The sequence below is a fragment of the Klebsiella sp. K4 genome (assembly GCF_014596785.2).
Classification (GTDB): domain Bacteria; phylum Pseudomonadota; class Gammaproteobacteria; order Enterobacterales; family Enterobacteriaceae; genus Klebsiella; species Klebsiella pneumoniae.
The window spans coordinates 226,048-283,718 of the sequence record NZ_CP115021.1; the positions used below are offsets into that span (position 1 = coordinate 226,048).

General features: G+C 60.4%; 42 protein-coding genes and 1 pseudogene (2 of these 43 only partly in view). 28 read left to right on the plus strand and 15 right to left on the minus strand.

Annotated features, from left to right (window positions below):
* From dppB to IB144_RS01160, 12 genes and pseudogenes are all read left to right on the plus strand, one after another.
* Positions 1-341: the 3' portion of a dipeptide ABC transporter permease DppB gene (dppB, locus tag IB144_RS01105; RefSeq protein ID WP_002921786.1), read on the plus strand. 679 nt of this gene lie to the left of the window's left edge; 341 of the gene's 1,020 nt are visible here — the last part of the coding sequence; its start codon lies beyond the left edge, outside the window; the stop codon is at positions 339-341.
* A gap of 9 nt (positions 342-350) precedes the next feature.
* The gene (gene dppC, locus IB144_RS01110) at positions 351-1,253 is read left to right on the plus strand and encodes a dipeptide ABC transporter permease DppC (protein ID WP_004145207.1); all 903 of its coding nucleotides are present in this window, start codon (positions 351-353) and stop codon (positions 1,251-1,253) included.
* Between the two features lie 10 nt (positions 1,254-1,263).
* Complete coding sequence (dppD, locus tag IB144_RS01115; protein ID WP_002921785.1) at positions 1,264-2,247, plus strand: dipeptide ABC transporter ATP-binding protein; 984 nt, start codon at positions 1,264-1,266, stop codon at positions 2,245-2,247.
* Positions 2,244-3,257: a dipeptide ABC transporter ATP-binding subunit DppF gene (dppF, locus tag IB144_RS01120; protein ID WP_002921784.1), complete on the plus strand. Its 1,014-nt coding sequence runs from the start codon at positions 2,244-2,246 to the stop codon at positions 3,255-3,257. Before dppD ends, dppF begins: the two co-directional genes overlap by 4 nt.
* 18 nt (positions 3,258-3,275) lie before the next feature.
* On the plus strand, positions 3,276-3,455 hold the full coding sequence (locus IB144_RS01125; protein WP_004145206.1) for a hypothetical protein: 180 nt from the start codon (positions 3,276-3,278) through the stop codon (positions 3,453-3,455).
* Positions 3,456-3,772: 317 nt separating this feature from the next.
* Positions 3,773-4,312 (plus strand): cellulose biosynthesis protein BcsO, encoded by a 540-nt coding sequence (locus IB144_RS01130; protein ID WP_004181506.1) that lies wholly within the window; start codon positions 3,773-3,775, stop codon positions 4,310-4,312.
* A gap of 1 nt (position 4,313) precedes the next feature.
* A pseudogene (locus IB144_RS01135) lies at positions 4,314-5,106 on the plus strand (cellulose synthase operon protein YhjQ/BcsQ).
* A 19-nt stretch (positions 5,107-5,125) separates the two neighbouring features.
* Positions 5,126-7,237: a UDP-forming cellulose synthase catalytic subunit gene (bcsA, locus tag IB144_RS01140; protein WP_004186066.1), complete on the plus strand. Its 2,112-nt coding sequence runs from the start codon at positions 5,126-5,128 to the stop codon at positions 7,235-7,237.
* Positions 7,234-9,660: a cellulose biosynthesis cyclic di-GMP-binding regulatory protein BcsB gene (gene bcsB, locus IB144_RS01145; protein WP_040215017.1), complete on the plus strand. Its 2,427-nt coding sequence runs from the start codon at positions 7,234-7,236 to the stop codon at positions 9,658-9,660. Before bcsA (IB144_RS01140) ends, bcsB (IB144_RS01145) begins: the two co-directional genes overlap by 4 nt.
* Complete coding sequence (locus IB144_RS01150) at positions 9,657-13,709, plus strand: cellulose biosynthesis protein BcsC (protein ID WP_023313722.1); 4,053 nt, start codon at positions 9,657-9,659, stop codon at positions 13,707-13,709. The genes bcsB (IB144_RS01145) and IB144_RS01150 overlap by 4 nt, the downstream gene beginning before the upstream one ends.
* On the plus strand, positions 13,709-14,185 hold the full coding sequence (gene bcsD / locus IB144_RS01155; RefSeq protein ID WP_065888713.1) for a cellulose biosynthesis protein BcsD: 477 nt from the start codon (positions 13,709-13,711) through the stop codon (positions 14,183-14,185). Before IB144_RS01150 ends, bcsD begins: the two co-directional genes overlap by 1 nt.
* Before the next feature lie 11 nt (positions 14,186-14,196).
* Positions 14,197-15,198, plus strand: a complete 1,002-nt coding sequence (locus tag IB144_RS01160) for a glycosyl hydrolase family 8 (RefSeq protein WP_065888712.1) — start codon at positions 14,197-14,199, stop codon at positions 15,196-15,198.
* A gap of 107 nt (positions 15,199-15,305) precedes the next feature.
* On the opposite strand, the gene bcsG is transcribed toward IB144_RS01160, so the two are convergent.
* The 3 genes from bcsG to bcsE are packed head-to-tail and all read right to left on the minus strand — an operon-like array spanning position 15,306 to position 18,732.
* Entirely contained in the window at positions 15,306-16,985 is a 1,680-nt protein-coding gene (gene bcsG, locus IB144_RS01165; RefSeq protein ID WP_048271128.1) for a cellulose biosynthesis protein BcsG, read from the minus strand.
* Positions 16,982-17,179, minus strand: a complete 198-nt coding sequence (gene bcsF / locus IB144_RS01170) for a cellulose biosynthesis protein BcsF (protein ID WP_002921518.1) — start codon at positions 17,177-17,179, stop codon at positions 16,982-16,984. Before bcsF ends, bcsG begins: the two co-directional genes overlap by 4 nt.
* A complete protein-coding gene (gene bcsE / locus IB144_RS01175) occupies positions 17,179-18,732 on the minus strand; it encodes a cellulose biosynthesis protein BcsE (protein ID WP_065888711.1) in 1,554 nt (517 codons plus the stop codon). The genes bcsF and bcsE overlap by 1 nt, the downstream gene beginning before the upstream one ends.
* Before the next feature lie 168 nt (positions 18,733-18,900).
* Here bcsE and bcsR point away from each other — a divergent pair, with 168 nt between their 5' ends.
* The 9 genes from bcsR (at position 18,901) to IB144_RS01220 (ending at position 34,791) form a co-directional block, all read left to right on the plus strand.
* Positions 18,901-19,089, plus strand: coding sequence for a cellulose biosynthesis protein BcsR (gene bcsR, locus IB144_RS01180; RefSeq protein ID WP_002921513.1), 189 nt, complete (start codon positions 18,901-18,903; stop codon positions 19,087-19,089).
* Positions 19,090-19,100: 11 nt separating this feature from the next.
* Positions 19,101-19,832 carry a cellulose biosynthesis protein BcsQ gene (gene bcsQ, locus IB144_RS01185; RefSeq protein WP_002921510.1) on the plus strand — a complete coding sequence of 244 codons (732 nt, stop codon included), beginning with the start codon at positions 19,101-19,103 and terminating at the stop codon, positions 19,830-19,832.
* Positions 19,829-22,447 (plus strand): UDP-forming cellulose synthase catalytic subunit, encoded by a 2,619-nt coding sequence (gene bcsA, locus IB144_RS01190; protein WP_002921508.1) that lies wholly within the window; start codon positions 19,829-19,831, stop codon positions 22,445-22,447. Before bcsQ ends, bcsA (IB144_RS01190) begins: the two co-directional genes overlap by 4 nt.
* 10 nt (positions 22,448-22,457) lie before the next feature.
* Positions 22,458-24,803 carry a cellulose biosynthesis cyclic di-GMP-binding regulatory protein BcsB gene (gene bcsB, locus IB144_RS01195; protein ID WP_149358897.1) on the plus strand — a complete coding sequence of 782 codons (2,346 nt, stop codon included), beginning with the start codon at positions 22,458-22,460 and terminating at the stop codon, positions 24,801-24,803.
* Positions 24,804-24,806: 3 nt separating this feature from the next.
* Positions 24,807-25,916: a cellulose synthase complex periplasmic endoglucanase BcsZ gene (gene bcsZ / locus IB144_RS01200; RefSeq protein ID WP_004151431.1), complete on the plus strand. Its 1,110-nt coding sequence runs from the start codon at positions 24,807-24,809 to the stop codon at positions 25,914-25,916.
* Positions 25,898-29,377 carry a cellulose synthase complex outer membrane protein BcsC gene (bcsC, locus tag IB144_RS01205; RefSeq protein WP_046653198.1) on the plus strand — a complete coding sequence of 1,160 codons (3,480 nt, stop codon included), beginning with the start codon at positions 25,898-25,900 and terminating at the stop codon, positions 29,375-29,377. Before bcsZ ends, bcsC begins: the two co-directional genes overlap by 19 nt.
* Before the next feature lie 242 nt (positions 29,378-29,619).
* Complete coding sequence (hmsP, locus tag IB144_RS01210) at positions 29,620-31,626, plus strand: biofilm formation regulator HmsP (RefSeq protein WP_032445320.1); 2,007 nt, start codon at positions 29,620-29,622, stop codon at positions 31,624-31,626.
* A 156-nt stretch (positions 31,627-31,782) separates the two neighbouring features.
* Positions 31,783-33,069: a dicarboxylate/amino acid:cation symporter gene (locus IB144_RS01215; RefSeq protein WP_065888709.1), complete on the plus strand. Its 1,287-nt coding sequence runs from the start codon at positions 31,783-31,785 to the stop codon at positions 33,067-33,069.
* Positions 33,070-33,288: 219 nt separating this feature from the next.
* The gene (locus IB144_RS01220) at positions 33,289-34,791 is read left to right on the plus strand and encodes a pitrilysin family protein (protein WP_002921436.1); all 1,503 of its coding nucleotides are present in this window, start codon (positions 33,289-33,291) and stop codon (positions 34,789-34,791) included.
* Positions 34,792-34,845: 54 nt separating this feature from the next.
* Here the strand turns inward: IB144_RS01220 and IB144_RS01225 are convergent, their stop codons facing one another.
* On the minus strand, positions 34,846-35,775 hold the full coding sequence (locus IB144_RS01225; protein ID WP_020325155.1) for a sugar kinase: 930 nt from the start codon (positions 35,773-35,775) through the stop codon (positions 34,846-34,848).
* 194 nt (positions 35,776-35,969) lie between these two features.
* On the opposite strand from IB144_RS01225, the gene IB144_RS01230 reads away from it, so the two are divergent.
* A complete protein-coding gene (locus tag IB144_RS01230; RefSeq protein WP_004211224.1) occupies positions 35,970-38,021 on the plus strand; it encodes an AsmA family protein in 2,052 nt (683 codons plus the stop codon).
* 37 nt (positions 38,022-38,058) lie between these two features.
* On the opposite strand, the gene IB144_RS01235 is transcribed toward IB144_RS01230, so the two are convergent.
* The 3 genes from IB144_RS01235 to IB144_RS01245 all read right to left on the minus strand — a co-directional run bounded on the left by IB144_RS01235 (position 38,059) and on the right by IB144_RS01245 (position 41,690).
* Positions 38,059-39,381: an MFS transporter gene (locus IB144_RS01235; RefSeq protein ID WP_004150118.1), complete on the minus strand. Its 1,323-nt coding sequence runs from the start codon at positions 39,379-39,381 to the stop codon at positions 38,059-38,061.
* A gap of 271 nt (positions 39,382-39,652) precedes the next feature.
* Positions 39,653-40,684 (minus strand): inner membrane protein YhjD, encoded by a 1,032-nt coding sequence (gene yhjD, locus IB144_RS01240; RefSeq protein ID WP_065888708.1) that lies wholly within the window; start codon positions 40,682-40,684, stop codon positions 39,653-39,655.
* 106 nt (positions 40,685-40,790) lie between these two features.
* Complete coding sequence (locus IB144_RS01245; RefSeq protein WP_004145179.1) at positions 40,791-41,690, minus strand: LysR family transcriptional regulator; 900 nt, start codon at positions 41,688-41,690, stop codon at positions 40,791-40,793.
* Positions 41,691-41,809: 119 nt separating this feature from the next.
* On the opposite strand from IB144_RS01245, the gene IB144_RS01250 reads away from it, so the two are divergent.
* Positions 41,810-42,568, plus strand: coding sequence for an SDR family oxidoreductase (locus tag IB144_RS01250; protein WP_002921336.1), 759 nt, complete (start codon positions 41,810-41,812; stop codon positions 42,566-42,568).
* Positions 42,569-42,602: 34 nt separating this feature from the next.
* Here the strand turns inward: IB144_RS01250 and IB144_RS01255 are convergent, their stop codons facing one another.
* From IB144_RS01255 to IB144_RS01265, 3 genes are all read right to left on the minus strand, one after another.
* Positions 42,603-43,136, minus strand: coding sequence for a GNAT family protein (locus IB144_RS01255; protein WP_023301322.1), 534 nt, complete (start codon positions 43,134-43,136; stop codon positions 42,603-42,605).
* Between the two features lie 66 nt (positions 43,137-43,202).
* Positions 43,203-44,855 carry an alpha,alpha-trehalase gene (locus IB144_RS01260; RefSeq protein WP_002921331.1) on the minus strand — a complete coding sequence of 551 codons (1,653 nt, stop codon included), beginning with the start codon at positions 44,853-44,855 and terminating at the stop codon, positions 43,203-43,205.
* 239 nt (positions 44,856-45,094) lie between these two features.
* Positions 45,095-46,243 (minus strand): iron-containing alcohol dehydrogenase, encoded by a 1,149-nt coding sequence (locus IB144_RS01265; RefSeq protein ID WP_004188256.1) that lies wholly within the window; start codon positions 46,241-46,243, stop codon positions 45,095-45,097.
* A gap of 126 nt (positions 46,244-46,369) precedes the next feature.
* Between IB144_RS01265 and IB144_RS01270 the strand changes: the two genes are divergently transcribed.
* The gene (locus IB144_RS01270; protein WP_002921273.1) at positions 46,370-46,993 is read left to right on the plus strand and encodes a glutathione S-transferase; all 624 of its coding nucleotides are present in this window, start codon (positions 46,370-46,372) and stop codon (positions 46,991-46,993) included.
* Positions 46,994-47,046: 53 nt separating this feature from the next.
* Here the strand turns inward: IB144_RS01270 and gorA are convergent, their stop codons facing one another.
* On the minus strand, positions 47,047-48,399 hold the full coding sequence (gene gorA, locus IB144_RS01275) for a glutathione-disulfide reductase (protein WP_002921271.1): 1,353 nt from the start codon (positions 48,397-48,399) through the stop codon (positions 47,047-47,049).
* A gap of 72 nt (positions 48,400-48,471) precedes the next feature.
* Positions 48,472-49,314, minus strand: a complete 843-nt coding sequence (locus tag IB144_RS01280) for a 23S rRNA (adenine(2030)-N(6))-methyltransferase RlmJ (RefSeq protein ID WP_002921269.1) — start codon at positions 49,312-49,314, stop codon at positions 48,472-48,474.
* 193 nt (positions 49,315-49,507) lie between these two features.
* Here IB144_RS01280 and IB144_RS01285 point away from each other — a divergent pair, with 193 nt between their 5' ends.
* From IB144_RS01285 to rsmJ, 3 genes are all read left to right on the plus strand, one after another.
* On the plus strand, positions 49,508-50,779 hold the full coding sequence (locus IB144_RS01285; RefSeq protein WP_134894644.1) for a phosphatase PAP2 family protein: 1,272 nt from the start codon (positions 49,508-49,510) through the stop codon (positions 50,777-50,779).
* A gap of 182 nt (positions 50,780-50,961) precedes the next feature.
* Complete coding sequence (prlC, locus tag IB144_RS01290) at positions 50,962-53,004, plus strand: oligopeptidase A (protein ID WP_004151426.1); 2,043 nt, start codon at positions 50,962-50,964, stop codon at positions 53,002-53,004.
* 7 nt (positions 53,005-53,011) lie between these two features.
* A complete protein-coding gene (gene rsmJ / locus IB144_RS01295; RefSeq protein WP_014906814.1) occupies positions 53,012-53,764 on the plus strand; it encodes a 16S rRNA (guanine(1516)-N(2))-methyltransferase RsmJ in 753 nt (250 codons plus the stop codon).
* Between the two features lie 145 nt (positions 53,765-53,909).
* On the opposite strand, the gene dtpB is transcribed toward rsmJ, so the two are convergent.
* Positions 53,910-55,358 (minus strand): dipeptide/tripeptide permease DtpB, encoded by a 1,449-nt coding sequence (gene dtpB / locus IB144_RS01300; protein WP_004219006.1) that lies wholly within the window; start codon positions 55,356-55,358, stop codon positions 53,910-53,912.
* 280 nt (positions 55,359-55,638) lie between these two features.
* Complete coding sequence (uspA, locus tag IB144_RS01305) at positions 55,639-56,076, minus strand: universal stress protein UspA (protein WP_004145166.1); 438 nt, start codon at positions 56,074-56,076, stop codon at positions 55,639-55,641.
* 382 nt (positions 56,077-56,458) lie between these two features.
* On the opposite strand from uspA, the gene uspB reads away from it, so the two are divergent.
* A complete protein-coding gene (gene uspB / locus IB144_RS01310) occupies positions 56,459-56,794 on the plus strand; it encodes a universal stress protein UspB (RefSeq protein WP_002921203.1) in 336 nt (111 codons plus the stop codon).
* 55 nt (positions 56,795-56,849) lie between these two features.
* On the opposite strand, the gene pitA is transcribed toward uspB, so the two are convergent.
* Positions 56,850-57,671, minus strand: partial view of an inorganic phosphate transporter PitA gene (pitA, locus tag IB144_RS01315; RefSeq protein ID WP_002921200.1) — the 3' portion only. Its footprint extends 675 nt past the window's final position; 822 of the gene's 1,497 nt are visible here — the last part of the coding sequence; its start codon lies off the right edge, out of view; its stop codon occupies positions 56,850-56,852.

Sequence of the window (57,671 nt, forward strand, 5' to 3'; positions counted from 1 at the left end):
CGATGCTGGAAGTGCTTGGCGAAGACTATATCCGTACCGCGCGCGCCAAAGGCCTGACCCGTATGCGGGTGATCGTGATCCACGCGCTGCGTAACGCGATGCTGCCGGTGGTCACGGTGATTGGTCTGCAGGTGGGCACCCTGCTGGCGGGCGCCATTCTGACCGAAACCATTTTCTCATGGCCTGGTTTAGGTCGCTGGCTGATCGACGCGCTGCAGCGTCGCGATTATCCGGTGGTGCAGGGCGGGGTGCTGCTGGTGGCGACGATGATTATCCTCGTCAACCTGCTGGTCGACCTGCTGTACGGCGTGGTGAACCCGCGTATCCGGCATAAGAAGTAAGGGGCCATCATGTCACAAGTTACTGAAAATAAAGTTATCGCTGCGCCGGTACCCATGACTCCGCTGCAGGAGTTCTGGCACTATTTCAAACGCAACAAAGGGGCAGTCGTCGGGCTGGTATACGTGGTGGTGATGATCGTCATCGCGGTATTCGCCAACTTCCTCGCCCCCTATAACCCGGCGGATCAGTTCCGTGATTCGCTGCTGGCGCCGCCGTTCTGGCAGGACGGCGGCAGCATGGCGCATCTGCTCGGCACCGACGACGTGGGCCGCGATATTCTGTCGCGCCTGATGTACGGCGCCCGCCTGTCGCTGCTGGTGGGCTGCCTGGTGGTGGTTCTGTCGCTGATCCTCGGCGTGGTGCTCGGCCTGGTGGCGGGCTATTTCGGCGGAGTGGTGGACTCAATCATCATGCGCGTCGTCGATATTATGCTGGCGCTGCCGAGTCTGCTGCTGGCGCTGGTGCTGGTGGCAATCTTCGGGCCCTCCATCGTCAACGCCTCGCTGGCGCTAACCTTCGTGGCGCTCCCGCACTATGTGCGTCTCACGCGCGCCGCGGTGCTGGTGGAGGTCAACCGTGACTACGTGACCGCCTCCCGCGTAGCGGGCGCCGGCGCGATGCGCCAGATGTTCGTTAATATTCTCCCTAACTGTCTCGCGCCGCTGATCGTTCAGGCGTCGCTGGGCTTTTCCAACGCCATTCTCGACATGGCAGCGCTGGGGTTCCTCGGCATGGGCGCGCAGCCGCCGACGCCGGAGTGGGGCACCATGCTTTCCGACGTGTTGCAGTTCGCGCAGAGCGCCTGGTGGGTAGTCACCTTCCCGGGCGTGGCGATCCTGCTGACGGTGCTGGCATTTAACCTGATGGGTGACGGTCTGCGTGACGCGCTCGATCCCAAACTGAAGCAGTAAGAGGTTCGAGATGGCGTTATTGAATGTAGATAAATTATCGGTGCATTTCGGCGATGAAAACGCGCCGTTCCGCGCCGTAGACCGCATCAGCTATAGCGTGAAGCAGGGTGAAGTGGTCGGTATCGTCGGGGAGTCCGGCTCCGGTAAATCCGTCAGCTCGCTGGCGATTATGGGGCTGATTGACTATCCCGGCCGGGTGATGGCGGACAAACTGGAATTTAACGGCCGCGATCTGCAGCGCATCTCTGAAAAAGAGCGGCGCCAGCTGGTGGGGGCGGAAGTGGCGATGATCTTCCAGGATCCAATGACCAGCCTCAACCCGTGCTTTACCGTCGGCTACCAGATTATGGAAGCGATTAAGGTCCATCAGGGTGGTAATAAGCAAACCCGCCGCCAGCGGGCCATCGACCTGCTGAACCTGGTGGGCATTCCCGATCCGGCCTCGCGGCTGGACGTCTATCCGCATCAGCTTTCCGGCGGCATGAGCCAGCGCGTGATGATCGCGATGGCGATTGCCTGTCGGCCAAAACTACTGATTGCCGATGAACCGACCACCGCGCTGGACGTGACCATTCAGGCGCAAATCATTGAGCTACTGCTGGATCTGCAGCAGCAGGAGAATATGGCGCTGGTGCTGATCACCCACGACCTGGCGCTGGTGGCGGAAGCCGCGCATAAAATTATCGTTATGTACGCGGGTCAGGTGGTGGAGACCGGTGACGCGAAAGATATCTTCCGCGCGCCGCGCCATCCTTATACCCAGGCGCTGCTGCGCGCGCTGCCGGAATTCGCCCAGGATAAAGCGCGTCTGGCCTCGCTGCCGGGCGTGGTGCCGGGGAAATATGACCGTCCCAACGGCTGCCTGCTTAATCCGCGCTGCCCCTATGCCACGGATAAATGCCGTAGCGAAGAGCCGGCGCTCGCGGATCTGACCGGCGGCCGCCAGTCTAAATGTCACTACCCACTCGATGATGCCGGGAGGCCTGGATTATGAGTACGCAAAAGGCCGCCACGCCACAACCGCTGTTGCAGGCCATTGATCTGAAAAAACACTATCCGGTGAAGAAGGGGTTATTCGCCCCGGAACGGCTGGTGAAGGCGCTGGACGGCGTCTCCTTTACCCTTGAGCGCGGTAAAACGCTGGCGGTGGTGGGGGAGTCGGGCTGCGGCAAATCGACCCTCGGTCGTCTGCTGACGATGATTGAGATCCCCACCGGCGGCGAGCTCTATTATCAGGGGCAGGATCTGCTTAAGCACGACCCGCAGGCGCAGAAGCTGCGGCGGCAAAAAATCCAGATTGTGTTCCAGAACCCGTATGGTTCGCTGAACCCGCGTAAAAAAGTGGGGCAGATTCTGGAGGAGCCGCTGCTGATTAACAGCAGCCTGAGCAAAGAGCAGCGGCGTGAAAAAGCGCTGGCGATGATGGCGAAAGTGGGCCTGAAAACCGAGCATTACGATCGCTACCCGCATATGTTCTCCGGCGGTCAGCGTCAGCGTATCGCTATTGCTCGCGGGTTAATGCTGGATCCAGATGTGGTGATTGCCGATGAGCCGGTCTCCGCGCTGGACGTTTCGGTACGCGCCCAGGTGCTGAACCTGATGATGGATCTGCAGCAGGATTTAGGGCTGTCCTACGTGTTTATCTCCCACGACCTGTCGGTCGTCGAGCACATCGCCGATGAAGTGATGGTGATGTATCTTGGCCGCTGCGTGGAGAAGGGCACCAAAGACCAGATCTTCAACAATCCGCGTCATCCGTACACCCAGGCGCTGCTGTCGGCGACGCCGCGTCTGAACCCAGACGACCGGCGCGAGCGGATCAAGCTGACCGGCGAACTGCCGAGCCCGCTAAATCCGCCACCGGGCTGCGCCTTTAACGCGCGCTGTCGCCGTCGCTTTGGCCCCTGCACTCAGCTCCAGCCGCAGCTGAAGGATTACGGCGGCCAGCTGGTGGCCTGCTTTGCCGTCGACCAGGATGAGAATCCGCAAAAGTCCCACGCCTGATGGCGCGCTCCCGGTCCCATGGCCGGGAGCTTCTCTCCCGCCGTGGATAAAACCTGGCGCTTACGCATATTGCCGCAGTTTATGTCACGCTCTCAGAGCATTCTTCGTAGATTATCCGAAAAAATAAGCCTTTCAGTCCATTTTTATAGAATTAAAGAGAAATTAAAATGGTTCAGGTTTATTCTTTCGCTGATCTGACGCTATGATTTCATCATGACCTAATACTTTTATATAAAAACGACTGGGAAGCGTGGTGATTGCGGGAAGTTAAGGATGTACGCATACCTAAAAAATGGGGCTACCCTTCTGCAAGGGAAATGTTAGTGTAGCGATACTTCTGCCGTGGAATCATCCCGAAAATCAAATTCTAAACTATTATAACCCTGTCAATCGTGTGTATTGGTACGTCACCATCGGCGCGTTATCTGCCATCCCAGAAGCGTCACGATATTTTTAATATACGCAGAAAATAACAACAAACTTAATATGAAATTTTTAAAATCATGAGGTTATCAATGAACCATTATGATGATCTGCAGCGCTTTCAAGAAAAAACGCGGACGCAAAACCTCAACTTTCAGGATCTTTCTTCGCAAGCCGCCACGCGGGAACACGGCGACTGGGCGATCCTCAATCAGCTAAATCCCGGCGCCGAGAAACCCTCTTCTCTGGCGCTGGGAGGCTCGGTCTCCGCGCCGTTGCCGCAGTCGGTGCCCGCGGATCTGTTCCGCCAGGTAGAGGCGGCCGTAGCAGCGGCGCCAACCTCTGATCCTGTTGTGTCCGCCGCTTCGGTCGCGCCTGCTACCTCCCAGCCGGTCGTGGAGACCGCCGCAGCCGCACCGGATCCGGTCAGGCAGGAGCCTGCGCCGACCCCTGCGCCTTCAATTCCGGCGTCGGAACCGGCCATGGCGCCGCCGCCGAGAATGGCCCCCCGACCCGCGCCCGCCGCTGAGAACTATGCCCACCTGTTCGCCGCGAAAAGCGCGGAGCCGGTGGCGAAAAATAAAGACCAGCCTTTGAAATCACTTCTGGAAAGGATCGCGACATGCCGTTGATTTGCGTCTGTTCACCGAAAGGCGGCGTAGGGAAAACGACCCTGGCGGCCAATTTAGCCTATTCGCTGGCGCGGACGGGCAGCAAAGTTCTGGCGCTGGATTTTGATGTCCAGAACGCGCTGCGTTTGCATTTTGGCGTACCGCTGAACGATGAGCGGGGCTATGTGGCGAAGGCGCTGGAGCTGCACGACTGGAGCCAGTGCGTGTTGAGCGCCGGCAGTAATATTTTCGTCCTGCCATATGGCGAAGTGAGCGAGGCGCAGCGTCAGGCGTTTGATGAGCAACTGACCCATAATGACCATTTCCTCCAGCGCGGTCTGTCCGCGCTGCTTAATTATCCCGGGCTTATCACCATCGCCGATATGCCCCCTGGACCTTCGCCCGCGCTAAAGGCGCTGACGGGGCTGGCGGACCTGCATCTTATCCCGCTGCTGGCGGATACCGCCTCGATGTCGACCCTGGCGCACGTAGAAAAGCAGCGCCTGACCGGCGCGGCGCTGAATCATAAGCACGGGCACTATTTCGTCATTAACCAAAGCGATAGCCGTCGCCAGGTCAGCCGGGACGTCACCAGCCTGATGGAAGAGAAACTGGGCGAGCGACTGCTTGGCGTGATCCATCGTGATGAAAGCGTGGTGGAGGCCAATGCCTCGCAGAAGTCGATCCTGGACTTTAACGCTTCCTCGGCAGCGGCCTTCGATATTGAAATCATGGCTAAAAAAATATCTTCGCTGTTGGGTATTCATATTGGCGATGGCACGGTGCACAGCCAGCCACGCATGTCAGGGCGTTAACTTTTTGCAGGGCTGCTGAATGAAAAAATCTCTTTTTTGGTTGCTGGCGCTGGTGCTGTCACCCGTCGCCGTGCTGGTGGTGATCACGCCGATGGACAGCCAAAAGCAGTATATTTTTGGTCTGTTAAGTATCGGTATTCTCTTTCTGATGGGCTTCAGCAAGCGCCGCAGCGTATCGGTCATTATGGTCGTCACGTCGCTGCTGATGTCCACCCGTTACATGTATTTTCGCCTCACGCAGACCCTGCACTTCAACTCGTCCATTGAAGCTATTCTCGGCATGGGACTCTTTCTGGCGGAAGTCTATATCTGGGTGATGCTACTGCTTAACTATCTGCAGACGGTCTGGCCGCTGAAGCGCGGCATTGTTCCGCTGCCGGATGATATGAGTAAGTGGCCGACGGTCGATATCTATATTCCGAGCTATAACGAACCGCTGGAGGTGGTGCGCGATACCGTCCTGGCGGCACAATGCATTGATTATCCAAAAGATAAAATGAAAATCTATCTTCTGGATGACGGTAAGCGCAGCGAGTTTGCCGTCTTCGCCGCCGACGTTGGGGTGGGCTATATCACCCGCAATGACAACAAGCACGCCAAAGCGGGGAACCTTAACCATGCGCTGACCCTGACTCAGGGGGAGCTTATCTGCGTTTTCGACTGCGACCACGTCGCCACGCGCGTCTTCCTGCAGGCCACCGTCGGCGGTTTCCTGAAAGACCCGATGCTGGCTCTGGTGCAGACGCCGCACTACTTCTATTCCCCGGACCCGTTTGAACGTAACCTCTCCGTCGGACGCAACATTCCCAACGAAGGGATGTTGTTCTATGGCCCGATTCAGCAGGGGAACGACAACTGGAACGCCACCTTTTTCTGCGGCTCCTGCGCGGTGATCCGTCGCGAGGCGCTGGCGCAGATCGGCGGTTTCGCCGTCGAAACGGTGACCGAAGATGCTCATACGGCGCTGAAGTTTCAGCGTCTGGGGTGGAAGTCGGCCTTTCTCGATATCCCGCTGGCCGCAGGCCTCGCTACTGAACGCCTGGTGGTGCACGTCATCCAGCGTACCCGCTGGGCGCGCGGGATGACGCAGATTTTCCGCGTCGATAATCCGCTGTTTGGCCGCGGGCTGACTTTTCAGCAGCGCTTGTGCTATCTCAGCGCCATGCTCTACTACCAGTTCGCGCTGCCCAGGGTGGTGTTTGTCACCGCCCCGCTGGCTTACCTGCTGTTTAACCTCAATATTATTTACTCTTCAGCGAGCCTGATCGTCTCCTATGCCCTGCCGCACCTGTTCCTCGCTATTTACGTTGGTTCGCGAATGAACGGCCGCTATCGCTACAGCTTCTGGGGGGAGATCTACGATATTGTGCTGGCCTTCCACCTGGTGCTGCCGACTCTGGTGACGATGATTTTCCCCAAACGCGGCAAGTTTAACGTTACCGATAAGGGCGGCCTGCTGGACGTCGGCTACTTCGATTTCACCGTGGTGCGCCCGCACCTGGTGGTGGCCTGCCTGCTGGCCCTGGGGGTGATCGTCGGCATCGTCCGGGCGATTGGCCATGACTACTTTGGCTCGGATCCCAACGTTATCGCCCTCAACGTCGGGTGGGGGATCTACAGTCTGATCTTCCTGCTGGCGGCGATTGCCGTGGCGCGCGAAACGCGGCAGGTGCGAAAAACCATTCGTATCGATGTCGACATTCCGGTGGTGATCCATTACGCCAGCGGCATCGTCTCGCGCAGCCATACCGCGGATCTGTCGATGGGCGGCTGCCGCGTGGTCGCGCCTGATAATCGCCATCTGGAGGATGACATCGAAGAGATTGAGCTGATCCTGCAGTCCGGGGCTATCTCGATTCCGGCCCAGCTGGTCACCTCTGACGAGCGCTTCCTGCGCCTCAAGTTTGATGAAGATATTCCGCTTTCGCGCCGCCGTGAACTGGTGCGCGTGGTGCTGGCCCGCGCGGATGCGTGGATTAATCCGCCGCGCCCGCAGGATAACCCGTTCCGCTCCTTCTTCACCATTTTACGCTGCGTGTTCGAACTGTTCTGGCTGACGTGGAAAACCCGTCGCAGCCAGCGCAATCGGGCAACAGTGGCGAAAACGGCGCAGGAGGATGGGACGTTATGAAGCGATTAACCACGCTGGCGCTGCTGGCAGGGATGCTCTCTGCGCCTGCGCTACACAGTGAAGAACCGGGCTCCGGCTCCGCTGCCCCGCTGAGCTTCCCGCAGCTCAACGACGCGGCGGACAGCGAGCCAGGCGACGAACCTCCGGCTGCCTCGCCGGAGGAGGGCGCCTCTCCGGCAGCCGCCGGCGATGCGGCGGCGACGGCCCCTGCGCCGGTTATGCCGGACTTACCCCCGCCGGTGAGCGGCACGGCAGCGCCGGAGGTCATTCCTGTCGCTCCGGTCTGGGGAGGCGATCTGAATCTGGCGCAGATGGGGATGCCGGACGGGATTATCCTCAGCGGCGGCCAGCGACAGGGTGGGGTCAGCTTTACCCTGCCTGCCGATCAGGTGGTGATCCATTCGCAGCTCAGCCTTGCCGTTCGCGTATCGCCGGAGATGGCGAGCCGCAACGCCACCCTGCAGCTGATGCTCAACGGTCAACCGCTCGGCACGCTGCCGCTGGGCGCCGATGGCGAGGATGTCTCCCATTATCAGCTGGATATTCCGCCCGCGCTGATGGTCTCCAGCAATAACCTGAGCGTGAAGATCAACGATGGCGATACCCTGCAGTGCCAGCGTGACATTCATGATACGTCGCGGGTGACGGTGCTGCCCACGTCGCATTTCAGCTGGGAAAGCCAGCAGCTGAACATCAGCGACGACCTGAGCCACTTCCCGCGGCCCTTCTTTGACAGCATGCAGATGACCCCGGCGGACATTGCGGTCGCCTATGGGGCCAAGCCGTCGGCGGACGTCTTCAGCGCCGCGGCGCTGATCTCCTCCTGGCTGGGTATCCAGGCGGACTATCGCGGCATTGCCTTCAGCGCTCTGCGCGACCGTCTGCCGGAACGCCACGGCATCGTGATTGGCCATCCGGGGGAGCAGGTGGGCGGCATGATGCTGCCGGAAACCGATAAGCCGCTGCTGCGCATCATCGCCAACCCCGCCAATCCGGCCTATAAACTGCTGCTGATTGTCGGCAAAAACGATACGGCGCTGCGCATGGCCGCCTGGCGGTTAACCCGCGGCAACTTTGCGCCGCAAACCGCGACGCTGGATGTCGAACCGCAGACCATCCCGGTTGGCAAAGCATATGATGCCCCGCGCTGGATCCCCACCGATCGTCCGGTCAAGCTCAGCGAGCTGCTGCGTAAGGACCAAAGCCCGACCGTCAGCGGCGTCTGGCACGAACCTTTACGTATCGCCTTCCGCGCCGCGCCCGATCTCTATCTGTGGGATGGGGAGACCATTCCGCTACAGGTTGGCTACCGCTTCCCGTCGGAAAGCTGGATTAATGAGGACAAGTCCTTGCTGAGCGTCACGCTCAATGGCACCTTCCTCAACAACCTGCCGATGAACAAGCAGGGGCCGCTGGAGAAAGTCTGGCGCTACCTCGGAGGCGATGCGCGCCAGGAGCGCTTTACCATCCCGCTGGCGCCCTACCTGATTTACGGCGATAACCAGCTGTCGATGTACTTCAATGTGGTGCCAAAGGACGATGTTCCGTGTTCGGTGCTGCTGAATAACAATATCAAGAGCCGGATCACTGACGACTCCTGGATCGATTTGAGCAAGACGCGTCACTTCTCGCTGTTGCCCAATCTCTCCTACTTTGTCGGCGCCTCGTTCCCCTTCTCGCGGCTGGCGGACTATTCGCAGACGACCCTCCTGCTGCCGGCGGACCCGTCTGAAACCCAGGTGGCGACCCTGCTGAATCTGGCGGCACGCTCCGGGAACGCGACCGGCACCGCGCTGGCGAATAACCGCGTCGTGCTCGGGATGCCCACCGGCGGGGGGGATTTGCAGTCGCTGCGTGAACGTGACGTGCTGGCGGTCACCGCTCTCGATCAGCAGGCCTTTAACCAGAGCCTGTTGGCCGACTCACCCTACCGCCCGGTAGATAATGTGCTGAGCGTCCGCGAGCCAGACCTGTGGCAAAAAGTCCAGCGCCGGCTCACCGGCGACTGGACTTCCGCCAGCCTCGACGCCGATCGCTACTTTTCGTCGAGCAGCGCCTGGCGCGGGTTCATCAGCTATCGCTCGCCGTGGAATTCCACCCGCCTGGTGGTGGTGGCGCTGGCCAGCAATGATGACCAGCTGGCGCGACTGAAGACCGATCTGGAATCGCCGCGCATTAACGCCGGGATCCGCGGCGATACCGCGGTGATCACCAGCGATAACGGGGTGCGCAGCTTCCAGGTGAGTACGCCGTTCCCCAGCGGTCAGATGCCGTGGTACATGATGGCGGTCTGGTATGCCAGCCAGCACTCAGGTTTCCTGGCGGTGCTGGGGCTGATTGCCACCTCGATAATGGGACTGGCGCTGACTGCGATGTTTAAACGTCACGCCCGTAAGCGTCTGGGTTCGGGGGATAACCAATGAAAAGAAAAATAATAATAACGATGAAAAACACCCGTCGGCTCACCACGTTCTGCCTCACCGGCGCGTTGACTCTCGCTGCCTCGGGCGGCGCGCTGGCGGCGGGGAACGACGCGGCGCTACAGGCGCTGTTCGCTCAGGCCAACTACTGGCATGAGAAATCTCATGACGAGCTGGCGATGGAGTCCCTGCAGAAGGTGCTCTCGGTGGATGCCAACAACACCCAGGCGCTGTATCTGATGGCGCTCTGGTCGCAGCAGGGCGGCGATATGCAGGCGGCGGCGCAGTGGCGCGCGCGGCTGGCGAAAGCGGCCCCTGACAGCCCGGGACTACAGGATCTGGACAACGCCAAAAAGATGTCGCAGGTGCCGCAGGGCCAGCTCAGCCTGGCCCGCCAGCAGGCGCGCGGAGGCAATATCCCCGGGGCGCTGGCGACCTGGCGCAGCATGTTCAATGGCAATACGCCGCCTGCCGGGCTGGCGGCGGAATATTACCTGACCATGGCCAGCGACAAATCGCTCTATCCGCAGGCTATCAGCGAGCTGCGCCAGTACGTGGCGCAGCATCCGCAGGAGAACGCCCCGCGGGTGGCGTTGGGCAAAGCGTTAACCTGGCGGGAAGAGACTCGCCGGGAAGGGATCGCCCTGCTCGAGCCGATGGCCAGCGGCAATAAAGAGGCGGACAGCGGCTTGCGCCAGGCGCTGCTCTGGCTGGGCCCGCAGGCCGGGGATGAGCAGTATTACGACACCTGGATGCAGCGGCATCCCCAGGACAGCGAAGTTCAGAATTACTTTCGCGAACGGCGCAGCGGTCAGGCGCGCGGCCAGGGCTACGCCAATCTCAACAGCGGCAATACCGCCGCCGCGAAGCAGCAGTTTGAAGAGGTATTGCAGACCAACCCCCAGGATGCCGATGCGCTGGCGGGCATGGGCTATATCGCCCAGCGCAGCGGCGACTACCAGGCCGCGTCGCAGTATCTGAGCCGGGCCGCGGACCTCGGCGGCGACGCCTCGGCGACCCGTCGTCAGCAGGCGGCCGATGCGCTGTTCTACGGCCAGCTGGCGCAGGCCCAGCAGGCCTATAAGCAGGGCAATATCAGCCAGGCGCTGGCGCTCTCCGCGCCGTTGGCGCAGCAGAGCGGGGCGCAGGGCGCCTCGGCGAAGCTGTTCCGCGCCGATGTGCTGCGGCACAACAAAGATTTGCCCCAGGCGGAGCAAACGCTGCGCTCACTGTTAAATGACGATCCGCAGAACGCGGCGGCGCGGGAAAACCTCTATTACGTGCTGCGCGAGCAGAATAAATCCGCCGAGGCGCAGGCGATGCTGCAGACGCTCCCGCAGAGCCTGCGGCAAAAACTGCAGCCGCGGGTGGTGGCCGGAATGCCGGGCGATGCCCTGCGCCGTCAGGCCCAGGCGCAGGTCAGCAGCGGTAACCCAGCCGGCGCCATTGCCACCCTGCGCGAAGGCGTCGCCCGCTATCCGGACGATCCCTGGCTGCGCCTCGACCTGGCCCGGCTGCTGCAAAAATCGGGTAACGGCAGCGAGGCCTCTTCGCTGATGTCGGCGGCCTATCGCCCCGGCGCCAGCAACAGTGCGCTGTATGCCGCCGCCCTGTTTGCCAGCGAAAACGGCGCCTGGCAGCAGGCGCAGACGCTGCTGGCGCGCATTCCCGGCGGCAGCCAGACCAGCGACATGCGCGATTTGCGCCAGCGGGTGAACTACAACCTGCAGTTGGTGACGGCCGAAAACTACCTGGCGCAGGGCAATACCATCGCCGCCAGCAATACCCTGCGGGCGATGGCCTCCACGCCGCCAAAAGCCCCGGCGGACGCCGGCAAGCTGGCGCGTCTGCTGGCCGAGAGCGGCGACCTGACCACCGCGGTCTCGCTGGTGCGCAACAATATCAGCAGCGGCGTATCCGGCAATGCCGGGGATTACGCCGATCAGATCGCTGTCCTGAATCAGGCCGGGCTGACCGGCGAGGCGCAGAACCTGATCAGCAATCCGCAGCTGCAGGCCAGCAGTACGCCGACGCAGCTGGCGAGCATTCGCAATGGCTATGTGATCAACGAAGCCGACCGCCTGCGCGAGCAGGGCAATTACGCTGCGGCGTATGACAAGCTGATCCGCGCTATGCAAAGCGATCCGCAAAATACCGATCTGATGTTCGCCATGGCGCGGCTGTACCAGAGCGGCAAAATGAACAAAGAGGCCGGGGTGGTCTATGACTACCTGATGACGCGCGATACGCCGAACCAGGATGCGCGCGCCGGAGCCATCGACGTGGCGCTGTCGGCGGGGAACAACGATCGCGCTGAACAGCTGGCCGGCGGTTTGCGCCAGGATAACTCCCCGGATCGCCTGCTGCTGCTGGCGAGAGTGGCGGAAGCCCAGGGACATCATCAGCAGGCGATGACCTATCTGCGCAGCGCCCGCGGCAAACTGCTGGGCATGCAAAGCACCAACAGTAGCGAAACGCCGACCGTCGGCGGGGTGCTGGCGGCGGATAACCCCTTTATCGGCGTGTCGCAAACGTCGGCGCCGACGCGGACGGCCTCCGCCTACGGGCAGTACATGCCGTGGCAGGTTGCCCAGTCGGCCGCCGCGCCCGGTTCCACGCTGCCGGGGATCCAGCGCACCGATCTGCCGGTGGACACCGCCCAGACGCGGATGCTGCGTCAGGTGGACACCATGATGGAGTCGCTGCAGGAGAAAACCGGCAGCTGGCTGCAGGGGGGAATGGACGTGCGTGGACGCGACGGCGAATCGGGCACCAGCAAGCTGACGGAGCTCCGGACGCCGCTGACCTGGTCATCCTCGCCGTTTGGCGACTCGCGCTTTGACTTTACCGTCACCCCGGTGTCGTTGAACGCCGGGACCGCCAGCGGCGACGCCTGGCGTCGCTACGGCGCCAACCCGCTGGCTAACGCGGTCTCCAACATGGTGAGTACCGCCACCAGCGAGCAGGCGGCGATCGCCTCGATGACCGAGGCGGAGCGGACGGCCTATTTCGCCAGCAATCCAGGGGCCGAGGCGTTAAGCGGCCTCGGCACCCTGAACGCGGCAGATTTCAATCCGACCACCAGCAGCGGGATGGAAAACCTGGCGAAGCTCGGGAGCTATGATGCGGGACAGGTGGCCAGCTATCTCTCTTCGTCCAGCCGCAAGCCGAACGTTGACCAGACCAGCGGCTCGACCGATTCGCAGAAGGCTAATGGCGTCGAACTGGCGCTGGCGTTAAGCGGTGACGATTACCGGGTCGATATCGGCAGCACGCCGTTGGGCCAGGATCTTAATACCGTAGTCGGCGGGGTGAAATGGTCGCCCAAGCTGACCAACTATCTGTCGCTGATCCTCACCGGCGAACGCCGCTCGCTAACCGACAGCCTGCTTTCCTACGTGGGTCTGAAAGACGCCTATTCCGGGAAAACCTGGGGGCAGGTGACGAAAAACGGCGGCACCCTGCAGCTGAGCTATGACGACGGCGACGCGGGCTTCTATGTCGGCGGCGGTGGATACAGCTATCTGGGGCAGAACGTCGCCAGCAACACCAGTATCAACGCCAATGCCGGGGTCTATCTTCGTCCCTACCATGACGAATACCGCCAGCTGCAGGCTGGGTTGAGCATGAGCTATATGGATTATTCCAAAAACCTCAGCTACTTCACCTATGGTCAGGGGGGCTACTTTAGTCCGCAAAACTACGTCAGCGTATCGCTGCCGGTCAGTCTAACGGAGAAATATGATAACTGGACCATGAAGCTCGGCGGCTCGGTGGGCTATCAGTCTTACAGTCAGGATAAGAGCGCCTATTTCCCGACCAATTCGGAGTGGCAGCAGACCCTGGAGACGGCGGTGAGCAATGGGTTTGCCAAGGAAGCCTACTACTCCGCGACCTCGAAGAGCGGCATAGGGTATACCCTGCGCGCCGGGGCGGATTACAAGGTCAACAAACAAATGACCCTGGGGGGCCAGATTGGCTATGACACCTTCGGGGATTATAACGAAAGCACCGCCGGGCTCTATATTCGCTATATGTTAGGAGATCATTGATGATGACGGAGAGCAATAACCCGGTGGTGATGACCTGGTTTCAGCAGCAGCAGACGCCTGCCGGATGGTTCGATCTGTTGATTATTATGATCGAAGGTATGCTAAATAATGCCGGCGAGCTGGAAAGCCAGCCCTTCCTGCGTCAGATGGGCGCCTCGCTGGCGGAGACCCATCCGCTGCCGGCGTCGGAGACGGTGGGGGAGCTGGAGGCCAACATCAACCGGCTGCTGACTCATTTTCACTGGGGCGTGGTGACCATCGATGTCGGTGAGGACGGCCTGCGCCTGCGCCATCAGGCGTTGCCGGTCAGCCGCGACGAAGCGGGTCGCGTGCGCTGGTGCAACGCGTTCTGTGCCATACTCGAGGGGTTATATTCTCGCTGGCTGCAGAGTCAGGGAGGCAGTGCCCACGTGATACTGCAGCGTGAGCGGGTGTTCTCCGTCTCTGACGTTCAGTTTCTCTACTACCATCCATAAAGAGTGAATTTATGCCCCTGCGTGCTTTAGTGGCGGTGATAGTGACAACGGTAGTGATGCTGGTGCCCAGGGCGTGGGCGGATACGGCCTGGGAGCGCTATAAGGCCCGTTTTATGATGCCGGATGGTCGTATCATTGATACCGCCAATGGCAATGTGTCGCATACGGAAGGTCAGGGCTTCGCCATGCTCCTGGCGGTGGCGAATAACGATCGTCCGGCGTTCGACAAGCTGTGGCAGTGGACGGACAACACCCTGCGCAACAAGTCTAACGGGCTGTTTTACTGGCGCTATAACCCGGTGGCGCCGGACCCTATCGCCGATAAAAACAACGCCTCCGATGGCGATACCCTGATCGCCTGGGCGCTGCTGCGCGCGCATAAGCAGTGGCAGGATAAGCGCTATGCGATTGCCTCTGACGCCATCACCGCCGCCCTGCTGAAGTCTACGGTGGTGACTTTCGCCGGTCGCCAGGTGATGCTCCCGGGCGTGAAAGGGTTCAACCTCAATGATCACCTGAACCTTAACCCTTCCTATTTCATCTTCCCGGCCTGGCGCGCCTTCGCGGAGCGGACGCATCTCACCGCCTGGCGGACATTGCAGAGCGACGGACAGGCGCTGCTGGGGCAGATGGGCTGGGGGAAATCACATCTACCCAGCGACTGGGTGGCGCTGCGGGCGGATGGCAAGATGCTGCCAGCCAAAGAGTGGCCGCCGCGGATGAGTTTCGATGCGATCCGTATCCCGCTGTATCTCTCGTGGGCCGATCCGCACAGCGCCTTGCTCGCGCCCTGGAAGGCCTGGATGCAGAGTTACCCGCGCCTGCAAACCCCGGCGTGGATCAACGTCAGCACCAACGAGGTGGCCCCCTGGTATATGGCCGGCGGCCTGCTGGCGGTGCGCGATCTGACGCTGGGTGAACCGCAGGAGGCGCCGCAGATTGACGACAAGGATGATTATTACTCTGCCAGCCTCAAGCTGTTGGTCTGGCTGGCGAAACAGGATCAGCGCTAAATACGGTGATTGATTTACCGCTTTCCCCGCCCGTATGCCTGCGGGCTGAGAAGGTAGAATGGGAACGTCTCACGATGTAAGGCCGCCAACATAGGCGGCCTTGTCGCTTATTGCGGATAAGGCACCCAGCTACCGCCATTCAGCTGGACATAAGGCTTGCCCTGATACTGGATGACGATGGCGTTGGCGTTCTCGGACACCGCCGCGCTCTGCGGCAGGTTGGCGACATACTGCTGCCAGTTGACGCTGTCCTCGCTGAACATTTTGCCGTCGAGAGCGCGCACCACCAGCTCCGACACCGCCAGATAACTGCTGGGCTGATCGATGATAATCGGCGCCCCTTCATGCGGCGCCTTCATGCCGAAGAATTTCACCGCCGTCGGGACGTTAGTGATCGACGGGCTTGGAATATCGCGCAGGCCAGATACCTGCATCTTATCGCCCTTCAGCGCGCCGCCGTGTTCCGGCACCACCACCACCATCACTTTCCGCCCCGATTTCTCCAGCTCGGTGAAGAAGTTATCCAGGTCATCAAACAGCTTCTGCGCCCGCACTTTGTAGTCTGCGGTTTTGCTTTGTCCCGGGAAGTGGTTGCCGTCATGCAGCGGCAGGGTGTTATAGAAGGTGGCGTTCCGCGGATTGCTGCTGGCCTCTTCGGTCTTCAGCCAGCGGTTGAGGACCGCCAGATCCTCATACACCGGGGAGCCGTCAAACGCCTGCAGGCTGACCGGCAGACCGGTCTGGTCCATCAGCGGGCTCTGCATGCCGCCCAGCGAACGCAGCTCTTTCAGGAAGTCGCCGAACAGACCGTTATGGCCGAGCATCAGCTGCTGGTTGAAGCCGAGCTTCGCCAGGTTTTCAAACAGGTAGCAGTCGGCGCCGGACGGCTGATACAGGTTAGTATGCGACAGCTGGCCGCAGCTGGCGCGCAGCAGGCGCACCGCCGCCGGGCCGCTGTAGGAGGTCGCGGAGTTAAAGTTTTTGAAGACAATATCAAAGTGCTTCCATAGCGGATGATCCATCAGACCGGCGGCTTCAATATCCGACCAGGAGAGGGAGCAGATGTTGATCACCAGCAGGTCAAACGGCTGCGCATCCGCCGGCAGCTGGTCCGGGAACGGCGTCTTGCGCTTCTGCTCGGCGGCATAGAAAGCGTTCAGCCAGTTGGTCAGGTTGGCTGAGGTCGGCGGCTCGGTCTGCGGCGGAATATCGCTGTTGGCGGGGCTGGACGCGGCGCCAGCGGCGGCGTTGGCCCCGGTATTGGCCTGTGCGGTCGTGGCGGCGGCCGTGGTGGGCTGACCGGAGGGCCATAGGATAAAGGCCGGCAGCAGCGGGCTGACCGCCAGCCAGACGACCATTGCCGAGACAAACACGGTGACGCGCAGCCACTGGCTGATAAACAACCATAGCACCAGCAAAACAAAGAAGGCGCCAACCATGCTCCAGTTGATAAAGCGGACAATCAGATCCCAGATATAGCTGGCGCTGAAGCCGGCGATTTGCGACCCCTGGCTAAAAATCGACTCTGGCCCGGGCAGCCAGGTATCGTGCCAGAACAGCGCGAATCCCAGCGGAATAGCGATCCAGTGGCGGATACGGTGTAGCTTTTCGCGCGGGATCGGCGCCAGCAGAAAGGCGAGAAATACCAGGTTCAGCATCGGATGGAAATTGAGATACCCGGCCCACAGCAGGGCAAACTTGACCAGAAAGTAGAAGTTCCAGCCGCCAAGGCCGCGCCAGTACTGCCAGAGCGGAAGCGGTGCCGCGGTCGTTTTTTTATTTGTCATTTGTTCGCTTTGCCTTGCTTAACCGTTGTTCCCCGGCGTAATACCCCTGCCGGTTTCACGTAACGGGGTTTAAAGAACATCAGTCTTAACGTCGTGCGGATCCGGCGCTGATAGTGGCGCGTCAGGTAGCCCAGCGGAAAAAACAGCAGGGCGCAGAGCACCACCAGTTGCAGAATATCGGCGAGAGACATCATCAGGCTTGCTCCTCGCGGGTGGTTAACCGGTGTGGTTCGGGGTAGCGTCGCCAGTAGCGTCCATCGTGGGTGGCGTTAATGGTCTCGTTTTTACCGACCGAGAGAGGCAGCGGCGTGTTCCAGCGCGCCGGCTCGACGCCGCGCATGATTACGATTTCCGAGAGGATTTGCTTGTCCTCAAACCACACCATACGGTTAGAAAAAATATCGCCGGTCGGCAGCGGGAAAATGTGGTTTAGCGCGGTATCGAGGTCATTGATCCGGCAAAACGACAAAAACAGCACCAGCCGGTTATTGCCGATGGTCATGATGTCGCCCATCCGGTTAGGTTTGCATAACGTCAGCGCCTGCTCAACGCGCAGCCCCGGCGCCGGGCGCAGGGCCACCATCACGCCTTTGCTGTCGGGTGGAAGCAGGGTATTGGTCATCACGTTGTGCACCGCTTCGCAGAAGGCATCCCACTTCTGGTAGCCGCGCAGCTTTAACGGCTGGCTCCAGGTCAGCAGGGTGGCAAAATCTTCCGGGATATGGCGGGAGAACTTTTGGTTCTGTACGCTTTCGATTAGCGTCAGGCAGCGGGAGAGCGATGCGCTGCTGGGGATCACCAGGCTGGCGCCGCTGCTGAGCAGTAGCCGCTCATCGGTCGCGCGCAGGCTCGGGGTTTGTTCACGGACGATGATTTTCAGCGCCGTACCGCGCTGGCGACGCAGGGTATGAATATAGCGGCCCAGCTGTTCAATTTGCGTATTTTGGGTAATGGAGAAGAGGATCGTCGCCGCTTGCGCGATGCGCCCGGCGTTGAAGACCTCGTCGTTGGTGTCAAACAGCGTCCAGTATTCCGACAGCGGCGGTGCGCCTTCCAGCACGCGCACATGGCTGAGGATCGCTTTTTCGTCGCTGCGCGGCTGCACGCTGGTTTCAGCGTCCTGCGCTAATCGCCAGCCAGCGTCATCATGTTGCACCATCAGCTGCTGTTGGGCGCTGATACCCTTATCGCTTCCCCACCAGGCAATATCAAAGATATGCCGGTCGCCCTGGTAACGAATACTTGCCAGTCCGGAAAGGGAGCGGTACTCACGTAATAAGGGAGTCAACTGCCGATCGATTTCCTGCGCGGAATTGATCGCTAAGAACGCGCAACGGTGATATTGCGCCCAGCGGCTGGTCTTTTCTACCCAGGCGCATAACTTTTCATTATTTATATTTTGCCAGGCATTTTCAGCGCATAGCAGAATAAACAAATAATTGCCAGGTTCGAGGGAGCAGACTAAATCGCGGTGTATTTCCTCCAGCGCCTGCGGGCGATTCGGCAGGGTGAACAGCGCGATATTATTCGGACCGTGAATATGATCTAATGAAATGATATCCTTGGGTTTGTTTCCCATAACCAGCGCGGCAACGTGGCTGTTTTTCGCCTGCGCGGCCAGTGTCTGATTAAACAGGCTGACGGCATCGGCATAACGGTCGACGTTGAGCCACCATACTCCGCCGACCGGCATATGGCACACTTCATCCCATAATGATGAAATACCCAAAGTAAATACATTATCCACGGCATCCCTCGTGCGCCCTGATTGACACTGAATAAGTTTACTAGCGAAACCGACAGAGTAAACCTAACATTGAAATTAAAGGTCATCAGTTTTAGCATGTACACCTGCTTTTAAGGATGAGCTGTATACGTCCTCTGGTTTAATAATAAATTTCGAACGGACAGAGATATGCCAGCAAAAGATCCTGCGGTACCCACGGACGCCACGCTGGGGTACACCTTTCAAAATGATTTTCTGGCGCTTAGCCGGGCATTTTCCCTGCCGGATATTGATTATCATGATATTTCCAGGCGCGAACAGCTGAACGCGGCGCTGAAGCGCTGGCCGCTGCTGGCAGAGTTTGCAGAGAAAAAATAAGGAAGCCGGAGATGGCTATTCTGGGATTACAGGGCGTGCGCGGGGGAACTGGCGTCACGTCCATTACGGCTGCACTCGCCTGGGCCCTGCAATTGCTCGGTGAAAGCGTGCTGGCGATCGACGCCAGCCCGGATAATATGCTGCGCTTTTTCTTTAATACCGATATCCATCATCAGGACGGCTGGGCGCGGGCGCTGCTCGACGGCCGGGACTGGCGTGACGCGGGCTTGCGCTATACGCAGCATATCGATCTGCTGCCGTTTGGCCAGCTCAGCGCCGGCGAAAGAGAAAATGTCGACCAGCTGCAGCCCACCCTGGGGGCGATAGCGGAGGCAGTACAGCAGCTACAGGGCCAGTACCGCTGGCTGCTGCTGGATCTGCCGGCGGGTTATTCGCCGTTGACCCGCGAGCTGCTGACGCTTTGCGATCGCTCGCTGGTGGTGGTTCATCCCGACGCCAATAGCCATATCCGTCTACACCAGCAGCCCCTCCCGGCCAACGGCGATATTCTGATTAACGATCTGCGGGTCGGCAGCCAGCTGCAGGAAGATCTCTACCAGCTGTGGCTGGAGAGCCAGCCGCGCATCCTGCCGGTGACGATTCACCGCGATGAGGCGATGGCCGAGTGCCTGGCGGCGAAACAACCTCTCGGGGAGTATCGTCAGGATTCGCTGGCGGCGGAAGAGGTGCTGACCCTGGCGAACTGGTGCCTGATCCACTATTCCGCCGGGAGAGCGGCATGATCCGCCTCAGTACGCTGCTGCTGGCCCCGCCGGTGGGGGAGCGGCTGCGTGCGCGCTATGATGACTATCGGCAGCACGGCGCTTCGTGGCTGTCGGCGTCGCTTGGCTGTCTGTGGGCGTCGCTGGTCTGGGCGCTGATGCCGCTGGAGACGCCGCGCTGGCAGGCGATTCTGGCCCGCCATGAAACCTATTTTCCCCACATAAATCCGCATCGCCCGCGTCCGCTGGATCCGCTGCGCTACCTGCTGCAATCCCTGTGGTTACTGACGACGCGCGTGCCGGAGCCGGAGAAAAAGGTCAACTGGCGTTCGCTGGCGGCGCTGGAAGGGGTGCACGGTCGCTATACGCAGTGGCTGGAAAAATTGCCTGAGCAGATGAACGCCCGCACCGGCCATCTGGATAAACAGAAAGAGCTGGCGCACCTCAATCCTAAACTGCGCCGGGCGATCCTTGGGGGGGTGACCTTCTGCTCGCTGGTGCTGGCGCTGATGTGTATTACGCAGCCCTTTAACCCGCTGTCGCAGTTTATCTTCCTGATGCTGCTGTGGGGCGTGGCGCTGCTGGTGCGACGAATCCCGGGCCGTTTCTCGGCGCTGATGCTGATCGTGCTGTCGCTGACGGTGTCGTGCCGCTATATCTGGTGGCGCTATACCTCGACGCTGAACTGGAACGACCCGGTAAGTCTGGTGTGCGGGATCATTCTGCTGTTCGCAGAGACCTACGCCTGGGTGGTGCTGGTGCTGGGCTACTTCCAGGTGGTCTGGCCGCTGAATCGCCAGCCGGTGCCGCTGCCGGAGGACATGGATTTGTGGCCAACCGTGGACATCTTCGTCCCCACCTATAACGAAGATCTCAACGTGGTGAAAAACACCATTTACGCCTCGCAGGGCATCGACTGGCCGAAGGACAAGCTGAACATCTGGATCCTCGACGACGGCGGACGGGAAGCGTTTCGCCAGTTTGCCAAAGATGTTGGGGTGCACTATATCGCCCGTACCAGCCACGAACACGCCAAGGCCGGCAACATCAATAATGCGCTGAAATATGCCAAAGGGGAGTTCGTCTCGATCTTTGACTGCGACCATGTGCCGACGCGCTCGTTTCTGCAGATGACTATGGGCTGGTTTCTGAAAGAGAAAGAGCTGGCGATGATGCAGACCCCGCACCACTTCTTCTCGCCCGATCCCTTTGAGCGCAACCTTGGTCGTTTTCGCAAAACGCCGAACGAAGGGACGCTATTCTACGGCCTGGTGCAGGACGGGAACGACATGTGGGACGCCACCTTCTTCTGCGGCTCCTGCGCCGTTATCCGCCGCGGCCCGCTGGATGAAATTGGCGGGATAGCCGTCGAAACGGTGACCGAAGATGCCCACACCTCGCTGCGTCTGCACCGGCGGGGATATACCTCCGCCTATATGCGTATTCCGCAGGCGGCGGGGCTGGCGACGGAGAGTTTATCCGCGCATATCGGCCAGCGCATCCGCTGGGCGCGCGGGATGGTGCAGATATTCCGCCTCGATAATCCGCTGTTTGGCAAAGGCCTGAAGCTGGTGCAGCGCGTCTGCTACGCCAACGCCATGCTTCACTTTCTCTCCGGTATTCCGCGCCTCATCTTCCTCACGGCGCCGCTGGCCTTTTTGCTGCTCCATGCCTATATCATTTATGCGCCAGCGCTGATGATCGCGCTATTCGTGTTGCCGCACATGATCCACGCCAGCCTGACCAACTCGAAGATTCAGGGCAAATATCGCCATTCGTTCTGGAGTGAAATTTACGAGACTGTGCTGGCCTGGTATATCGCGCCGCCCACTTTTGTGGCGCTGATCAACCCGCATAAAGGCAAGTTCAACGTCACCGCGAAGGGCGGGCTGGTGGAAGAGGAGTATGTCGACTGGGTGATCTCCCGGCCCTATATCTACCTGGTGCTGCTCAATCTGGTCGGCGTCGCGGTGGGGATCTGGCGCTTCATGTACGGCCCGGAAAATGAAATTCTCACCGTCTGGGTGAGTATTGTCTGGGTATTCTACAACCTGATTATTCTTGGCGGCGCGGTGGCAGTCTCGGTTGAAAGCAAGCAGGTTCGCCGTTCGCACCGTGTCGAAATGAGCATGCCGGCGGCTATCGCCCGCGAAGATGGTCACCTGTTCTCCTGCACCGTCCACGACTATTCCGACGGCGGACTGGGGATCAAAATTAACGGCGACGCGCAGGTGCTGGAAGGCCAGAACGCCAGGCTGCTGCTCAAACGGGGACAGCAGGAGTATGCCTTCCCGGTAAGGGTCGCGCGGGTCAACGGCAGCGAAGTGGGGCTCCAGCTGCTGCCGTTAACCAACCAGCAGCATATCGATTTTGTGCAGTGTACGTTTGCCCGCGCTGATACGTGGGCGCTTTGGCAGGATAGCTTCCCGGAAGATAAGCCGATGGAAAGCCTGCTGGATATCCTCAAGCTGGGCTTCCGTGGCTATCGTCACCTGGCGGAGTTTTCGCCGCCGTCGGTGAAGGTGGTTTTCCGCGCGCTCACTTCGCTGGTGGCCTGGATAGCGTCGTTTGTACCCCGACGCCCTGAACGCGCCGCGCCGACGCTCTCCGCAGACCCGGCAATGGCTCAACAATGATGATAATGCGATGAAAAGAAAACTTTCCTGGATGTGTGCAGTAGCGGTGGGCATGTGCAGCTGGTATCCACTGGCCTCTTACGCGGCGCCGGCCGCGGTGGCGAACGCTGCCCCTGGCGTTCAGCCGCAGGCCGCGACCCCGGCTGCGCCGATCGTGGTGGGCGAGCCGACGGCGACCCTCGCCGAACCGACCGCTCCGGCGGCGCTGGCCGAGAACGTGCCGCAGCGGGAGGTGAAGCTGAGCTTTGCCACCATCGCGCCGCCGCCCGGCAGCATCGTGCTGCGCGGCTCACGGCCTGACGCGTCGGTCGAATTCGGCATGCGCAGCGATGAGCTGGTCGCCAACGCGCTGCTCAATCTGGAATACACCCCATCGCCCTCGCTGCTGCCCGTGCAGTCGCAGTTGAAGGTCTATCTTAACGATGAGCTGATGGGCGTCCTGCCCGTCACCAAAGAGCAGCTGGGGAAAAAGATCCGCGCGCAGCTGCCGATTGACCCGCTGTACATCACCGACTTCAACCGCGTACGGCTGGAGTTTGTCGGCCACTACCGCGACGTCTGCGAAAACCCGGCCAGCAGCACGCTGTGGCTGGACGTCGGACGCGAAAGCTATCTGGATCTCACCTACCAGTCGCTGAAGGTAAATAACGATCTGTCACACTTCCCGGTGCCGTTCTACGATCCGCGCGATAACCGTCCGCTGAAGCTGCCGATGATTTTCCCGGGCTCGCCAGCGGTCACCCAGCAGCAGGCGGCGGCGATAGTCGCCTCCTGGTTCGGCAGCAAGGCCGGCTGGCGCGGCCAGCAGCTCCCGGTCTATTTCAATGAACTGCCGGATCGTAACGCCATTGTCTTCGCCACCAACGACAAGCGTCCGGACTTCCTGCGCGATCATCCGCCGGTCAAGGCGCCGACCATCGAAATGATCGACAACCCGAACGATCCCTACGTCAAGCTGCTGGTGATTTTCGGCCGCGATGATAACGATCTGCTGCTGGCGGCGAAGGGGATTGCTCAGGGCAATATTCTGTTCCGCGGCAGCAGCGTCACCGTGGACGGCATCAAAACCCTGCAGCCGCGTCAGCCTTACGACGCGCCGAACTGGGTGCGCACCGACCGCTCGGTCACCTTCGCTGAGCTGAAAACCTATGAGCAACAGCTGCAGTCCAGCGGCCTGGTGCCGGATGCCATCACCGTGGCGCTTAACCTGCCGCCGGATCTCTATCTGCTGCGGGCCAACGGCATCGATATGGATCTGAAATACCGCTACACCATGCCGCCGGTGAAGGACAGCTCGCGGATGGATATCAGCCTCAACGACCAGTTCCTGCAGTCGTTCAGCCTTAACAGCTCCCAGGACGTGAACAAACTGATCCTGCGCCTGCCGGTGCTGCAGGGGCTGCTGGACGGCAAATCGGAGGTCACCATCCCCGCGCTGCGTCTTGGGGCGGTCAACCAGCTGCGCTTTGACTTCCAGTATATGAACCCGATGCCCGGCGGCTCCATCGACAACTGTATTACCTTCCAGCCGGTGCAGAACCACGTGGTGATCGGCGACGATTCGACCATCGACTTCTCGAAGTATTATCACTTTATCGCCTTGCCGGACCTGCGCGTCTTCGCCAATGCGGGCTTCCCTTACAGCCGTATGGCGGACCTTTCCGACACGCTGGTGGTGGTGCCGAAGGCGCCGACCCAGGGCCAGGTGGCGACGCTGCTGCAGGCGCTGGGGGGCATCGGTTCGCAGACCGGTCTGGCGGCGATTAATCTGCAAATGACCGACGATGGCAACCAGATCAAGAATAAAGACGTGGATCTGCTGCTGATCGGCGCGATCCCGTCGTCGCTCAAGGACGACACCAAAATCAACCTGCTGGTCGAGGCGACCAAAAGCTGGGTGAAAATGCCGATGCGCCACTATGACCTGGCGAGCATTTATCCCGACGATGAGGCCCGCACGCCCAATACCCGCACCGACATTACCTCTTCCGGGCCGATGGCGGCGGTGATTGGCTTCCAGTCGCCGTATAACGATCAGCGCAGCGTGGTGGCCCTGCTGGCCGACAGCCCGCGCGGTAATGAACTGCTGACCAACGCCCTCAACGACAGCGGTAAGCGGGCGGCGATGTTTGGCTCGGTGGCGGTGATCCGCGAATCCGGCGTCAACAGCCTGCGGGTGGGGGATATTTACTACGTGGGTCATCTGCCCTGGTTCGAGCGCATCTGGTTCGCGCTCTCTAACCACCCGATACTGCTGGCGATCTTCGCCGCCATCAGCATTGTGCTGCTGGCATGGGTGCTGTGGCGCATGCTGCGCATCATCAGCCGCCGCCGTCTTAGCCTGGATGATGAGTAAACCATGATGAAAGTACTTTGTGGCGCGGTGCTCTCGGCGCTGCTGCTGGCGGCGGGCCAGGTGGGCGCCGCCTGCCAGTGGCCCGCCTGGGAGCAGTTTAAACAAGCGTACGTCAGCCCCGAGGGACGGGTGATTGACCCCAGCGATGCGCGCAAAATCTCCACCTCGGAAGGACAGAGCTATGGCCTGTTTTTCGCCCTGGCGGCCAACGATCGCGCAGGGTTCGACAAACTGCTGACCTGGACGCAGAACAACCTGGCGGAAGGCGATCTGAAACAACATCTGCCGGGCTGGCTGTGGGGCAAAAAGGACGATGAGCAGTGGACCCTGCTGGACAGCAACTCGGCGTCCGACTCGGATCTGTGGATAGCCTGGGCGCTGCTGGAGGCGGGCCGCCTGTGGCAGCAGCCGCAGTACACCGAGACCGGTAAAGCCCTGCTGGCGCGGATTGTCGCTGAAGAGACGGTGGCGGTACCGGGCCTCGGCACGATGCTGCTGCCGGGAAAAGTCGGTTTTGCCGATGACAGCGGCTGGCGGTTTAACCCCAGCTATCTTCCGCCGCAGCTGGCCACCTACTTTGTGCGTTTTGGCGCGCCGTGGCCCGCTCTGCGCGACAGTAACCTGCGCCTGCTGCTGGAGACCGCGCCGAAAGGCTTTACCCCGGACTGGGTGCGCTATGAGAAAGGGAAAGGCTGGCAGCTGAAAACCGAAAAGCCGCCGATCGGCAGCTATGACGCGATTCGCGTCTACCTGTGGGTGGGCATGCTCCATGATGGCGATAAGCAGAAAGCGCGTTTGCTGCAACGCTTCGCGCCGATGGCGGCGCAGACCACGGAGCAGGGGGTGCCGCCGGAGAAAGTGAATATCGCCACCGGCAAAACCAGCGGTCAGGGGCCAGTGGGCTTCTCCGCGGCAATGCTGCCGTTTTTACAGGACGACGAGGCCCGGTCGGTGCAACGCCAGCGCGTCGCCGATAACTATCCCGGCGCGGATGCCTACTACAGCGCAGTTCTGACGCTGTTCGGCCAGGGTTGGGATCAACACCGTTTTCGTTTCACGGCGAGTGGCGAATTACAACCTGACTGGAACCAGGAATGCGCAAGCTCACACTAAGTTTACTCACGCTGTCCCTCGGCGTTGCGCTGCTGCCGTTAGCGCAGGCGGCGACGACGCCTGCCCAGGAGCATCTGCTGGAGCAGGTGCGCCTCGGCGAGGCCAGCAATCGTGAAGACCTGGTGCGCCAGTCGCTGTACCGTCTGGAGCTGATTGATCCCAACAACCCGGAGCTGATTGCCGCGCGGATGCGCTATCTGCTGCGTCAGGGGGATGCCGCCGGGGCGCAAAAAGAGCTGGAACGACTGACGAAGCTGGCGCCGGACTCCCCGGAGCTGAAGGCGTCGCGCAATGAGATGAAAAGCAACACCGGCGAGGGCCGCCAGGCGCTGCAGCAGGCGCGACTGCTGGGCGTGGCCGGGAAGGTCGATGAAGCCATCGCCGCCTATGAAAAACTGTACGGCGGGGTGCCGGATGACGTTGACGTCGCCATTGAATACTGGACGCTGGTGGCGCGCCTGCCGGCCCGCCATAGCGAAGGCGTCAGCCAGTTGAAAAAACTGAACGCCAGCGCGCCGGGCAACGTCAGCCTGCTGACTTCGCTGGCGAAGCAGATGTTCGCCGATAACAAACCGCAGGAGGGGTTCGCCTATCTGGCGGAGATGGCCCGATCGGCCTCGGGACGCGGTATCGCCGCCGATATGTGGTTCAGTGAGGTGAAAAGCATGCCGGTGAGTAAGGCCAGCGTGCAGGCGTTGCAGCAATTTCTTCTGCAGTTTCCCACCGGCTCGGTGGCGGCGAACGCCCGCGTTCTGCTCGACCAACAGCAGGCGCAGCTGCAGGATCCGACTTTCCGCGCCCGCTCGGAAGGGCTGGCGGCGGTCAAGTCCGGGAATACCACGCAGGCGGTCGCGGATCTGCAGAAAGCCGTTCAGGCCGACAGCCGCGACAGCGACGCGGTGGGCGCTCTCGGCCAGGCCTATTCCCAGCGCGGCGACCGCGCGCGGGCAGTGGCGCAGCTCAGTAAAGCGATTGCTATGGACCCTGACAGCCCGAACCGCGGCAAGTGGGACAGCCTGCTGCAAACTAACCGCTACTGGCTGCTGATAAAGCAGGGGGATAACGCCCTGAAAGCCGGCCAGCTTTCGCAGGCGCAGAACTATTATGCCCAGGCGCAGCGGGTCGATCGCACCGACAGCTATGCCGTGCTGGGGCTGGGGGACGTCGCGGCGGCGCGCAAAGAGGCGGCGGCGGCGGAGCGCTATTACCAGCAGGCGTTGCGCCTGGATCGCGGCAATAACCTGGCGGTGCGCGGCCTGGCCAACCTCTATCGCGCCGAATCGCCGGAGAAAGCCAGCGCCTGGATCGCCGGCCTCCCTCCCGCTCAGCGGCGCAGTATCGATGATATTGAGCGCAGCCTGACTAACGACCGGCTGGAGAAACAGGCGCAGGCTCTGGAGAGCCAGGGCAACTGGGCGCAGGCGGCGGAAGTTCAGCGTCGGCGCCTGGCGCTGGATCCGGACAGCGTCTGGATAACCTACCGTCTGGCGCGGGATCTGGTCAGCGCCGGCGAACGCCAGGAGGCCGACGCGCTGATGCGGACGATGGTCAACCGCCAGCCGCAGGACGCCGAACGGGTCTACGCCTCGGGACTCTACCTGTCGGGGAACGACCAGGACGATCTGGCTCTGGCGCAAATCGCCGCTCTGCCGCGCAGCGCGTGGACGGATAACATTCGTGAGCTCGAAGCGCGTTTGCAAAGCGACCGGGTGCTGCGCCAGGCCAACCAGCTGCGCGACAGCGGTAACGAAGCGCAGGCGATCGCCCTTATCCGACAGCAGCCCGCCTCGGTGCGCTATGATCTGACGCTGGCCGACTGGGCGCAGCAGCGCGGAGACAGCCAGACGGCGATTGCCGACTATCAGCGGGTGCTGCGTCAGGAGGCCGACAACGGCGATGCGCGCCTCGGCCTTGCGGAAGTCTACCTGGCCGAGGGCGATAAACCGGCCGCCCGGGCGCAGGTCATGCAGCTGAAAGGCGCAGAGACCGAATCCATGAACATGCAGCGGCGGGTGGCGCTGGCGCGAGCTGGCCTTGGCGATACCGCTGACGCGCAACGGATTTTTAATCAGATTGTGCCGCAGGCGAAGGCGCAGCCGCCCTCGATGGAGAGCGCGCTGGTGCTGCGCGATGCCGCGCGCTTTGCCACCCAGAGCGGGGCGCCGCAGCAGGCGCTGACGCACTACCGGGAAGCGATGGTGGCCTCCGGCATTACCCCCGCGCAGCCGCAGGATAACGATACTTTTACGCGGCTGACGCGCAACGACAGCCATGATGACTGGCTGAAGCGTGGGATCCGCAGCGATGCCGCCGACCTTTATCGTCAGCAGGATCTGAACGTCACCCTGGAACATGACTTCTGGGGTTCCAGCGGCACCGGCGGCTATTCCGACCTGAAGGCGCATACCACCATGCTGCAGGTGGATGCTCCGCTGGCGGATGGCCGGATGTTCTTCCGCACCGACCTGGTCAATATGGATGCCGGCAGCTTTTCCACCCACAGCGACGGGAGCTACTCGCCCAGCTGGGGCACCTGCGGGGAGATCGCCTGTACCAGCGGCAGTAAAAATCAGACCGACAGCGGGGCCAGCGTGGCGGTCGGCTGGAAGAATGACACCTGGAGCGGGGATATCGGCACCACGCCGATGGGCTTCAATGTCGTCGATGTGGTGGGGGGGCTGAGCTACAGCAGCGACGTCGGGCCGGTGGGGTACACGGTCAACGTCCACCGGCGGCCTATCTCCAGCTCGCTGCTCTCCTTTGGCGGGCAGAAGGACAGCAGCAGCCATACCGGCGCCACCTGGGGCGGCGTCCGCGCCGACGGCGGCGGCCTGAGCCTGAGCTACGATCGCGGGGAGGCTCACGGCATCTGGTCCTCGCTGGGCGCCGACTCGCTGACCGGTAAAAACGTGGCGGATAACTGGCGCGTGCGCTGGATGACCGGGTACTACTACAAGGTCATCAACGAGAATAATCGTCGCGTCACCGTCGGCCTCAACAATATGATCTGGCACTACGACAAAGATCTCAGCGGCTACACCCTCGGCCAGGGCGGCTATTACAGCCCACAGGAGTATCTCTCGTTCGCCGTGCCGGTGACCTGGCGTCAGCGCACCGAGAACTGGTCCTGGGAGCTCGGCGGGTCGGTGTCATGGTCCCATTCGCGCACCCAGACGCAAGCCCGCTATCCGCTGCTGAACCTGATCCCGTCCGACTACCGGCAGCGCGCCAGCGAGCTGACGGAGGAGGGGAGCAGCAGCCATGGATTCGGTTACACCGCCAGAGCGCTGGTGGAGCGGCGGGTGACCAGTAACTGGTTCGTCGGCGCCGCGGTCGATATTCAGCAGGCGAAGGATTACACCCCGAGCCATGCGCTGCTTTACGTCCGCTACTCGGCGGCCGGCTGGCAGGGGGATCTGGATATGCCGCCCCAGCCGCTGGTGCCCTACGCCGACTGGTAGCAGAATAGGCTGAATTACGTTACAGAGCGCCACTCCGCGACGCGCTTCGCGTATACTCGTGAGGCGTTGCCCACCGTTGGCCGTCGGGGATGTATCCCGGCGTCCGCGCCACCGCGCGGAAATATCCCGTCACTTCATCCCTCGCGGGCGTGGGCGAAGGATTTAAGTATATAATCAGCCTGAAACGACCGGGATTGAAGGATTGATACCGGGTATGTATTCAGTATCAGTGGAGAACACCGTTGCGCGTCAGCCGTTCACTTACAATCAAACAGATGGCGATGGTCGCGAGCGTGTCCATGGCCTTTGTATTGGTTTTTTGTACTATTTTGCTGTTTCACTTTGTGCAACAGAGTCGCTTTACCACGGCCACGCAGTTAGAAAGTATCGCGCGATCCGTTCGCGAACCGCTGTCTGCGGCTATTCTGAAAGCCGATATTCCGGAAGCGGAAGCCATTTTAAGCCGTATCCAGCCTGCTGGCATCGTCAGCCGGGCGGATGTGGTATTGCCGAACCAGTTCCAGGCGCTGCGGATGCGATTTATCCCCGAGCGGCCGGTGCCGGTAACCGTCACCCGGCTGTTTGAGCTGCCGGTGCAGATTTCGCTGCCCATTTATTCGCTGGAGCGACCGGCCAACCCGCAGCCGCTGGCCTATCTGGTGCTGCAGGCCGACTCCTATCGCATGTATAAATTCGTCATGAGCGCCCTTGCCACGTTAGTGACTGCTTACTTACTTCTGGTGCTGATGCTGACGGTGGCGCTCACCTGGTGCATCAATCGGCTTATGGTTCGCCCTCTGCGGCGTATCGCCCGCGAGCTGAACGATCTCTCCCAGCAGGAGCGTCTTGGCCATCAGCTGACCCTCCCGCGCCTGCACCATGACGACGAGATCGGTATGCTGGTGCGTAGCTATAACCGCAACCAGCAGAGCCTGGTCCGCCAGCATGATGAGCTGTCCATCCAGTCGACCCGCTTCCCGGTCTCCGAGCTGCCGAATAAAGCCTTTTTGCTGGCGATGCTGGAGCAGACGGTGGCCCGCCCGCAGAGCGCCGCGCTGATCGTCGTCGCCTGTGAAACCCTGCAGGACGCTGCCGGGGTCCTCAAGGAGAGTCAGCGCGAAATGCTGCTCCTGACGCTGGTGGAGAAGCTGCGGGCCGCGATCCCGCCGCAGATGGTGCTGGCTCAGGTGAGCGGGTATGACTTCGCGATTCTCGCCGATGGCCTCGCCGAACCGTGGCAGGCGGTAACGTTAAGTAAGCAAGTGCTCACTATTATTAATGAGCGTTTACCGCTGCATGGGCTGCAGCTGCGCCCCTACGCCAGCGTCGGGATAGCCATGTTCCACGCCGGGCTCAGCGCCGAGCAGTTTTACCGGCGCGCGGTGTCGGCCGCCGTCACTGCACGACGTAAAGGCAAAAACCAGATCGAGTTCTTCGATCCCGAGCAGATGGAAAAGGCTCAGCGCCGCCTGATGGAAGAGCACGACATTATGACCGCGCTCGATAACCAGCAGTTCGCGATCTGGCTGCAGCCGCAGGTGGCCTGCGCCAGCGGCGAGATCTGCGGCGCCGAGGTACTGCTGCGCCAGCGGCAGGCGGATGGCAGCTGGTCGCTACCGCCGGCGCTGATTGAGCGTATTGAATCCTGCGGGCTGATTATCCCGGTCGGCTACTGGGTAATGGAAGAGGCCTGCCGCCAGCTGGCGGCCTGGCAAAGCCAGGGGATTATGCTGCCGCTGTCGGTTAATGTTTCGCTGCTCCAGCTGCTGGAGCATGACCGCGGCGAGGAGATGCTGAAGCTGATCGCCCGCTACCGCATCGCCCCGGGCACCCTCATCCTCGAGGTGACGGAGAGCTGCCGGATGGACGATCCGCAGGATGTGATGGCCCGGTTGCGCCCGCTGCGCGAGGCCGGGGTGCAGATTGCGCTGGATGATTTTGGCATGGGTTATGCCGGGTTGCACCAGCTGCAGCAGATGAAAGCTCTGCCGGTGGATATTCTGAAAATTGATAAGGTATTCATCGATATGCTGCCGGAGGATGTCAGCATGGTGCCGGCGATGATCCAGCTCGCGCGCGGCCTGTCGCTGCGTATCGTGGCGGAAGGGGTGGAGAACGACGCCCAGCGCCGCTGGTTGCAAGCCGCCGGCGTCGAGGTGCTCCAGGGCCATCTGTTCGGTTGCGCTTTGCCGCAGGAGGCATTCAGCGCGCGCTATCTCTCCTCGGCCCGGGAGGATGCAAATTTGTAAATGTTTTGTTGACTTGTGCGAGTCAGCTCAAAGATTTTAACAATTGCGTTGCACTTTCGGCGTTAGTTATTTCTGAAATGTTTCCAGGGTGTTATTTTTAAGCCACAGACGTCAAATATCCCTTCTTGCTCTGTGGTTATTCCCAAAGGACACCCTATGAAAACCTCTATCTTTAAAAGCCTCTATGTCCAGGTGCTGACGGCCATAGCGATCGGTATTCTGCTGGGCCATTTTTACCCGGAACTGGGCGCGCAAATGAAACCCTTTGGCGACGCCTTCGTTAAGCTGATTAAAATGGTGATTGCTCCGGTGATCTTCTGTACCGTCGTGACGGGGATCGCCGGGATGGAAAGCATGAAAGCCGTTGGCCGTACCGGGGCGGTGGCGTTGCTCTATTTCGAAGTTGTCAGCACCATCGCGCTGATTATCGGTCTGATTATCGTCAACGTGGTGCAGCCGGGCGCCGGGATGAACGTCGACCCGTCGACGCTCGATGCGAAAGCGGTGGCGGTGTACGCTGAGCAGGCTAAAGATCAAGGGGTAGTGGCCTTTTTACTGGATGTGATCCCGGGCAGCGTCATTGGCGCCTTCGCCAGCGGCAACATTCTGCAGGTTCTGCTGTTCGCCGTCCTGTTTGGTTTTGCCCTGCACCGTCTGGGCAGCAAGGGCCAGCTGATTTTCAACGTCATTGAAAGCTTCTCCCAGGTTATCTTCGGCATTATCAATATGATCATGCGCCTGGCGCCGATCGGCGCCTTCGGAGCCATGGCCTTTACCATCGGTAAATATGGCGTCGGCACCCTGGTGCAGCTGGGGCAGCTGATCATCTGCTTCTATATCACTTGTAGCCTGTTCGTGGTGGTGGTGCTGGGGAGCATCGCCCGGGCCACCGGCTTCAGCATCTTCAAATTTATCCGCTATATCCGGGAAGAGCTGCTGATTGTGCTGGGGACCTCCTCATCAGAATCGGCGCTGCCGAGAATGCTCGACAAGATGGAGAAGCTGGGCTGCCGTAAATCGGTGGTAGGCCTGGTGATCCCGACCGGCTATTCGTTCAACCTCGATGGCACCTCTATCTATCTGACGATGGCCGCAGTCTTTATCGCCCAGGCGACCAACAGCCATATGGATATTTTCCATCAGATCACCCTGCTGGTGGTGCTGCTGCTCTCCTCGAAAGGGGCGGCAGGGGTGACCGGCAGCGGCTTCATCGTGCTGGCGGCGACCATCTCGGCCGTCGGGCATTTACCGGTGGCTGGCCTGGCGCTGATCCTCGGTATCGACCGCTTTATGTCCGAAGCCCGCGCGCTGACTAACCTGGTGGGTAACGGCGTTGCCACGGTGGTGGTGGCGAAATGGGTGAAAGAACTGGATGCCAAACAGATGGATGACGTTCTGAATAACCGTGTTCCGGCGAACAAAACGCACGAATTATCCTCTTAAATCCTCCTCTTAGGCCCGTACTCCCTTGCTGGAGTACGGCCTCCTGCGCATAATTAGAGGTCCTTCCCGCCCGGCGGGAATGACACGAAATGATTATTTTACGTTGTCATGCGACATTTTCGTCTCCGTGTGGTCTAACCGACGTATTTCACTCTCACTTTTTTCGGCAGCCCGTCAGTGGGGTGCTGTTGTAACCAGGAATGTTCATCAGGGGTTCACATGCAGGGCACAACAATTAAACTCTTAACGGGCGGTTTGCTGATGGTAGCGGCGGCCGGTTATGTGCAGGCAGAAGCGCTCCAGCCTGATCCGGCCTGGCAACAAGGGACCTTAGCGAATGGTTTGTCGTGGCAGGTATTGGCCACGCCGCAACGTCCCAGCGACCGTATCGAAGTCCGTTTGTCCGTCAATATTGGCTCGCTGAGCGAAAGCACTCAGCAGAGCGGTTTCAGCCGCTTTATTCCCCGCCTGGCGTTGACGCAAAGCGGCAGCCTGCCGACGATGCAGGCGCGCTCTTTATGGCAGCAGAGTATTGACCCGAAGCGTCCTCTGCCGCCGGCCATCGTCTCCTACGATTACACGATGTTTAATCTCAGCCTGCCCAATAACCGCAACGATCTGTTGAAAGAGGCGCTGAGCTGGCTGGCGGACGCCAGCGGTAAACTGGCCATTACGCCTGAATCGATCAATCATGCGCTGCAGGGCAGCGACATGGTGGCGACCTGGCCACTGGATACCAAAGAGGGTTGGTGGCGCTATCGCCTGAAAGGGTCCACCATGCTGGGCCATGACCCCGCCGCGCCGCTGAAGCAGCCGATCGATGTGGCGCAGCTGAAAGACTTTTATCAAAAATGGTACACCCCCGACGCCATGACGCTGATCGTGGTGGGGAATGTCGACAGCCGCAGCGTTGCCGAGCAAATCAATAAGACCTTTGGCGATCTGAAGGGCAAGCGGGAAACCCCCGCAGCGGTGCCGACCTTATCGCCGCTGCCTACCGTGCCGGTCAGCATCATGACCAACGCGGTGCGTCAGGACAAACTGTCCATCATGTGGGATGCGCCATGGCAGCCGATCCGCGACTCCGCGGCGCTGCAGCGCTACTGGCGTGACGATCTCGCCCGTGAAGCGCTGTTCTGGCACGTGCAGCAGAGCCTGAGCAAAAATAACGTGAAGGATATTGGCCTTGGCTTTGACTGCCGGGTGCTATATCAGCGCGCGCAGTGCGCCATCAACATCGATTCACCGGGCGAGCGCCTGAACAACAACCTGAGCGTGGTTTCGCGCGAGCTGGCGAAAGTGCGGGACAACGGCCTGCCGCAGGAGGAGTTTGACGCGCTTATCGCCCAGAAAAGCCTCGAGCTGCAGAAGCTGTTTGCCACCTATGCGCGCACTGACACCGACATTCTGATGAGCCAGCGCATGCGCTCCCTGCAGAATCAGGTGGTGGACATCGCGCCGGAGCAGTACCAGAAGCTGCGTCAGGAGTTCCTCAACTCCCTGACGGTGGACATGCTGAACCAGTATCTGCGCCAGCAGCTCTCGCAGGACATGGCGCTGGTGCTGCAACAGCCGAAGGGCGAACCGGAATACAATATGAAGGAACTGCAGGCCACCTGGGAAAAACTGATGGCGCCGAATCCGGCGGCCACGGCGGCTAGCGGCAGCGCCGATACGGTTGACGCCCACAGCGAGGCCAGCGATATCCCGCCGGGGCAGTAACCTAACGCCTCTCCGGCGCGCCAGCGGCGGCCGGAGAGCGCTTTGTGCGGAGAATTACTGCGGCATCGCTTCCCGCGGGATGATCGCCCCGCGATACTGGATCACCGTGCTGGCGGTCAGGTGTCCGCGTCTGGCGGCGGATTCGGCATCGCCGCCGGTCAGGCGAACGGCCAGGTAGCCGGCGCTGAAGGAGTCTCCGGCGGCGGTGGTATCCACCACCTTCTCTTTGGCCAGCCTGACGGCCGGCACTTCCCGCAGCGGTTGCCCGCTAACCGAGACCAGGCAGGCATCCGCGCCGCGCTTCACCACCACCTCTTCCACGCCGGCGGCGTGGGTGCGGGCGATCACCTCAGCAACCGGTTTTTCTCCCCACAGCGCGTCTTCATCATCGAGGGTCAGAAACGCGATATCGGTGCAGGCGAGCATCTCCTGATAGACCTGCTGCGTTTCCGCCTGGCTGGCCCACAGGCGCGGACGATAGTTGTTGTCGAAGATCACCTTGCCGCCGTTGGCGCGGCACTCACGCAGCAGCGTGAACAGCTTGTCGCGGCTGGCCGGGCTGAGAATGGCGAGACTGATGCCGCTCAGATAGAGATAGTCGAAAGTGGCCAGCTCTTCGCAAATCGCCGCCGCGCGATCGCTCTCCAGCCAAAACTTTGCCGCCGCCTCGTTGCGCCAGTAGTAGAAGGTACGCTCGCCGGTATCATCGGTTTCAATGTAATACAGCCCCGGCAGGCGGTCGGCCATCCGCTGGATAAGATCGGTGTTGAGGTTTTCCTGTTGCCAGCTGTCGAGCATCTGCTGGCTGAACGCATCGGTTCCCAGGGCGGTGACGTAGTGGACGCTCAATGCGCTGGCATCCGTCTGCCGCGCGATATAGACCGAGGTGTTTAAGGTATCGCCGCCAAAGCCGCGGTTAACGGCCCCGTTTTTCTCTGACAGCTCAATCATGCATTCGCCAATAACGGCAATTTTTTTAGACATAGCCAGAACCTGCAATGGAATCGATATAAGCGCTAGTGTGCGCTGCGCTGTTTTGCTGGTCAATCATATTAAAACATCGTTCCATTATTTTTTTGACCTGACGCGCGTAATGTGACGAAAAGCGCATTTCCAGGATAAACGCCGCTTTTTGACTATATTCAGGACTGACGTGATGCAAAAGGAGCGGAGTAGGGATGAGCAGAACCCGTAAAACGTTGGTTATCATCACAGGAACGATACTATTGCTGATCGTTCTTTTCTTTATCGTGCTGGCCACCTTTGACTGGAACCGGCTGAAGCCGACGATCAATCAGAAAGTGTCCGCCGAACTTAACCGCCCGTTCGCCATCCGCGGCGATCTCGGCGTGGTCTGGGAACGGCAGCCGGACGAGCGCGGCTGGCGCAGCTGGATCCCGTGGCCCCACGTACACGCGGAGGATATCGTGCTGGGCAACCCGCCGGCCATTCCCCAGGTGACCATGATCCATCTGCCGCGGGTGGAGGCGACCCTTGCCCCGCTGGCGCTGCTGAGCAAAACGGTGTACCTGCCGTGGATCAAGCTGGAGCAGCCCGACGTACGGTTGATCCGCCTGGCGGAAGACAACAATAACTGGACCTTTCAGCTGGCGGGCGATAAGCGTACTCCGGGCGACAGCGCGCCCTCCAGCTGGTCCTTTCGCCTCGATAATATTCTCTTTGATCGCGGGACTATCGCCATTGACGACAAGATCACCCGCAGCGATATCACCATCCTCGTCGATCCCCTAGGCAAACCGCTGCCGTTCAGCGAAGTGACCGGCACAAAGGATCGCCATAGCGCGGCGAAACCAGGCGACTATGTCTTTGGTCTGTCGCTGAAGGGCCGCTACAAGGGCCAGCCGGTCACCGGCAACGGGAAAATCGGCGGCATGCTGGCCCTGCGCAGCGCAAGCGCCCCCTTCCCATTGCAGGGCGACTTCCACTCCGGTAACACCCGGGTAGCGTTCAGCGGCACGGTCAGCGACCCGCTCAACGTCGGCGGCATTGACCTGCGGCTAAAATTCGCCGGCGACTCGCTGCGCGATCTCTACGACCTGACCGGCGTGCTGCTGCCGGAGACGCCGTCATTCTCCACCGACGGCCGCCTGCGCGCCGACTTTACGCAAAAAAACCGCATGCGCTTTAACTATCAGAATTTTAACGGCCGAATCGGCGATAGCGACATTCATGGCTCCCTGACCTACACCACCGGCAAGCCGCGGCCGAAACTCAGCGGCGATATGGAGTCGAAGCAGCTGCGTCTGGCGGACCTCGGGCCATTAATCGGCGTTGATTCCGGCAAAGGAACGAAGAAAAGCGCTTCGCGCCAGGCGGGGGACCGGCCGCAGCCGGCGGGTAAAGTGCTGCCGGCGGACCGCTTTGAAACCGACAAGTGGCAGGTGATGGATGCCGATGTGCGCTTTAAGGGCCGGAGAATTGAGCACGGCGGCACCCTGCCGATCAGCGATCTGTCGACCCATGTGATTCTGGAGGATGGTGACCTGCGCCTGCAGCCGGTGCGCTTTGGCCTGGCCAACGGGTCGATTGCCGGCAGCGTACACCTGCAGGGCGATAAAAAGCCGCTGCAGGGTGAGGCCAATCTGCAGGCGCGACGCCTGAAGCTGAAGGCGCTGATGCCAAACGTCGAGATGATGCAGAAAACCCTCGGCGAGATGAATGGCGATGTCCAGCTGCGCGGCAGCGGCAACTCGGTGGCGGCCCTGCTCGGCAACAGCAACGGTAACCTGAAGCTGCTGATGAACGACGGGCTGATCAGTCGCAACCTGATGGAAATCCTCGGTCTTAACGTCGGTAACTACCTGATCGGTCAGATTTTTGGCGATGAGGAGGTTCGGGTAAACTGCGCCGCGGCCAATATCGACGTAACCAACGGCGTCGCCCGGCCGCAGATTTTTGCCTTCGATACAGAAAACGCGCTGATCAATGTGACCGGGACCGCCAGCTTCGCCTCCGAGCAGCTGGACCTGACCATCGATCCGGAAAGCAAAGGCTTTCGGGTGATCACCCTGCGTTCCCCGCTGTATGTCCGGGGCACCTTTAAATCGCCGCAGGCGGGGGTGAAGGCCGGGCCGCTGATTGTCCGCGGCGCGGTAGCGGCGGCGCTGGCAACCCTGGTGACGCCGGCCGCCGCGCTGCTGGCGCTGATCTCCCCGGCGGAGGGCGATAGCAACCAGTGTCGGACCATTTTGTCGCAGATGAAAAAGTAGAGGAGAGCCCTGACGCCGGGGGCGTCAGGGCGAAGGATCACAACGACTGGTGGCGGGTCTCGTGGGTCAGCAGCAGGGCGATCAGCGTCAGCGCCGCCATCGCCGCCAGATAGGTGCCGACCGCCGCGAGACCGTAGTTACCCTGCAGCCAGGCGGCAATGTACGGCGCGACCGAGGCGCCGAGGATCGACGACACGTTATAGGAGAACGACGCGCCGGTGTAGCGCACTTCCGTCGGGAACAGCTCCGGGAGCAGCGCGCCCATCGGGCCAAAGGTCAGTCCCATCAGGCTTAAGCCCAGCAGCAGGAAGGCGAAGACCAGCAGCGGATTGCCGGAGCCCAGCAGCGGTTTAAAGGCGAACAGGGCGAACAAAATAATCATCGTGGTGATGATAATCATGCTCTTGCGACGACCAAAGGCGTCCGCCAGCAGGCCGGCGACAGGCACCATCACGCCAAAGCCAATCACCGCCATCATCAGCATCCACAGCACTTCGTTACGCGGCAGACCCAGGCCATTCGGCGCCGCGCCGGTGCTGAAGGTCATCGAGTAGACGGTCATGATGTAGAACAGGGTATAGGTGGCCAGCATGATGAAGGTGCCCAGCACCGTCACCCGGACGTGTTTGGTCAACAGGGTACCCAGCGGGATTTTGACCTGTTTTTTCGCCGCCGCCACTTTGGCGAAGACCGGGGTCTCATGCAGCGAGACGCGAACATACAGACCGATGATCACCAGCACCGCGGAGAAGATAAACGGCACGCGCCAGCCCCACTCCATAAACTGCTGGTCGGTCAGCAGCCAGGAGAGCAGCAGGAAGGTGCCGTTGGCGAAGAAGAAGCCGATCGGCGCGCCCAGCTGCGGGAAGGAGCCGTACAGGGCGCGCTTGCGCGCCGGGGCGTTTTCCGTAGCCAGCAGCGCTGCGCCGCCCCATTCCCCGCCGAGGCCAAGGCCCTGACCGAAACGCGCCAGCGCCAGCAGCATCGGCGCGACAATGCCAATGCTTTCATAGCCGGGCAGCAGGCCGATCACCACGGTGGAGATCCCCATGGTTAACAGCGAGGCCACGAGGGTGACCTTCCGGCCGACGCGATCGCCGAAGTGGCCAAACAGCGCGGAGCCGATCGGCCGGGCGACGAAGGCGATGGCGAAGGTGGCCAGCGACTGCAGGGTGGCCGCAGCGGCATCGCCCTGCGGGAAAAAGATATGCGGGAAGACGATGACCGCGGCGGTGGCATAGATGTAGAAGTCGAAAAACTCAATGGCGGTGCCAATGAGCGAGGCGACAACAACCTTGTTGCGTGAGTTGACCGGGGCGGTTTCCTGCGTGTTTTCGAGAGTGGTGGCTGTGGCTTGCATAGATCTTTCTTATTTTTGCGCGAACGAAAAGCCATATAGCCACAGCCACAGGGACATTTCAATCTGTAACAAACGCGGAAAATGGGCAAAAAAGAGGCAAAAAGCGGATAATTTTTACACCAGTAAAAATAGTTCTATGAAATGCTTCACACAATTAAAAAGATAGAGAATAAAACCAGTTTTGAGTTAAATAAAAGTTACATGCTGGATTTATCTGCTGAAATCAAGCGCGAGGATGAATTTTGCCTCTTTAATTCATCCTCGCAATACCTCAGCGGTGGGTTTTGCCCGGCATCCGCCGGTCGTCTTTATACTCCGCGGTGGCGATCCACGCGGCGCAGAATAGCGTCAGGCGGGCGAAGAAATAGAAAAAGGCCATCAGCCCCAGCACCGATCCGAACGCCGCCCCGGAGGGGGATTTCACCAGCGCCGGCAGCGTCCAGGTCATGACGATTTTTATGATTTCAAAGCCAATCGCCGCGATAAGCGTGCCGCGAAACAGGGCCTTGCGCCGCGGACGATGGCGCGGCAGGCGCCAGAAAATCCAGAAAAAGAGCAGATAGTTGGCAAAAATCGAGATGGCGAGGCCGATTAGCCGCCAGGCGGGTTTCAGCCATTCAATGTTGTCGAGATACAGCGCGGAGATAATCATCTGCTGGGCGGAGCCGGCGACGGAGGTGATGGACAGCGTAATAATCAGCGCCACCAGCAGACCGATCAGCGAGATAAGATCGCGGAAGTACTTTAACCAGATTTTCTCCTCGTCCTGCGGCCGGCGCTCCCAGACGTCGCGCGATTGAGCGCGGATCGCTTCGCGCAGGTTGCCCATCCAGTTAATACCGGAATAGAGGGCGACCAGCAGGCCGACCAGACCGACGGCGGTGCGCTGTTGCACCGCGGTGTTGATGGTGTTTTTCAACGTTGCCGCCAGCGTTGGGTCGCTGACGTTTTGCAGAATTTTGTCGAAAATGTCCTGCAGCAGGGTTGGGTGCCAGGCCAGCACGAAGCCGGCGGCGGCAAAGGAGACCATCAGGATCGGGATCATCGACAGGAACGAGAAATAGGTGATAGCCGCCCCAAACTGATTGCCGAGCCGGTCATTGAAGCGCTCTGCGGCGCGCAACAGATGGGCGATCACCGGGTTGCGCTGCACTTTGGCCGCCGTTCCGGTGACGGTCTTCAGCGCCTGGCTGGCTTTTTGCCCGACGGCGGTATCATTGAGGGCCTCGAGCGTGCTTTTGCTTTTCTCCGGCTGCGTATCCGGTTCCTGTGGCGGGCGTCGATCGTCGTTTTCCGGCGTCATACGTAATTTCTTCCTTTTTTACAGCGAGATTCAGCAAAAAGTATACCTTAAATGCCGTATCCTGCAGGAATGCCTCTCCCCGCCGCCCGTTTTCCGGCCGCGCCGCTCAATCGACATACGCTTTCATCAGTCCGCCCAGCCACTCCATAAACAGATTTACCCGGCGGGAGAGATTGCGCCGGTGCGGGTAGATCAGCGAGACCGGCAGCGGCTCGGCGCGGTACTGGGGCAGGATCTCAATCAGGTCGCCGGCGCGTAACGCCTCGCGCACGCCGGTGCGTGGCACCTGAATAATCCCCAGCCCGGCGATACAGGCTGCCTGATAGGTTTCCGTACTGTTGACCGTCAATATGCCGCCGGTTTTTACCCAGCGCACCGCGCCGTCGATCATTACCTCAAAGCCGGGGGGACGGACCCCGAGGGTGCTGGCGTAGTGGATCAGGGCATGATCCGCCAGATCCTCCAGGGATTGCGGATAGCCAAAACGCGCCAGATAGTCCGGGCTGGCGCAGTTAATTTGCGTCAGCTTGCCCAGCGGCCGGGCAATCAGCCCTGAGTCTTTGAGCGCGCCGACGCGCACCACGCAGTCAAACCCCTCACGGATCACGTCCACCAGCCGATCGCTGCTGCTCAGCTCCAGTTCGATGCCCGGATACTGCTGTAAAAAAGTCGGCAGATGCGGGATCACCATTTTTTTAGCAAAACCGACCGGCATATCCACCCGCAGCCGGCCGCTGATGCTCGCCGGATCGTGCTGGAACATGCCGTCCAGTTCGTCGAGGTTGCTCAGCAGATCTTTCGCCCGCTCGTAGTAGACCATCCCATCCTGGGTGAGCTGGACCCGGCGGGTGGTGCGGTGCAGGAGCCGCACGCCAAGATGGCTTTCCAGGGCCTGAATCTGTCGCGAGACGCTACCCTTAGGTAGCGCCAGGGTCTCGGCGGCGCGGGAGAAGCTCTCCAGATCCGCTACGCGAATGAATAACTGCATTGCATGAATTTTATCCATGCCGATCGCCTATTGTTGTTGTTAATGAAACAGTAAAACGCAATATAGCGTATTTATTGTTGCATGAGCAGTTAATAAGCTACAACACAATCACAACGCAACCTGAAAGGGGTCTTCTGATGACACAACGTATCGCTTTAGTGACCGGCGGCAGCCGCGGTCTGGGTAAAAACGCCGCGTTGAAGCTGGCGGCAAAGGGAACCGATATTCTTTTGACCTATCACAGCAACCGCCAGGCGGCCCTCGACGTGGTGGCGGAAATAGAGCAAAAAGGGGTCAAAGCGGCAGCATTAGCGCTGAACGTCGGCGATTCCACAACATTTGACGCATTCGCCAGCGAGGTGGCGCAGGTGCTGGCGCAGAAGTGGGGACGCACAACCTTTGATTATTTACTGAACAATGCCGGGATCGGACTCAACGCGCCCTTCGCCGAGACCAGCGAAGCGCAGTTTGACGAGCTGATGAATATCCAGTTCAAAGGGCCGTTTTTCCTGACCCAGCGTCTGCTGCCTCTCCTGCAGGATGGGGGGCGTATCCTCAATGTCTCCAGCGGCCTGGCGCGCTTTGCCCTGCCGGGCTATGCGGCCTACGCCGCGATGAAGGGGGCGATGGAGGTTCTGACCCGCTATCAGGCGAAAGAGCTGGGCGGACGGGGGATATCGGTGAACATCATCGCGCCGGGGGCCATTGAGACCGACTTTGGCGGCGGGGAGGTGCGCGATAACGCCGAGGTGAATCGGCATATCGCCGCCCAGACTGCGCTGGGGCGCGTTGGGCTGCCGGATGATATCGGCGACGCCATCGCCGCCCTGCTCAGCGATGAGCTGGCGTGGATGAACGCGCAGCGTGTGGAAGTCTCGGGTGGGATGTTCCTCTGATCCTGACTGCCCCCAGCATGTGACCGGCGGTGCGCTACGGCGCATCGCCCTCCCCACGCAGCCGACCGAACAGCCAGTCGTTGTGCCAGCGTCCGTTGAGCCAGTAGTTTTCCCGCAGCTCTCCCTCCAGCTGGAAGCCGGCTTTGAGCAGTAACTGCTTAGACGCCTCGTTGCCAGCGGTGACGCTGGCGGTCAGGCGGCGCACGCCGCCGGTGGTAAAGGCGTAGTCGCACAGCGCGCGCAGCGATTCGTAGCCGTAGCCCCGGCCCTGCGCCGCCGGGGCGAAGAGAAAGCCAACCTCGGCAATGTCGCGCTGATGATGCTGGTAACCGGTCAGGCCGAGCGGGGTATGGGTCAGCCTGTCGCGCACCACCAGGCACAGCCAGTGTTCATCCCCGGGCGTCCACGGCGGCAGCCGCGAATCGAACGCCTCGCGGATGGCCGCCTGCGGTCGGGGATCGGCGACGTAGAGCATGACCTGCGGATCCTGCTGCAGGGAAAGAAAAAACGACCAGTCGTCCAGCTGCAGCGGTGAGCAGCGCAGGCGCGGCGTCAGAAGTTCAGGCATAAGCGTCGTTCCGGGCAGGGCGAATCCTCTGAACATAGCAGGAGAAAGCCGCCGGGAACAGCCCGACTAGGTTGGCTCACCGTACAGGCCAATCAGTCGGCGCACCACGCCGTTGGTCCAGCCAAAGCCATCCTGCAGGGGATACTCCCCGCCGCCGCCCTCATGGGGGACGCCGGTGGCAATATGGTATTTTTCAATCAGCTTGTGATGTTGCTTGTAAAAGTGGTTGACCGTCTGCAGCCAGCTCCAGGCAATCTCATCCCCCAGCGGATCCTGGCCGTAACGTTTAAATCCCTGGATCGCCATCCACTGCAGCGGCGCCCAGCCGTTGGGTTTATCCCACTGCTCACCGCTTTCGTATTCGGTGGCCATGATCCCCCCGGGGGTGAGCAGGCGGGCCCGCACCGCATCGGCAAGGCGTTCTGCCTGTTCGTGGGTCGCCAGGCCGACGTAAAGGGTGACGATACTGGCTGCGGAAAACAGCGCCAGCTGTTCACGGCGCCAGTCATAATCGCGGAAACAGCCGTTCTCATCATCCCACAGATAGCGGTTGACCGCCGCCCGCCGATCCTGGGCCTTCTGGCGGAAGGCCGCCTCCGTCTCGCGATCGCCCTTCAGGCCGGAGAGGTTGGCAATGGTCGTCTCCAGCTTGAACAGGAAGGCGTTCAGGTCTATGGGGATAAACTGCGTCGTGCGGATGCTGGCCAGCCGCGTGATATCCCGCAGCCAGCGGCTGGAGTAGTCCCAGCCGGACGCGGCGCCCGCCCGCAGGTCGCGGTACACTTCATTGGCGGGCCGCCCGGAGTGTCGGGCGGTCTCCACGTCTTCGCGCCACGACTCATCCCGCGGCGTGTCACGGTCGTCCCAGTAGCGATTGAGCAGGGAGCCATCCGGCATACGCACCACGTGGCGATACGCCTGGTGCGGGATCAACGACTCGGCGCCGTCCATCCAGAAGGCGTGCTCCATCTTCAGATGGTCCAGATAGCGCTTCGCGCCGCGCACGCCATCCTCTTCAAAGAGTTCGACCATCAGGGCGAACACCGGCGGCTGCGAGCGGCTGAGGTAGTAGGTGCGGTTGCCGTTCGGAATGTGGCCGTAGGTTTCAATCAGCCAGGCAAAGTTATCGGCCATGCATTTCAGCAAATCTTCCCGGCCGCTCTCCGCCAGCCCCAGCATGGTGAAATAAGAGTCCCAGTAATAGGTTTCGCTAAAGCGACCGCCGGGCACGATGTAGGCCTGCGGCAGCGCCAGTAGCGATGACCACGGGATATGATCCTGAGGCTCGCGGGTCAGCACCGGCCACAGCTTGTCGATGTGTTCTTTCAGGGTCAGGCTGGGGTCGGAGATATAGATGTCGCTCTGGCTCTCCGGCAGCCAGAAGTTGTCCTCAACGAACTGCCGCAGATCGAAGTCGGGCTGGCGTTTGACCTTGCGGTAGTTCCGCAGGATGTCCAGCGGATCGTGTTTCGGCGCGCAGTCGGGGAAGGTTTTGCTGTCCGCGAAAATGCGTGATTTCTGCACGTTGGTAAACAGCTCAAGATAGCGATCCGCCGGGGTGAGGGCATCGGACGCCGGAAGCCCCTCGATCACCTCAGGCTCCGGTTCAGCGTCTATCATCTCATCCAGCTTTAATTCGTACGGATCGGCTTCGTAGCAGGGATCGATGTCGATCCTTAACTCGTCGTCTTCAACGTGGCGTAATTTCTGGCTGAACATAGCGATACGGACCTCCGGATAGCGTGAGTTCGGGGCCGGGCATACCCGGCCTTGTCTATTAAGCGTAGACAGTCGCTTCGGTGAGTGTGAAGCAAACTGTGCGTGAGATCACGCTTTTCCGCCGAGAAGAAAAGCTGCCATTTCAAAGTACGCTGTTGATAAGTAATTAAAAATTGTACATCCTGGCGCAGATGAAATTCGGAGCATTCATTATGCAACAAAATTTTATCCCGGGGCGCTCACTCCCACGCCGCCTCCAGCATCTCCAGCAGCTGTTCGCCGCTCAGGCTGACCGGGTTGGCCTTCATTGATGAGGAGGTGCTGGCGGCCAGCGCCGCCGGTTCCAGCGCATCGCGCGCTACGCCGAGGTCGCGCAGGGTGCCAAGGCCAGCGCGATGGCTCCATTCCCGCAGACTGTCCCAGACCTGATCCACAGGGACGTCCAGCCCGTCGGCCAGCCAGCGGCGGACATCGTTAACGCGCTGGCGCAGGCCAGGGTCGTTGATCTGCGACTCATTGAGCGCCAGGCCAAACGGCAACAAGCTGCCGCATAGGGCGCCGTGCGAGGCGCGGCTCAGGCCGCCCAGCGGGCCGGCGAGGCCGTGGATCACCCCCAGCCCGGCGTTCGCCAGCGCCAGTCCGCCGCACAGGCTGACCCAGGCCATCTCGTCGCGGCTGGCCGGACACTCTTGTTCCATCAGGATTTTTAGCGCGCGAATTCCCCGCGGGATCGCCTGCTGGCAGAGAGCATCGGTGAAGGGAGTGGCCCGGCTGCAGAGCCAGGGCTCGATCACCTGGGTCAGGGCGTCGAGGCCGGAGCTCAGGGTGATGCTCCGCGGCGCGTTGTCGGTTAGCGCCGGGTCGACAATCGCCAGGTCAGGCAGCATTCGGTCGTCGCGCAGGCTCACTTTCCGCTGCTGTTCCGGAACGTTGATCACCGCATTTTTGGTGACCTCCGCGCCCGTGCCAGCGGTGGTGGGGATCGCCACGAACGGCAGGGGACTGGCTTCCAGCTGACGGCCCGTTCCCACCACCTCCAGATAGTCGATCACCGGGCCGGCGGCGGGGACCAGCGCCGCAATCGCCTTACCGGCGTCAATCACCGCGCCGCCGCCGAGGCTGACCACCGCTCTGATCCCTTTCTCGCGCGCCAGCTGGACGCCCTGCTCGATATCGCTAAGCCAGGGTTCGCGACTTATCGCCAGCGTCGTGACCGCAAGCTGCAGCGCCTCCAGCTGCTGGCGGAGAAACGCCGCCCGCTGCGGGCTGGCGCCATGCACCAGCAGGATTGGGCCGCCCTGTTGCGCCAGCCAGGGGGCGGCGCTCTCGGCCTGACCACGGCCAAAACGAATATTTGCAGGCATCAAAACGGTAAAAGGGGTCAACATGTCGGGTTCCTTTTCGGCAAACAGGCTGGAATCAACTATACACATTATCCAGCGCTCTGCCTTGTTGCTGGCTGGCAATAGAGTAGAGTGAATGAACTGTCTTTTATGGCTGAGGAATCGCTGACGATGCTAACAATTCTGGGTAAACGCTCTTCAATTAATGTACGGAAAGTGCTGTGGACCTGCGAGGAAGCCGGGCTGGCGTACCAGCAGGAAGATTACGGCAGCGGATTTAAGCCCCTGGATACGCCTGAGTTTCAGCGTCTGAATCCTAACAGCCTGGTGCCGGTGCTACTGGACGATGACTTCGTGCTCTGGGAGTCGAACAGTATCTGCCGCTATCTGGCGCGCAAAGCGGAGCGCTGGGATCTGCTGCCCGCCGAACCGCAGCCCGCCGCCGAGGTGGAGCACTGGATGGACTGGCAGGCGACCGAGTTTAACACTGCCTGGCGCCATGCTTTTATGGGGCTGGTGCGTAAAGATCCGCGCTTTCAGGATCCGGTGGCGATTAAAGAGAGTATTGCCGCCTGGACCCACTGCGTGCGCATTGTTGAAGCGCAGCTGCAGCGTACCGGGGCGTGGATAGCCGGCGAGCGCTTCACCCTGGCCGATATCGTGCTGGGGCTGTCGGTTCATCGCTGGAAAATGACCCCTTTCGCCCATCCGGAGATGCCAGCCGTGGAGCGCTGGTATATGGCGCTCAATCAGCGCCCGGCGTTTATGCGCCATGGCAATAACGGCGTGGCCTGAGCATAAAAAAAGAAGCCCCCGGGGGCTTCTTTTTATCATCCGGCGATCGCGTCTTAGCGCATGGTGACGAACTCTTCTGCCGCCGTCGGGTGAATGGCGACGGTGTTGTCGAAGTCTTTTTTGGTGGCGCCCATCTTCAGGGCCACCGCAAAGCCCTGCAGCATCTCATCCATCCCGAAGCCGATGCCGTGGATGCCGACAATCTTCTCTTCCGGGCCGACGCACACCAGCTTCATGCGGCACGGCTGACGGTGAGAGGTCACGGCGGTATACATCGCGGTGAAGGAAGATTTGTAGACCTTCACGGCGTCGTCGCCGTACTGCTCGCGCGCCTGCGGCTCGGTTAAGCCGACGGTGCCGATTGGCGGATGGCTGAAGACCACGGTCGGGATGTTGCTGTAGTCCAGATGCTCTTCCGGTTTGTTGTTAAACAGGCGTTCGGAGAGACGACGGCCTGCGGCCACGGCGACCGGCGTCAGCTCAACGGCGCCGGTATTATCGCCCACCGCGTAGATGCCCGGCACGTTGGTGTTCTGGAATTTATCAACGATGATGTACCCTTTATCGTTGGTTTTAACGCCCGTTGCCGCCAGATTGAAGTTGTCGGTCGCCGGTTCGCGGCCAATCGCCCAGATCAGGCAGTCAACGGTCTGGCTGCGGCCATCTTCCAGCTCCAGCGTCAGGCTGCCGTCGGCATTCTTCACCACCGCTTTCGGGATCGCATTGGTATGCAGCTGCGGGCCTTCGGCGTTCATCACTTCCACCAGGGTCTCAACGATCAGCGGATCGAAACTGCGCAGCGGCGCGTGTTTGCGCACGAACAGGTGGGTTTCGGCGCCGAGGCCGTTAATCACCCCCGCCAGCTCAACGGCGATATAGCCTGCGCCGACCACCGCCACGCGCTTCGGCAGCGCCGGCAGTTCGAAGAAACCGTCGGAATCAATACCGTATTCGACGCCCGGAATATCCGGGTGGCTCGGCCGGCCGCCGGTGGCGATCAGGATATGGTCAGCGGTGATGATCTCGCCGTTGACTTCCACGGTGTGGGCATCGACAAAGCGCGCGAAGCCTTTGATCACGTCGACTTTATTCTTACCCAGTACGTTGTCGTAAGAGGTATGAATACGGTCGATATAGGCGCTACGGCTCGCGACCAGCTTCTCCCAGTCAAAATGGTTGATGGTGGTATCGAAACCGTAGTCCGGGCCGTAAAGATGAATCGCTTCGCGGATCTGCGCCGCATGCCACATCACCTTTTTCGGCACGCAGCCGACGTTGACGCAGGTGCCGCCCAGCTCTTTGGCTTCAATCAGCGCGCACTTCTGGCCGTACATGGCCGCGCGGTTAATTGAGGCGATACCGCCGCTACCGCCGCCGATGGCGAGGTAATCATAATGTTTGCTCATGCCCATATGTCCTTAATCGTTGATTGCCGCGATTGTAGCGCGAGGCTTAAAAGGTTCCACCGATGGTTGCGATTACTCCGGTACGATCCAGCTGACGGTGGCGTGGCCGGTGCCGGTCGGAACCAGTTTGCTGTGCAGCCACGGCAGCACGTTATTCATCTGCTGCTCCAGCTTCCACGGCGGGTTGATGACGATCATCCCGGAGGCGGTCATGCCGCGCTGGTCGCTGTCCGGACGCACCGCCAGCTCAATCTGCAGGATTTTGCGAATGCCGGTGGCTTCTAACTCTTTGATCATGCGTTTGATTTGCGCGCGCAGCACCACCGGGTACCACAGGGCGTAGGTGCCGGTGGCGAAGCGTTTGTAGCCTTCGTTAATCCCGGTGACCACCGCCTGATAGTCGGTTTTAATTTCGTACGGCGGGTCGATCAGAATCAAACCGCGGCGCGATACCGGCGGCAGCTTGGCTTTCAGCTGCTGGTAGCCATCGGCTTTATCGACGCGCGCGCGGCTGTCTTTCTGGAATTCAGCGCGCAGCAGCGGGAAGTCGCTCGGGTGCAGCTCGGTCATCTGCAGGCTGTCCTGCTCGCGCAGCAGCTGGCGGGCAATCAGCGGCGAGCCCGGGTAGTAGCGCAGCTGGCCGTTACGGTTGAAGTGTTCTACGACCGAAATATACGGCTCCAGCTCTGCCGGCAGGTCGTCCTGCTGCCAGATGCGGGCGATGCCTTCAAGATACTCGCCGGTACGTTCGGCGTGCTCGCCGCTCAGCTGATAGCGGCCCGCGCCGGCGTGAGTGTCCAGGTAGAGAAACGGTTTTTCTTTCTCTTTCAGTGATTCAATGATCAGGCTCTGAACGGTGTGTTTGAGGACGTCGGCGTGGTTGCCTGCGTGAAAGCTGTGGCGATAACTGAGCATGGATGCAGAGATTCCGGGAAGTAAACAAGTTAACCGATAGTTTACCGCAGATCGGCCGAGATTACCGCTGCGCCGCCGCGCTGTTTCATTTCTGCTAAAAGCGTTGCAAAACATAACGCTGTCATAAAAACGTCAAACGGCCGCGCTAGCGTCGGGTACAGGCAAGGTAATTATTTGAATAAAAGGAAAAATAATGATAAGGCAACTCTCGCTGCTGGCCGTCGCGCTGCTGCTGGCGCAACCGGTTCTGGCTAAAGACATCCCGCTGAACAGGGCGGCGGCCCTCGCCAATAGCGTGACGCCGGCTGCCTCCAGCCAGGCGTATGACGATCTTGAGCAACAGGCGCTGGCGCAGCTACGCCACGCTCTGCAGGGGAATGCCGCCACGCTGACCCGCGATCGGCTGGCGCACACCAAACATAACCAAACTCAGGCCGATACCGCCTGGCTGAAGGCCAGCGGCTATGACTTCCAGACCCGGGCCAACCAGCAGGCGGGCATTGCGCTGCTGTCGGCGTTCAGCACCCTGCCGGAGACCGTCGTGAAGCAGAATCTGGCGACGGTGACCGCCATCAATCGCGACGCCGTGCAGACCACGCGCCGTCAGGCGCTGGCCGATGCGGAAGGCATTAGCTACCTCTACTTCCTCAGCGACGCGCTGGGGCCACGCCTTGGCAAAGCGTTTCTGACCGCCTATGACCAGGGCGCGCTGGGGAAAGCGGCAGCATTGATCAAAGCCTCGGAGGTCAGCACCGGCGAGGCGAAAAAGCACTTCAATAATCCGCGGCCGTTTCTGGTGCAGGGCAACACCATTCACCTGGTGCCTGACGATGTGGTGGTGAAAGATAACCAGCCCTACACCGCCGACGGCGGCTCGTTTCCCAGCGGCCACACCAACACCGGCTATACCGATGCGCTACTGCTGGCGGCGATGATCCCGGAGCGCTACGACGCGCTGGTAACCCGCGGAGCCCGCTATGGCTACTCGCGCATCGTGCTGGGCGTCCACTACCCGCTGGACGTGATCGGCTCGCGAATGGTGGCCGAGCGCAACGTGGCCCACTATCTTAACGATCCGCACTACCGGGTATTATTTAACGAAGCCCGCGATCAGCTGCGCGCCGCGCTGGCTAAGGCCTGCGGCACATCGCTTGCCGAGTGCGCGAAGAGCAGCGTGAAAGACGATCCCTGGCGCGATCCGGCGATGCGTGATTTCTCTCGCTTCACCATGACCTACGATCTGCCGCAGCAGAAGGGTCCGCAGCCGCGTTTACAGGTGCCGGAGGGGGCGGAAGTGCTGCTGGAAGATGCCCTGCCGCATCTGTCAGCGGCCCAGCGTCGGGCGCTGATGGTCAACACCGCGCTGCCGGCGGGTTACCCGCTATCCGGCACCACCCCCGAACAGCAATTCTGGCAGCGGCTGAATCTGTCGGCGGCCTGGGAGATGGCGCAAAAAAGGCATTAATGTGGTTTCCGGCACGCTGCACTGCGTGTCGCGCTTTTCCGGCAACGGGCGGACTTATCGCAGCAATACCCAGGCTGACGCACCGCCCGTCATTGAAATTCCCCCAACTATCCCCCATTCTAGATCTCATGCATAAGCGCCGGACGCGCGCTTCATTCACCCTTTTCAACAGGACAGCGCATATGACCAATCCATTATTGACGCCTTTCTCCCTGCCGCCTTTTTCTGCGATCAAACCAGAGCACGTGGTCCCTGCGGTCACCAAAGCGCTGGAGGATTGCCGGGCCGCGGTGGAAAGCGCGGTGGCGCATGGCGCGCCGTATAGCTGGGAAAATCTTTGCCAGCCGCTGGCGGAAGTGGACGATGTGCTGGGACGCATCTTCTCGCCTGTCAGCCATCTGAATTCGGTTAAAAACAGCCCTGAACTGCGTGAGGCCTACGAACAGACGCTGCCGCTGCTCTCCGAGTACAGCACCTGGGTCGGCCAGCATGAAGGCCTGTATAAAGCCTACCGCGACCTGCGCGATGGTGATAACTACGCCACGCTGAATACCGCGCAGAAAAAAGCGGTTGATAACGCGCTGCGCGATTTTGAATTATCCGGGATTGGCCTGCCGCCGGAGGCGCAGAAACGTTACGGTGAAATCGCCGCGCGCCTCTCTGAGCTGGGCAACCAGTACAGCAACAACGTCCTCGACGCCACCATGGGCTGGAACAAGCTGGTGACCGATGTCGCCGATCTGGCCGGCATGCCGGAAAGCGCGCTGGCCGCCGCTCAGGCTCAGGCGCAGGCCAAAGAGCAGGAAGGGTATCTGCTGACCCTGGATATTCCGAGCTATCTGCCGGTGATGACCTACTGCGATAACCAGGCGCTGCGCGAAGAGATGTATCGCGCCTATTCCACCCGCGCCTCCGATCAGGGCCCGAACGCCGGGAAATGGGATAACAGCCCGGTGATGGCGGAGATCCTCGCCCTGCGTCACGAGCTGGCGCAGCTGTTGGGCTTTGACAGCTATGCGTATAAATCCCTCGCCACCAAAATGGCGAAGGATCCGCAGCAGGTGCTCGATTTCCTCACCGACCTGGCAAAACGCGCCCGTCCGCAGGGCGAAAAAGAGCTGGCCCAGCTGCGCGCCTTCGCCAAAGCCGAGTTTGGCGTCGATGAGCTGCAGCCGTGGGACATTGCCTACTACAGCGAAAAACAGAAGCAGCACCTCTACAGCATCAGTGATGAGCAGCTGCGCCCCTATTTCCCGGAAAACAAAGCCGTTAGCGGCCTGTTTGAAGTGGTTAAGCGCATTTACGGTATTACCGCTAAAGAGCGTACCGATGTCGATGTGTGGCATCCGGAAGTGCGCTTCTTCGAGCTGTATGACGAACACAACGAGCTGCGCGGCAGCTTCTATCTCGACCTGTATGCTCGCGAGCATAAGCGCGGCGGGGCGTGGATGGACGACTGCGTCGGCCAGATGCGTAAACTGGATGGTTCCCTGCAGAAGCCGGTCGCCTACCTGACCTGTAACTTCAACCGCCCGGTCAACGGCAAGCCGGCGCTGTTCACCCATGACGAAGTGATCACCCTGTTCCACGAGTTCGGCCACGGTCTGCACCATATGCTGACCCGCATCGACACCGCCGGGGTTTCCGGCATCAGCGGGGTGCCGTGGGATGCGGTCGAGCTGCCGAGCCAGTTTATGGAGAACTGGTGCTGGGAGCCGGAAGCGCTGGCGTTTATCTCCGGCCATTATGAAACCGGTGAACCGCTGCCGCAGGAGCTGCTGGAGAAAATGCTGGCGGCGAAAAACTACCAGGCGGCGATGTTTATTCTGCGCCAGCTGGAGTTCGGCCTGTTCGATTTCCGCCTGCATGCGGAGTACAAACCGGAGCAGGGGGCGAAAATCCTTGAGACCTTGGCCGAGATTAAAAAGCAGGTCGCCGTGGTGCCGGGGCCGACCTGGGGCCGCTTCCCGCACGCCTTCAGCCACATCTTCGCTGGCGGCTATGCGGCAGGTTACTACAGCTACCTGTGGGCCGACGTGCTGGCGGCAGACGCCTTCTCACGCTTCGAAGAAGAGGGGATTTTCAACCGTGAAACCGGTCAGTCGTTCCTCGACAATATCCTGAGCCGCGGCGGTTCCGAAGAGCCGATGGAGCTGTTCAAACGCTTCCGCGGGCGCGAGCCGCAGCTGGACGCGATGCTGGAGCATTACGGGATCAAAGGCTGATTGCTACGTGAAGATCTGCTTAATTGATGAAACAGGCGCCGGTGACGGCGCCTTATCTGTTTTAGCCGCCCGCTGGGGGCTGGAGCAGGATGACGATAACCCGATGGCGCTGGTGCTGACGACGGAGCATCTGGAGCTACGCAAGCGCGATGAGCCCAAGCTTGGCGGCATCTTCGTCGATTTCGTCGGCGGGGCGATGGCCCACCGGCGCAAGTTTGGCGGCGGCCGCGGCGAAGCGGTGGCTAAAGCGGTGGGTATTAAAGGCGATTACCTGCCGGATGTCGTCGATGCGACGGCCGGGCTGGGACGCGATGCCTTTGTGCTGGCGTCAGTCGGCTGTCGCGTGCGGATGCTGGAGCGTAATCCGGTGGTCGCCGCGCTGCTCGATGATGGCCTGGCGCGCGGCTATGCTGACGCGGAAATCGGCGGCTGGCTGCAGGAGCGGCTGCAGCTGATCCACGCCTCCAGCCTGACGGCGTTAACCGATATCACCCCGCGCCCGCAGGTGGTGTACCTCGATCCGATGTTCCCGCATAAGCAGAAAAGCGCGCTGGTGAAGAAAGAGATGCGCGTCTTTCAGTCGCTGGTGGGGCCGGATTTAGACGCCGATGGCCTGCTGGCCCCGGCGCGCCAGCTGGCGACCAAGCGGGTGGTGGTGAAGCGCCCGGATTACGCGCCGCCGCTGGCGGAAGTCGCCACGCCTAACGCGGTGGTGACCAAAGGGCATCGGTTTGATATTTACGCCGGTACGCCGGCGTAATATTACGCCGTGGTGGTAACTCCCGGATAGCGGCGCAACGCGCCTTATCCGGGCTACCGAATCGTCGCCCGGCTCAGCGTAGCGCAAGCCGGGAACCACAATATCTGAACAAACGGCGCCAGTGCGGATCGGCCATCTCAAACGGTTACTCGGCGCTGGCCGGGGTATTAATCATCCGGTTCAGCCACGGCACCATCAGCGCCATTACCACCGTGACGCCCAGCGTCACCAGGCCAATTTTACTGAACACATTGGTGTAGACCGGCAGGGTCTGCAGCGGGTCGGTGATGTTTTCCGGCACCGCGGTAAAGGTCGCCACATAGCCGCCCAGCAGGAAAGCGGCGGCCTGGGTCAGAAACCACATCCCCAGAATAAAGCCCATCAGATGCTGCGGCACCAGCGCGGCAACCATCGCCAGCCCCAGAGCGCTGATTAACAGTTCCCCCAGACTCTGGAACAGATAGACCAGCACAATAAACCACGGCGAGGTTAACCCCTGGGCGTCGGCGAACCACATCCCGGCCGCCGCGGCGGTCAGGAAGCCCAGCGCGCATAGGAACATCCCGAGGGTAAATTTCACCGGCATGGTCAGGTCTTTACCCTTATGACCGAGATGGGTGTAGATCGCCGCCAGCACCGGGCTGGCGACCACTACCCAGAAGGGATTCAGCGCCTGGAAGCTGACCGGGTTGATGGTAAAGCCAAGGATCTCATGATGGACGTTGTTGATGGCGAAGAAGTTCAGCGAGGTCGGCATCTGGGCATACAGAATGTAAAACAGCACCGCCTCGATCATCAGAATAAAGGCGACGAACATTTTGTTGCGTCCAGTTTTATCGAGGCGAAACGCCTCACGGAAAAAGAACGCAATAACCACGACCGACAGAACAATCAGCACCAGGTTGGCGATCATCACGTTATGCATCAGCCAGGCGCAGAGAAAAATCATTACCACCGTACCGGCCAGCACCAGCGCCAGATTGCGTAGGCTGAGGGGGCGATGATCCGGCTCGGAGCCAATATCTTTCACCATCCCGCGGCAGGCGAAGTAGACCAGCAGCGCGATAATCAGCCCCGCGCCGCACAGGTTATAGGTTACCGCGTAGCCAAATTTTTCGGCGATCACCGGCGCCAGCGACAGCGACAGCAGCGAACCGATGTTTATCGACATATAGAACAGGGTAAATGCCCCGTCGAGACGGGCATCCTTCGGCGGATAGCATTTGGAGAGCAGGCTCGCCGGGTTGGCTTTAAACAAACCGTTGCCGACGGCGATGGTGCCGAGAGCGATAAAGATCAGCTGCGGTTTCAGCAGCGACATCCCGGTCATAAAGTAGCCGATAGCCAGCACAATGGCGCCGAGCACCAGCGTGCGTTTGGTCCCCAGCAAATGGTCGCCCACGTAGCCGCCGATGGAGATCAGCCCGTAAACCAGCGCCGCGAAGGCGCCGAAGGTGATAAAGGCCTGTTCCTGAGAGAAGCCCAGCTGTTTAACAAAGAAGACCGCCAGGATCCCCTGAACGCCGTAATAGCCAAAACGTTCCCAGAGCTCCACAAAGAAGATCATAAAGAACGGACGAGGTTGCTGCAGCAAGCCCGTAGGTGCAGTTGTATTCATATTCCTTCGCCTTGTATTACTTTCCCAAAAAGTATGAACGCGTATGCCAGAACGCGCCGAAAATGTCTGATAACTCGCCATGCTGCGGTTATTGGCTTATGGAATAGATTATTATATAGATATTTCGCCGAATAACTGGTTGATCACACTAATTGAATGGCGATTTTATGGATTGAAGTTCTGCCGCATGGCGAGGGAAAGCGAAAATAAAAAACGCCCGCATCGGCGGGCGTATTGCGCGGATAAAACGAGACGGTTATTCGTCTTCTTCGTCGCGCAGCGGGACGATCAGCATGTCGACATGAACGGTGTTAATCAGCTGGCGGGCAGAGGACATCAGCTTGCTCCAGAAGTCCTGATGATGGCCGCAGACCACCAGGTCCATATCGTATTTTTTAATCGCATCGACCAGCACCTGGCCAAGGTCGCCGCTGCCGCTCAGGGTCTCGGTGATGGGATAGCCTGCGTTGGTCGAGAGCTCGGTCAGCGCGTGATGGGTCTCTTCGGAGATGCGTTTTTGCATGTCGCCGAGGTTAACGTCAATCAGCCCGGTGTAGAGGTCGGAGTAATTCACATCCACATGGATCAGGGAGACTTTCGCGTTATACGGGCGGGCCATAGAAACGGCTTTTTCAACCAGTACTTTACTCTCCGGGGACAGGTCTACTGCAATCAGAATATGTTTGTAAGCCATAGTGTTACTCCTTCCATAAGTTTGTCGATGACCATTGGACCTGACAGCTGGCGCTGCCGTTTCGCCCGCGTCCTGCGTGCTACATTCGCGGGAGGGTAGCCTTTAAGGACTTCATTGTAGAAGATATTTCCTACCTTATAGCGCCCCCCGCACTCCGTCAATGCACTGGGTTCACCTAAAAGTTAAACAAATTTATCCGTCTTACGTATTGATAACGAATAACCTTGTGGTAAAAAAATTAATGGATCTCCTACACTATTTAATGAGCCGGTCGGAAAAATAAATGTGATCGGAATCGCACTCTTTACGGTATCGTCGTGGGTTATTTGGGGAGCGGTAGCCGCGGAGGTTTTCTCCGTAGGCGGGTCGCCGGGGAGGAGGTATGATCAGCACTATTGCGCTGTTTTGGGCCCTGTGTGTCGTTTGTGTGGTGAATATGGCACGCTACTTCTCATCGTTGCGTGCATTATTGGTGGTGCTACGTGGTTGCGATCCCTTGCTCTATCAGTATGTTGATGGCGGCGGCTTTTTTACCTCGCACGGGCAGCCCAGCAAACAGATGCGGCTGGTGTGGTATATCTATGCCCAGCGCTACCGTGACCATCACGATGATGAATTTATTCGTCGCTGCGAACGTGTTCGTCGCCAGTTTATCCTGACCAGCGCCCTGTGCGGCCTGGTGGTGGTGAGCCTGATTGCGCTGATGATCTGGCACTAACGTTTCAGAATAAAAAAACGGGCCAGCAAGCTGGCCCGTTTTGAACGAATAACGCTTAAATCAGTTTCAGGGAGAGCCAGTAAAGGACGCCTGAAAGGATAATCGCTGCCGGCAGGGTCAGCACCCAGGCCATCAGAATGCTGGTCACCGTCTTTTTCTGCAGACCACCGCCATCCACCAGCATCGTCCCCGCTACCGAGGAGGAGAGTACGTGGGTGGTGGAAACCGGCATCCCGGTGTAGCTCGCCAGACCGATAGAAACCGCTGCGGTCATCTGAGCCGACATCCCCTGAGCGTAGGTCATGCCTTTCTTACCAATCTTCTCACCGATGGTGGTCGCCACGCGGCGCCAGCCGATCATGGTGCCGATACCCAGCGCCAGCGCGACAGCCATGATAATCCAGATTGGCGCGTACTCGATGGTGCTCAGCATATCGGTTTTCAGTTTCTTCAGCAGACGCTGGTCGTCAGCGCTCACATCCGGCAGCTTCGCCACCTTGTCGGTGGTGTCGGAGATGCAGAGCATGATGCGACGCAGCTGGCCGCGCTGTTCCGGTTTTAGCGACTCGTAGTTCTCAACGCCGGTCAGCATGGTTTTGACGCGGTCAAGGGCGTTGATGGTGTTCGCCGGATGGCAGTGGAACTCGCCATTGGCCGCGGTATTGGTATCCGGAGAAGGCACCAGCTGATCGACGCCGGTGGCTTTTTTCAGCAGTTCAGGACGCTGCTGGAAGAAGGTTTCCACGTTGTTGACCGCATCGCGGGTACGGGTGATTTCGTAACCAGAGGCATTCATATTCACCACGAAACCCGCCGGCGCGACGCCAATCAGCACCAGCATCACCAGGCCAATGCCTTTCTGCCCATCGTTAGCACC

Bases quoted from the DNA above. Each gene is read 5' to 3' on its own strand.
- IB144_RS01250 (WP_002921336.1), top strand. From the start codon at position 41,810: ATGACACAACGTATCGCTTTAGTGACCGGCGGCAGCCGCGGTCTGGGT.
- bcsQ (WP_002921510.1), top strand. From the start codon at position 19,101: ATGGCTATTCTGGGATTACAGGGCGTGCGCGGGGGAACTGGCGTCACG.
- IB144_RS01150 (WP_023313722.1), top strand. From the start codon at position 9,657: ATGAAAAGAAAAATAATAATAACGATGAAAAACACCCGTCGGCTCACC.
- yhjD (WP_065888708.1), bottom strand. From the start codon at position 40,684: ATGACGCCGGAAAACGACGATCGACGCCCGCCACAGGAACCGGATACG.
- bcsB (WP_149358897.1), top strand. From the start codon at position 22,458: ATGAAAAGAAAACTTTCCTGGATGTGTGCAGTAGCGGTGGGCATGTGC.
- IB144_RS01245 (WP_004145179.1), bottom strand. From the start codon at position 41,690: ATGGATAAAATTCATGCAATGCAGTTATTCATTCGCGTAGCGGATCTG.
- gorA (WP_002921271.1), bottom strand. From the start codon at position 48,399: ATGAGCAAACATTATGATTACCTCGCCATCGGCGGCGGTAGCGGCGGT.
- IB144_RS01255 (WP_023301322.1), bottom strand. From the start codon at position 43,136: ATGCCTGAACTTCTGACGCCGCGCCTGCGCTGCTCACCGCTGCAGCTG.
- uspA (WP_004145166.1), bottom strand. From the start codon at position 56,076: ATGGCTTACAAACATATTCTGATTGCAGTAGACCTGTCCCCGGAGAGT.
- dppC (WP_004145207.1), top strand. From the start codon at position 351: ATGTCACAAGTTACTGAAAATAAAGTTATCGCTGCGCCGGTACCCATG.
- bcsZ (WP_004151431.1), top strand. From the start codon at position 24,807: ATGATGAAAGTACTTTGTGGCGCGGTGCTCTCGGCGCTGCTGCTGGCG.
- dppD (WP_002921785.1), top strand. From the start codon at position 1,264: ATGGCGTTATTGAATGTAGATAAATTATCGGTGCATTTCGGCGATGAA.
- IB144_RS01235 (WP_004150118.1), bottom strand. From the start codon at position 39,381: ATGCAAGCCACAGCCACCACTCTCGAAAACACGCAGGAAACCGCCCCG.
- IB144_RS01160 (WP_065888712.1), top strand. From the start codon at position 14,197: ATGCCCCTGCGTGCTTTAGTGGCGGTGATAGTGACAACGGTAGTGATG.
- IB144_RS01230 (WP_004211224.1), top strand. From the start codon at position 35,970: ATGAGCAGAACCCGTAAAACGTTGGTTATCATCACAGGAACGATACTA.
- bcsD (WP_065888713.1), top strand. From the start codon at position 13,709: ATGATGACGGAGAGCAATAACCCGGTGGTGATGACCTGGTTTCAGCAG.
- IB144_RS01125 (WP_004145206.1), top strand. From the start codon at position 3,276: ATGGCCGGGAGCTTCTCTCCCGCCGTGGATAAAACCTGGCGCTTACGC.
- bcsG (WP_048271128.1), bottom strand. From the start codon at position 16,985: ATGACAAATAAAAAAACGACCGCGGCACCGCTTCCGCTCTGGCAGTAC.
- bcsR (WP_002921513.1), top strand. From the start codon at position 18,901: ATGCCAGCAAAAGATCCTGCGGTACCCACGGACGCCACGCTGGGGTAC.
- bcsA (WP_004186066.1), top strand. From the start codon at position 5,126: ATGAAAAAATCTCTTTTTTGGTTGCTGGCGCTGGTGCTGTCACCCGTC.
- IB144_RS01270 (WP_002921273.1), top strand. From the start codon at position 46,370: ATGCTAACAATTCTGGGTAAACGCTCTTCAATTAATGTACGGAAAGTG.
- bcsF (WP_002921518.1), bottom strand. From the start codon at position 17,179: ATGATGTCTCTCGCCGATATTCTGCAACTGGTGGTGCTCTGCGCCCTG.
- IB144_RS01285 (WP_134894644.1), top strand. From the start codon at position 49,508: ATGATAAGGCAACTCTCGCTGCTGGCCGTCGCGCTGCTGCTGGCGCAA.
- bcsA (WP_002921508.1), top strand. From the start codon at position 19,829: ATGATCCGCCTCAGTACGCTGCTGCTGGCCCCGCCGGTGGGGGAGCGG.
- IB144_RS01225 (WP_020325155.1), bottom strand. From the start codon at position 35,775: ATGTCTAAAAAAATTGCCGTTATTGGCGAATGCATGATTGAGCTGTCA.
- IB144_RS01130 (WP_004181506.1), top strand. From the start codon at position 3,773: ATGAACCATTATGATGATCTGCAGCGCTTTCAAGAAAAAACGCGGACG.
- dppF (WP_002921784.1), top strand. From the start codon at position 2,244: ATGAGTACGCAAAAGGCCGCCACGCCACAACCGCTGTTGCAGGCCATT.
- IB144_RS01280 (WP_002921269.1), bottom strand. From the start codon at position 49,314: ATGCTCAGTTATCGCCACAGCTTTCACGCAGGCAACCACGCCGACGTC.
- IB144_RS01220 (WP_002921436.1), top strand. From the start codon at position 33,289: ATGCAGGGCACAACAATTAAACTCTTAACGGGCGGTTTGCTGATGGTA.
- IB144_RS01260 (WP_002921331.1), bottom strand. From the start codon at position 44,855: ATGTTCAGCCAGAAATTACGCCACGTTGAAGACGACGAGTTAAGGATC.
- bcsC (WP_046653198.1), top strand. From the start codon at position 25,898: ATGCGCAAGCTCACACTAAGTTTACTCACGCTGTCCCTCGGCGTTGCG.
- IB144_RS01215 (WP_065888709.1), top strand. From the start codon at position 31,783: ATGAAAACCTCTATCTTTAAAAGCCTCTATGTCCAGGTGCTGACGGCC.
- bcsB (WP_040215017.1), top strand. From the start codon at position 7,234: ATGAAGCGATTAACCACGCTGGCGCTGCTGGCAGGGATGCTCTCTGCG.
- uspB (WP_002921203.1), top strand. From the start codon at position 56,459: ATGATCAGCACTATTGCGCTGTTTTGGGCCCTGTGTGTCGTTTGTGTG.
- prlC (WP_004151426.1), top strand. From the start codon at position 50,962: ATGACCAATCCATTATTGACGCCTTTCTCCCTGCCGCCTTTTTCTGCG.
- IB144_RS01265 (WP_004188256.1), bottom strand. From the start codon at position 46,243: ATGTTGACCCCTTTTACCGTTTTGATGCCTGCAAATATTCGTTTTGGC.